45 protein-coding genes (1 of these 45 running past the window's edge) are annotated in these 57,671 nt (G+C 65.5%); 39 read left to right on the top strand and 6 right to left on the bottom strand.

Annotated features, from left to right (window positions below; all coding sequences use genetic code 11):
- On the top strand, positions 1 to 443 hold a 443-nt coding region (locus HMPREF3088_RS05645; RefSeq protein ID WP_141759445.1), incomplete at its 5' end, for an IS3 family transposase.
- Between the two features lie 151 nt (positions 444 to 594).
- Here the strand turns inward: HMPREF3088_RS05645 and HMPREF3088_RS05650 are convergent.
- Complete coding sequence (locus HMPREF3088_RS05650; protein WP_083317338.1) at positions 595 to 2,595, bottom strand: OPT family oligopeptide transporter; 2,001 nt, start codon at positions 2,593 to 2,595, stop codon at positions 595 to 597.
- Between the two features lie 61 nt (positions 2,596 to 2,656).
- Entirely contained in the window at positions 2,657 to 3,457 is an 801-nt protein-coding gene (locus HMPREF3088_RS05655; RefSeq protein ID WP_210401493.1) for an IclR family transcriptional regulator, read from the bottom strand.
- 91 nt (positions 3,458 to 3,548) lie between these two features.
- On the opposite strand from HMPREF3088_RS05655, the gene leuC reads away from it, so the two are divergent.
- A complete protein-coding gene (gene leuC / locus HMPREF3088_RS05660) occupies positions 3,549 to 5,000 on the top strand; it encodes a 3-isopropylmalate dehydratase large subunit (RefSeq protein WP_070758821.1) in 1,452 nt (483 codons plus the stop codon).
- Positions 5,001 to 5,053: 53 nt separating this feature from the next.
- On the top strand, positions 5,054 to 5,659 hold the full coding sequence (gene leuD, locus HMPREF3088_RS05665) for a 3-isopropylmalate dehydratase small subunit (RefSeq protein WP_070758822.1): 606 nt from the start codon (positions 5,054 to 5,056) through the stop codon (positions 5,657 to 5,659).
- Between the two features lie 119 nt (positions 5,660 to 5,778).
- Here the strand turns inward: leuD and HMPREF3088_RS05670 are convergent, their stop codons facing one another.
- Positions 5,779 to 6,789, bottom strand: a complete 1,011-nt coding sequence (locus HMPREF3088_RS05670) for an NUDIX hydrolase (RefSeq protein ID WP_070758823.1) — start codon at positions 6,787 to 6,789, stop codon at positions 5,779 to 5,781.
- A gap of 126 nt (positions 6,790 to 6,915) precedes the next feature.
- On the opposite strand from HMPREF3088_RS05670, the gene HMPREF3088_RS05675 reads away from it, so the two are divergent.
- Together HMPREF3088_RS05675 and HMPREF3088_RS05680 are read left to right on the top strand one after the other, a co-directional pair.
- A complete protein-coding gene (locus tag HMPREF3088_RS05675) occupies positions 6,916 to 7,914 on the top strand; it encodes an NAD(P)H-dependent glycerol-3-phosphate dehydrogenase (RefSeq protein ID WP_070758874.1) in 999 nt (332 codons plus the stop codon).
- A 66-nt stretch (positions 7,915 to 7,980) separates the two neighbouring features.
- The gene (locus HMPREF3088_RS05680; RefSeq protein ID WP_070758824.1) at positions 7,981 to 9,069 is read left to right on the top strand and encodes a D-alanine--D-alanine ligase family protein; all 1,089 of its coding nucleotides are present in this window, start codon (positions 7,981 to 7,983) and stop codon (positions 9,067 to 9,069) included.
- A 122-nt stretch (positions 9,070 to 9,191) separates the two neighbouring features.
- Here the strand turns inward: HMPREF3088_RS05680 and HMPREF3088_RS05685 are convergent, their stop codons facing one another.
- Positions 9,192 to 10,319 carry a DUF3515 family protein gene (locus tag HMPREF3088_RS05685; RefSeq protein ID WP_070758825.1) on the bottom strand — a complete coding sequence of 376 codons (1,128 nt, stop codon included), beginning with the start codon at positions 10,317 to 10,319 and terminating at the stop codon, positions 9,192 to 9,194.
- Positions 10,320 to 10,348: 29 nt separating this feature from the next.
- On the opposite strand from HMPREF3088_RS05685, the gene HMPREF3088_RS05690 reads away from it, so the two are divergent.
- The 17 genes from HMPREF3088_RS05690 to ffh all read left to right on the top strand — a co-directional run bounded on the left by HMPREF3088_RS05690 (position 10,349) and on the right by ffh (position 33,234).
- Entirely contained in the window at positions 10,349 to 11,326 is a 978-nt protein-coding gene (locus HMPREF3088_RS05690; RefSeq protein WP_070758826.1) for a thiamine-phosphate kinase, read from the top strand.
- Positions 11,327 to 11,357: 31 nt separating this feature from the next.
- On the top strand, positions 11,358 to 11,993 hold the full coding sequence (locus HMPREF3088_RS05695) for a uracil-DNA glycosylase (protein ID WP_070758827.1): 636 nt from the start codon (positions 11,358 to 11,360) through the stop codon (positions 11,991 to 11,993).
- Positions 11,994 to 12,003: 10 nt separating this feature from the next.
- The gene (locus HMPREF3088_RS05700; RefSeq protein WP_246818070.1) at positions 12,004 to 13,578 is read left to right on the top strand and encodes a DAK2 domain-containing protein; all 1,575 of its coding nucleotides are present in this window, start codon (positions 12,004 to 12,006) and stop codon (positions 13,576 to 13,578) included.
- On the top strand, positions 13,579 to 15,810 hold the full coding sequence (locus tag HMPREF3088_RS05705) for an ATP-dependent DNA helicase RecG (RefSeq protein ID WP_070758829.1): 2,232 nt from the start codon (positions 13,579 to 13,581) through the stop codon (positions 15,808 to 15,810).
- Between the two features lie 72 nt (positions 15,811 to 15,882).
- Entirely contained in the window at positions 15,883 to 16,446 is a 564-nt protein-coding gene (locus HMPREF3088_RS05710; protein ID WP_070758830.1) for an RsmD family RNA methyltransferase, read from the top strand.
- Positions 16,447 to 16,516: 70 nt separating this feature from the next.
- Positions 16,517 to 17,011 (top strand): pantetheine-phosphate adenylyltransferase, encoded by a 495-nt coding sequence (gene coaD, locus HMPREF3088_RS05715; RefSeq protein WP_070758831.1) that lies wholly within the window; start codon positions 16,517 to 16,519, stop codon positions 17,009 to 17,011.
- A 102-nt stretch (positions 17,012 to 17,113) separates the two neighbouring features.
- Complete coding sequence (locus tag HMPREF3088_RS05720; protein ID WP_070758832.1) at positions 17,114 to 17,848, top strand: ATP synthase F0 subunit B; 735 nt, start codon at positions 17,114 to 17,116, stop codon at positions 17,846 to 17,848.
- Between the two features lie 84 nt (positions 17,849 to 17,932).
- The gene (locus tag HMPREF3088_RS05725; protein ID WP_070758833.1) at positions 17,933 to 18,508 is read left to right on the top strand and encodes a YceD family protein; all 576 of its coding nucleotides are present in this window, start codon (positions 17,933 to 17,935) and stop codon (positions 18,506 to 18,508) included.
- Entirely contained in the window at positions 18,492 to 19,229 is a 738-nt protein-coding gene (gene rnc / locus HMPREF3088_RS05730) for a ribonuclease III (RefSeq protein WP_070758834.1), read from the top strand. The genes HMPREF3088_RS05725 and rnc overlap by 17 nt, the downstream gene beginning before the upstream one ends.
- The gene (mutM, locus tag HMPREF3088_RS05735) at positions 19,222 to 20,094 is read left to right on the top strand and encodes a bifunctional DNA-formamidopyrimidine glycosylase/DNA-(apurinic or apyrimidinic site) lyase (protein ID WP_070758835.1); all 873 of its coding nucleotides are present in this window, start codon (positions 19,222 to 19,224) and stop codon (positions 20,092 to 20,094) included. Before rnc ends, mutM begins: the two co-directional genes overlap by 8 nt.
- 69 nt (positions 20,095 to 20,163) lie before the next feature.
- Complete coding sequence (locus HMPREF3088_RS05740; RefSeq protein WP_070758836.1) at positions 20,164 to 21,669, top strand: alanine/glycine:cation symporter family protein; 1,506 nt, start codon at positions 20,164 to 20,166, stop codon at positions 21,667 to 21,669.
- A 51-nt stretch (positions 21,670 to 21,720) separates the two neighbouring features.
- Complete coding sequence (locus HMPREF3088_RS05745; protein ID WP_015381516.1) at positions 21,721 to 22,017, top strand: acylphosphatase; 297 nt, start codon at positions 21,721 to 21,723, stop codon at positions 22,015 to 22,017.
- Between the two features lie 51 nt (positions 22,018 to 22,068).
- Positions 22,069 to 25,557: a chromosome segregation protein SMC gene (gene smc / locus HMPREF3088_RS05750; protein ID WP_070758837.1), complete on the top strand. Its 3,489-nt coding sequence runs from the start codon at positions 22,069 to 22,071 to the stop codon at positions 25,555 to 25,557.
- 70 nt (positions 25,558 to 25,627) lie between these two features.
- On the top strand, positions 25,628 to 29,191 hold the full coding sequence (locus HMPREF3088_RS05755) for a hypothetical protein (RefSeq protein WP_070758838.1): 3,564 nt from the start codon (positions 25,628 to 25,630) through the stop codon (positions 29,189 to 29,191).
- Between the two features lie 5 nt (positions 29,192 to 29,196).
- Complete coding sequence (gene ftsY, locus HMPREF3088_RS05760) at positions 29,197 to 30,837, top strand: signal recognition particle-docking protein FtsY (RefSeq protein ID WP_070758839.1); 1,641 nt, start codon at positions 29,197 to 29,199, stop codon at positions 30,835 to 30,837.
- Between the two features lie 192 nt (positions 30,838 to 31,029).
- The gene (locus tag HMPREF3088_RS05765) at positions 31,030 to 31,503 is read left to right on the top strand and encodes a hypothetical protein (protein ID WP_371441309.1); all 474 of its coding nucleotides are present in this window, start codon (positions 31,030 to 31,032) and stop codon (positions 31,501 to 31,503) included.
- A gap of 144 nt (positions 31,504 to 31,647) precedes the next feature.
- On the top strand, positions 31,648 to 33,234 hold the full coding sequence (gene ffh, locus HMPREF3088_RS05770) for a signal recognition particle protein (RefSeq protein WP_070758841.1): 1,587 nt from the start codon (positions 31,648 to 31,650) through the stop codon (positions 33,232 to 33,234).
- Between the two features lie 78 nt (positions 33,235 to 33,312).
- Here the strand turns inward: ffh and HMPREF3088_RS05775 are convergent, their stop codons facing one another.
- Positions 33,313 to 34,905: a protein adenylyltransferase SelO gene (locus HMPREF3088_RS05775; RefSeq protein ID WP_070758842.1), complete on the bottom strand. Its 1,593-nt coding sequence runs from the start codon at positions 34,903 to 34,905 to the stop codon at positions 33,313 to 33,315.
- Between the two features lie 31 nt (positions 34,906 to 34,936).
- Between HMPREF3088_RS05775 and HMPREF3088_RS05780 the strand changes: the two genes are divergently transcribed.
- The 5 genes from HMPREF3088_RS05780 to trmD all read left to right on the top strand — a co-directional run bounded on the left by HMPREF3088_RS05780 (position 34,937) and on the right by trmD (position 39,993).
- Positions 34,937 to 36,073, top strand: coding sequence for a YkvI family membrane protein (locus HMPREF3088_RS05780; protein WP_070758843.1), 1,137 nt, complete (start codon positions 34,937 to 34,939; stop codon positions 36,071 to 36,073).
- 240 nt (positions 36,074 to 36,313) lie between these two features.
- Complete coding sequence (rpsP, locus tag HMPREF3088_RS05785) at positions 36,314 to 36,829, top strand: 30S ribosomal protein S16 (RefSeq protein WP_070758844.1); 516 nt, start codon at positions 36,314 to 36,316, stop codon at positions 36,827 to 36,829.
- Positions 36,830 to 37,178: 349 nt separating this feature from the next.
- Positions 37,179 to 38,522, top strand: coding sequence for an NADP-specific glutamate dehydrogenase (gene gdhA, locus HMPREF3088_RS05790; protein ID WP_070758845.1), 1,344 nt, complete (start codon positions 37,179 to 37,181; stop codon positions 38,520 to 38,522).
- Positions 38,523 to 38,530: 8 nt separating this feature from the next.
- Positions 38,531 to 39,115: a ribosome maturation factor RimM gene (rimM, locus tag HMPREF3088_RS05795; RefSeq protein WP_015381525.1), complete on the top strand. Its 585-nt coding sequence runs from the start codon at positions 38,531 to 38,533 to the stop codon at positions 39,113 to 39,115.
- Positions 39,112 to 39,993, top strand: a complete 882-nt coding sequence (gene trmD / locus HMPREF3088_RS05800) for a tRNA (guanosine(37)-N1)-methyltransferase TrmD (protein ID WP_070758846.1) — start codon at positions 39,112 to 39,114, stop codon at positions 39,991 to 39,993. Before rimM ends, trmD begins: the two co-directional genes overlap by 4 nt.
- 57 nt (positions 39,994 to 40,050) lie before the next feature.
- Here the strand turns inward: trmD and betA are convergent, their stop codons facing one another.
- Positions 40,051 to 41,859, bottom strand: a complete 1,809-nt coding sequence (gene betA, locus HMPREF3088_RS05805; protein ID WP_070758847.1) for a choline dehydrogenase — start codon at positions 41,857 to 41,859, stop codon at positions 40,051 to 40,053.
- A 436-nt stretch (positions 41,860 to 42,295) separates the two neighbouring features.
- Here betA and betT (HMPREF3088_RS05810) point away from each other — a divergent pair, with 436 nt between their 5' ends.
- From betT (HMPREF3088_RS05810) to HMPREF3088_RS05865, 12 genes are all read left to right on the top strand, one after another.
- The gene (gene betT, locus HMPREF3088_RS05810; RefSeq protein ID WP_070758848.1) at positions 42,296 to 44,560 is read left to right on the top strand and encodes a choline BCCT transporter BetT; all 2,265 of its coding nucleotides are present in this window, start codon (positions 42,296 to 42,298) and stop codon (positions 44,558 to 44,560) included.
- Between the two features lie 39 nt (positions 44,561 to 44,599).
- Positions 44,600 to 46,171 (top strand): aldehyde dehydrogenase family protein, encoded by a 1,572-nt coding sequence (locus tag HMPREF3088_RS05815; protein WP_070758849.1) that lies wholly within the window; start codon positions 44,600 to 44,602, stop codon positions 46,169 to 46,171.
- 114 nt (positions 46,172 to 46,285) lie between these two features.
- On the top strand, positions 46,286 to 48,472 hold the full coding sequence (betT, locus tag HMPREF3088_RS05820; protein WP_070758850.1) for a choline BCCT transporter BetT: 2,187 nt from the start codon (positions 46,286 to 46,288) through the stop codon (positions 48,470 to 48,472).
- A gap of 80 nt (positions 48,473 to 48,552) precedes the next feature.
- Complete coding sequence (locus HMPREF3088_RS05825; RefSeq protein ID WP_070758851.1) at positions 48,553 to 50,916, top strand: Tex family protein; 2,364 nt, start codon at positions 48,553 to 48,555, stop codon at positions 50,914 to 50,916.
- A 130-nt stretch (positions 50,917 to 51,046) separates the two neighbouring features.
- Positions 51,047 to 51,388, top strand: coding sequence for a 50S ribosomal protein L19 (gene rplS / locus HMPREF3088_RS05830; protein ID WP_012360058.1), 342 nt, complete (start codon positions 51,047 to 51,049; stop codon positions 51,386 to 51,388).
- Positions 51,389 to 51,529: 141 nt separating this feature from the next.
- Complete coding sequence (gene lepB / locus HMPREF3088_RS05835; protein WP_070758852.1) at positions 51,530 to 52,423, top strand: signal peptidase I; 894 nt, start codon at positions 51,530 to 51,532, stop codon at positions 52,421 to 52,423.
- 2 nt (positions 52,424 to 52,425) lie between these two features.
- Entirely contained in the window at positions 52,426 to 53,151 is a 726-nt protein-coding gene (locus tag HMPREF3088_RS05840) for a ribonuclease HII (protein ID WP_070758853.1), read from the top strand.
- On the top strand, positions 53,148 to 53,456 hold the full coding sequence (locus HMPREF3088_RS05845) for a DUF2469 domain-containing protein (RefSeq protein WP_012360061.1): 309 nt from the start codon (positions 53,148 to 53,150) through the stop codon (positions 53,454 to 53,456). The genes HMPREF3088_RS05840 and HMPREF3088_RS05845 overlap by 4 nt, the downstream gene beginning before the upstream one ends.
- A gap of 239 nt (positions 53,457 to 53,695) precedes the next feature.
- Positions 53,696 to 54,130 carry a YraN family protein gene (locus tag HMPREF3088_RS05850; protein WP_070758854.1) on the top strand — a complete coding sequence of 145 codons (435 nt, stop codon included), beginning with the start codon at positions 53,696 to 53,698 and terminating at the stop codon, positions 54,128 to 54,130.
- Positions 54,130 to 55,746 (top strand): YifB family Mg chelatase-like AAA ATPase, encoded by a 1,617-nt coding sequence (locus tag HMPREF3088_RS05855; RefSeq protein WP_070758855.1) that lies wholly within the window; start codon positions 54,130 to 54,132, stop codon positions 55,744 to 55,746. The genes HMPREF3088_RS05850 and HMPREF3088_RS05855 overlap by 1 nt, the downstream gene beginning before the upstream one ends.
- Positions 55,743 to 56,999, top strand: coding sequence for a DNA-processing protein DprA (gene dprA, locus HMPREF3088_RS05860; protein ID WP_070758856.1), 1,257 nt, complete (start codon positions 55,743 to 55,745; stop codon positions 56,997 to 56,999). The genes HMPREF3088_RS05855 and dprA overlap by 4 nt, the downstream gene beginning before the upstream one ends.
- 61 nt (positions 57,000 to 57,060) lie before the next feature.
- Positions 57,061 to 57,671: the 5' portion of a tyrosine recombinase XerC gene (locus HMPREF3088_RS05865; protein ID WP_246818072.1), read on the top strand. The gene runs 373 nt beyond the window's last position; 611 of the gene's 984 nt are visible here — the first part of the coding sequence; its start codon is at positions 57,061 to 57,063; its stop codon lies beyond the right edge, outside the window.

The following is a 57,671-nucleotide window of genomic DNA, read 5'->3' on the forward strand; positions in this document are numbered from 1 at the left end:
AGGTGTATTTGTCACCGGTGATGGACTTGTTCGATCGCTCCATCGTCGCTCACACCGTTGCTACATCGCCGTCGACAGCGTTGACCGCCGATTCTTTGTCCAAGGCAATCGCAGCGTGTGCACCTGAACCCGGGTGGATGATGCACACCGATCAAGGCTTCCAGTACCAGCATGCCTCCTGGCGTGACCTGATCGACAACAACGGTGGTGTGCAGTCGATGTCGCGTAAAGCCAACTGCTACGACAACGCGGTCATGGAGAACTTCTTTGGACACTTGAAGACAGAGATGTACCACGGTGAAGTCTTCGACACGGTCGCAGAGTTCAACCAAGCGATCGACGAGTACATCGGGTGGTACAACACCGAACGCGTCCAACAACGACTCAAGGGCCTGACCCCGATGCAATATCGGAATCAGACCCTTGAACCCCTCACCGCCTAGAATTAAACCAGTCCAACTTTCGGGGGCTAGTTCATGTGGTGGGAGGTTTCGCGTTTCCTAGGCTCAGCCCCCGTTAGCCGTTGATCACACTGGCGCTAAAGATTCCGCCCCGCTGCTGTGCAGCGGGGCGGAACGGGACAAGGGGAGGGCTTTAAGCCGGTGTCTGGTCAACCTTCTTGAGGCGGGAGTAGACCAGGGCAGAGAGCCCGACGAAGGCGATGATGCCGATCCACTGCGCAGGGCCGGCGAAGCTCTCGCCGACCACGGCCAGGGCGTCGCCGTTGGAGGTCGCCGCGATGATGCCAGCGTTGATGACGCCGAAGAGCGACTCGCCGACGATCAGGCCGGTGGCCATGAGGACGCCCATGCGCTTGCTGCGCTGCGGATTGGCCTGCTTGTCAGCCCACTTGTTGTACACGTAACCCAGGGCTGCTCCGATGGGGATGATCAGCGTGAGGGACGCCGGCAGGTACATGCCCATGCCCACCGCCAGTGGTGGCAGGGCGTAGCGGGAGGACTTGCTCAGTACCTCGTTGATGACGATCACCACGGCGCCGATGGCCGCGCCCAGGCCGATGAGGCCCCAATCCAGGGAGTCGCCGAAGATGCCCTCGGCGACGGAGCTCAGCAGTGCAGCCTGCGGTGCTGCGAGAGCGTCGGGGCCGGCCCCCGGAGCGCCAGCGAAGCCGAAGCCCTTGCGCATGAGCTCCATGATCGGCGGGATAATCGCAGAACCGAAGATGACACCGAAGATGAGGGCCACCTGCTGCTTCCATGGGGTGGCGTCGACCAGCTGGCCGGTCTTGAGGTCCTGGAGGTTGTCATTGGAAATCGTTGCGATGCCGAAGACCACCGACGCGGTGAACAGGGTGTAGGCGACGAGTGCGGTGGAGTCGGCCTCCCCGCCCACGACGACCTTGATCAGCAAGGCAGCGGATAGCACGACGATGATGCCGACGCCCGAGATGGGGGAGTTCGAGGATCCGATGAGTCCTGCCATGTAGCCACAGATCGACGCGACGATGAGCCCCACCAGGAGGGTGTAGATAATCGACAGGGCGATCAGGCCGGTCATGTGGTGCGTGATGGTGGTGTCCTTCACGAAGAGCCACAGGAGCAGGCCTACCGGCAGCATCGACGCCAGCGTGACTCCGGCGACGATGGGGAACGGGATGTCCTTCTCAGTGAGGTCCACAGCTTGGCCGTCGTGGCGGGCGCGAGAGGAGGCAAGAGCCTCCTTGATGCCACGGATGATGGGGCCGATGATCTTCAGGAGGGTCCACACCGCGGCAATGGCCATGGTGCCTGCGCCGATGAAGCGCACTTCGGAAGAGAAGGTTGCCGAGACAATCTCGGAAATGTCGCCCTCGGCTGGGATGAGGCCCGAAGTTCGCAGCGGCATGAGCACCCCGTAGGAGATGATCAAACCAACGATCATGGCGATACCGACGGACATGCCAACGAGGTGACCGACGCCGATGAGTGCCAGCGAGAGCGAGCCACCCATCATCGTGGCGCCAGGGCCGAGGCGGAAGTAGGAGGACACTGAGGAGGCCGCGAGCTTCATGGCGGTGATGATGGACATCACCGCGGATGCGATGGAGCCAAGGATGATCAGATGCAGCCCCGTCTTGTTTTCCTCAGCGGAATCCTGGTTCTGGGTGTCGCCGACCTTGAGTACCTCAGCGGCAGCCACGCCTTCGGGGAAGGGGAGGTCCGAGCCCGTGACGAGTGCCCTGCGCAGCGGGATGGAGAAGGTCACGCCGAGGATGCCGCCGATGGCAACCACGCCGGCGGTGGTCCAGTAAGGGAAGCCCTGCCACCAGCCGACCATGATCAGGCCGGGGAGGACGAAGATGATCGCCGAAAGTGTGCCTGCCGCCGATGCGATGGTCTGCACGATGTTGTTTTCCTGGATGGTGTGATCCTGGAAATTGCGCAGAATAGCCATGGAGATCACGGCCGCGGGGATCGAGGTGGCGAACGTCAGGCCGACGCGCAGTCCGAGGTAGACGTTGGCTGCCGTGAAGACGAGCGTGATGATGCCGCCGAGGAGCACCGCACGGAAGGTGAACTCTTTGACGGGGGAACGGCGAGGCGCTGCAGAACCTGTGGTTACAGCAGCACTGCCGGTGCCTTGTGAGCTGGACATGGGGCGAACTTTCTGGTCAAAACTTTCATGTTCTGACGATGATCGTAGACCCCCAAAAGCCCTAGAGGTGAATCTCGATTTCCTTTGCCGTTTGCCGCAGCGCGTCCCCGAACTTCTCAGCAGGGGAGTCACCCATGCGGGCGACGGGCCCGGAGACGGATAGTGCAGCTACCATCGTGCCGGTCGAGTCGAAAATCGGGACGGAGGCGGAAGCCAGGCTGGCGTCGCGTTCTGCAACGGATTCGGAGATCTGGGTCTGACGTACGCGTTCCAGCTCCGCGGCGCTGTACGCGGCGGTGGGGAGCACCGCCTGCTGCAGCGAGATGGGCGCCCAGGCAACCAGGACGCGGGCGGCGGAGCCAGCGTTGAGCGTCATCCTGGTGTTGCGAGGTACCGTGTCGCGAAGTCCGGTGGCAGGTTCTGCGTTGGCGACGCAGAGCCGCTCGAAGCCGGAGAGCTGGTAGACCTGGACGGATTCCTTGGTCTGCTCCACGAGCTTCGGTAGGAGGTGCTCGGCTGCTTCCTCCAGTCGCGGGCTGGTGCGTGGGGCGAGCTCGGCGAGTGCGGGGCCGGCTGTCCACTGGCCGTCAGCCTGGCGTTCAATCAGCCGGTGCTTCTCCAGCGCCACGGAGATTCGGTGGGCGGTCGCTCGTGGCAGGCCGGTTTCCTCACAGACCTCCGAGAGGTTGTGCGGGCGGGCAGCGATGATGGAGAGGATGTAGACCGCGCGGTCGAGGACCTGGATGCCGCTGATCGCCGGGATGTCCGGTTTCTCGGCGGCGGACTGCGCGTGTCCGGGGTCGACCCCCAACTGGGGTGGCTGTGGTGCCGAGTTGGTGTTTCGCTCCGATGTATATCCCATGATTTGATACTATACATTCCATCAAGTGGAACTGGCGAACTTTTCGGATGACTCCCGAGGTTCGCAAGATTCTGGAAATGAGGAGAGCGTAGTGAACACCACAACTAATACCACCCGCGGCGCAACAGAAAAGCCGCTGACGCTCGCCGAGAAGGTCTGGCGCGACCACCTCGTCGCCAGTGGATCGGACGGCGACCCGGACCTGCTGTACATCGACCTCCACCTCGTCCACGAGGTCACCTCGCCGCAGGCCTTCGACGGGCTGCGCCAGGCAGGTCGGCCCGTCCGTCGTCCCGACCTGACCATCGCAACCGAGGACCACAACGTCCCCACGACCGGCGTCGTCGGTGGCAACCTGCTGGATATCGAAGATCAGACTTCTCGCCTGCAGGTCTCGACCCTGCGCAAGAATGCCGAGGAGTTCGGCATCCGCCTGCACTCCATGGGCGACATTGACCAGGGCATCGTCCACACCGTCGGCCCGCAGCTTGGCCTGACTCAGCCCGGCATGACGGTGGTGTGCGGTGACTCCCACACCTCCACCCACGGTGCCTTCGGCTCCATCGCCATGGGCATCGGCACCTCCGAGGTCGAGCACGTGCTGGCCACCCAGACCCTGCCGCTGAAGCCCTTCAAGACCATGGCCATCGAGGTCAGCGGCGAGCTGCAGCCGGGGGTCTCCGCCAAGGACCTGATCCTCGCCATCATCGCGAAGATCGGCACCGGCGGCGGCCAAGGTCACATCATTGAATACCGCGGCGAGGCCATCGAGAAGCTGTCGATGGAAGCCCGCATGACCATCTGCAACATGTCCATCGAGGCCGGTGCGCGGGCCGGCATGGTTGCTCCCGACCAGACCACCTTCGACTACCTCGAGGGTCGCCCGCACGCCCCGCAGGGCCAGGACTGGGAGGACGCCGTCGAGTATTGGAAGTCCCTGCGCACCGATGAGGGTGCGGAGTTCGACACGGTCGTCCACATCGACGGCTCCAGCCTCACCCCGTTCATCACCTGGGGAACCAACCCGGGCCAGGGCCTGCCGCTGGGCGCGACCGTGCCCGCACCGGAGGACTTCACCAACGACACCGACCGCGCCGCCGCCGAGAGCGCCCTGGAGTACATGGACCTGACCCCAGGCACCCCGCTGCGCGACATCCCGGTGGACGTGGTCTTCCTGGGATCCTGCACCAACGCCCGCATCGAGGACCTGCGCGCCGCCGCCGAGGTGCTGGACGGCCGGAAGGTTGCCGATAGCGTTCAGATGCTCGTCGTCCCGTCGTCCACGCGCGTGAAGCAGCAGGCAGAGCAGGAAGGCCTGGACAAGATCTTCCTCGCCGCGGGCGCTGAGTGGCGCACCGCAGGCTGCTCCATGTGCCTGGGCATGAACCCGGACCAGCTGACCCCCGGCCAGCGCTCCGCGTCGACCTCCAACCGCAACTTCGAGGGCCGCCAGGGCAAGGGTGGTCGCACCCACCTGGTCTCCCCGCAGGTCGCAGCGGCAACCGCCGTGCAGGGCACCTTCGCAAGCCCCGCCGACCTCTAAGCGAACACGTCACCCACAAGTTCACCCACGGAACCCACGAAGGAAGCCACACCATGGAAAAGTTCCACACCCACACCGGTGTCGCAGCGCCCCTGATGCGCTCCAACGTCGACACTGACCAGATCATCCCCGCCGTGTACCTGAAGCGCGTGACCCGCACCGGCTTCGAGGACGGCCTGTTCGCTGGCTGGCGTCAGAGCCCGGACTTCGTCCTGAACCAGGATGCGTTTAAGAACGCCTCCGTGCTGGTTGCGGGACCGGACTTCGGCACCGGCTCCTCCCGTGAGCACGCCGTTTGGGCGCTGATGGACTACGGTTTCCGCGTTGTCCTCTCCTCCCGCTTTGCGGATATTTTCAAGGGCAACTCCAGCAAGGCCGGGCTGCTGGCCGCTATCGTCGAGCAGTCCGATATCGAGCTGATGTGGAAGCTCATCGAGCAGAACCCCGGCATCGAGATGACAGTAAACCTCGAGGACCGCACCGCGACCCTGGGCAGCCATACCTTCAACATTGAGGTGGATGACTACACCCGCTGGCGCCTGATGGAAGGGCTGGATGACATCGGCCTGACCCTGCGCAAGGAAGAGCAGATCGCCGAGTTCGAGTCGCAGCGCCCGAGCTTCAAACCGAAGACGCTGCCAGCCCGCACCGCGGACTAAGTGGCAGCAAAGCTGAAAAGACCCCGCCCCGGTCGGCCACAGAGCCGATCGAGGGGCGGGGGCTCGCCGTGCAGGCGGTGGGCCACTGGCAGTGGGTGCCTACCGCCCGGCCAGCCGGATTACTTCACCGGCAACGCGCTAGCCAGGTAGTCCGCACCCAGCAGCTGATCATCCTTGAAGTGCAGCACCCACACGCTGCCCTTCTTCACGCGCACGTCCTCGACCTCGATACCGCTCTCGGAAAAGAGGTGCTCCAGCATTGCCGGAATCGCCGCACCCTGGGAGGACACGGCGGCGACCTTGCTCTGCTCAACCGTGGCCTTCAGCGCAGCAACAGCCGCCGGGACGTCCGCCACGACCTGATCGTCGGAGAAGGTCGAGGACACCGTCAGCGGAAGGTCGAAAGCCTGGGAGAGCGGGGAGACCGTGTCGAAGCAGCGGTCCGGGCGCGCCGAGAACACCGCCGATGGCCCATAAGCCCCCAGCTGGGAGACGAGCATCTCGGACTGGCGACGGCCACGCTTATCCAGAATGCGCTTGTCGTCATCACCGCTCCACGTCCGCCGTGGCAGCGCACGGGCGTGGCGCGTCAGCAGGACCCGACGGTTCGCCCCCAGGGCCAGCAGCTCCAAAGCGGCGTCCAAAACCTGCTGGTCGAGCGGGTAGGTCAGCGACTTGCGCGCCTTCTTCGGCGACAACCAACGCAGCTCGTCGACCTCGTCGTCCACATCATCGTTGCCCTCGAAGTAACCGTCCACGGCTTCCGCGGTCCAGTAATAAACCACTTTCGTGCGCTTGCGGACGGGGTAGTGGACGTAGCCCAGCAACCAGCCGAGCTCCACGCGGTAGCCGGTCTCCTCCAGGATCTCCCGGAACGCGGTGCCCGCGAGGTTCTCGCCCGGGTCGACCTTGCCCTTCGGCAGCGTCCAGTCGTCGTAGCGGGGGCGGTGCTCCACCGCGATCTCCAGCTCACCCTTCTCGTTGCGGCGCCACAGCACCGCGCCGGCAGCGAACGTCGGGCGCTCGAACTCCTCGGTGGGGTGGGAGCCGATGCGCGCCACGTGGCCGCGCCCATTGATGGACTTCGCCAGGGATGTGGATAGGTCGCCGTCGCCGTTGTTCGTTATCACGAGGAAAATCCTCCCGTCCGGGGACTAGAATTGGGAAGCTGACTTAACAACAGTGATCCTATACGAGGCCGTACAGGATCAGATACGTAGGCATTCGGGACGTAAAATTTAGGCGGTGTGCGCACGATGGTGCAGGTAGCAGTGATGGGGGCCGGTTCGTGGGGGACGACCGTGGCGAAGGTTTTCGCCGACTCCGGCAACCCCGTCACCCTGTGGGCTCGCCGAGATGAGGTCGCCGCCGACGTTAACGACAATCACCGCAATAGCGCCTACCTCGGGGACGTGGTCCTTCCCGAAGGTCTTTCGGCGACGACGGACCCCGCCACGGCACTTCACGGTGCGGAGATCGTGGTGCTCGGCGTCCCCTCCCAGACGCTGCGCGGCAACCTGAGCAGCTGGCGGGAGCACATCGAGCCGAATGCCACGATCATCAGCCTCGCCAAGGGCATCGAGTACGAGACCGGGATGCGGATGAGCCAGGTCATCGCGGACGTCGCCGGGGTCACCAGCGACCGGGTCGCCGTGCTCACCGGCCCGAACCTCGCTAAGGAAGTCGCCCAGGGACAACCCGCCGCCACCCTCATCGCCTGCGAGGACGACGACCGCGCCCGCTTCGTCCAAGCCGCCGTCGCCGCGCCGTATTTCCGCCCCTACACCAGCCAGGACGTCCTGGGGGCCGAGATTGCCGGCACCTCCAAGAACGTCATCGCGCTGGCCGCGGGCATCGCTGCGGGCTGCGGCTTCGGGGCAAATACCAATGCCACCGTCATCACCCGCGGGCTTGCCGAGACCACCAGGCTGGCCCTCCAGCTCGGCGCGGACGCGCGCACCATGGCCGGGCTCGCGGGCATGGGCGACCTGGTTGCCACGTGTACCTCGCCACTATCCCGCAACCGCAGCTTCGGCCAGCGCCTTGGCGAGGGTGCAGGCCTAGAAGCAGCTGCTGAGGCCACCAAGGGCCAGGTCGCCGAGGGCGTGGTCAGCTGCCGGTCCGTTCAGGCGCTGGCGCGCAAGGCCGGGGTGGACATGCCCATCACGGATGCGGTGGTGCAGGTCTGCTACGAGGACGCCAGCCCCAAGGACATCATCAACCAGCTGCTTGGCCGCACCCGCAAGCCTGAGTGATAGGGGCGCGCCGTCCCCGTGGTGGGCTACCGCGATTCGCTGGCTTAAGCGGGTAGGGTTAGCGCTGTGACTGCAGCTGAAAAACTCACCGTCGCCGTCGTTTACGGTGGCCAATCGACCGAGCACTCCGTGTCCTGCATCTCCGCGGGAGCGATCATCGACAACCTGGACCCAGAGCGGTTCACGGTCGTCCCCGTGGGCATCACGAGCGGGGGAGCCTGGGTGCAGGGAACCACGGATACCGCGCAGCTGCGCGCTTCCGGCCGCGAGCTGCCCACCGTCGCCGATCACGGCGAGCACATCCAGCCGATGCTCGGCGCCGCCGGTGAAGCAACCGAATTCCGTTTCGTCACCGGTGACCGCACCGGGGATGTCTTCGCCACCGCGGACGTCATTTTCCCCGTCCTCCACGGCACCAACGGCGAGGACGGCACCATCCAGGGCCTCTTCGACCTGCTGGGCGCCCGCTACGTCGGCAACGGGGTGCTGGCTTCCGCCGCGGGGATGGACAAGGAGTTCACCAAGAAGATCGCCCGCGAGGCCAACATCCCGACTGGCCCGGAGGTCGTCCTGCACGGCCGCACCGAGCTCACGAACGATGAGCGCGAGCTGCTCGGCCTGCCGGTCTTCGTCAAGCCCGCGCGGGGTGGTTCCTCCATCGGCATCTCGAAGGTGGACAGCTGGCAGGACCTGCCCGCAGCCATCGAAGAGGCCGCCTCCCACGACCCAAAGGTCATCATCGAGGCCATGATCACCGGCCCCGAGGTCGAATGTGGCGTGCTGGAGCGCGAGGACGGCACCCTGGTCGCATCCTCCCCAGCCATGCTGCAGGGCACCGATGCCGGCGAGGAGGGCTTTTACGGCTTCGACGCCAAGTACCTCGACGACACCGTCAGCGCCACCATTCCGGCACCTTTCGACGAGGCCACGACGCGCCGGGTGCAGCAGCTCGCGATCGAGACCTACCGGGCGCTGGGCTGCACCGGCCTAGCCCGCGTGGACTTCTTCGTCACCGATGCTGGCCCGATCCTCAATGAGATCAACACCATGCCTGGCTTCACCCCAATCAGCATGTACCCGCAGATGTTCCTGGCCGATGGTCTGAGCTACGCCGACCTGCTGACCACCCTGGTTGCTGGGGCTCGTCGGCACTAATGCGACGCCCAAGGCAACGGATAACGCCCGCCACGGTAACCGTGGCGGGCGTTGTCGTGTGAGTGGGGAAGCGGCCCCGGAATAGCCCGGGGTGGGTTCACCACGCGCCGGGAGGTCCCGTGCTAGGAGCGTTCGGCGCGCTTCGACATGCTCTCGGTGATCGCCTTCGTCACCGTGGGCAGAACATCGCCGCTGCTGAACTGCGGCATCGCGACGGCGACGACCTCCTCGTGGCCAATCGCGTACCAGTGACCGATCGTCGAACCCTGCGCGAGAGCAGGGGCGTCGAACCACGGGACGTCGTCGATCTGGGAGAGCCGCTCGCCGCGCTCATAGGACTCCGGGAAGGCAACGCCACACCGGACCACGACCGGCTCGTTGCCATCCTTCTCGGGCTGGTAGACGACCAGAGAATCTGCTGCGGCGCGCTTGGCCTGCTCGATGAGGTCCGAGAGCTTCGGATCCCGCAGCGCGTCCTCGCCGGCCACGGCCGTGGCATTGTTTTCCATCAGCTCGCCCAGCTCCTCGCTGCTCAGGCGGCGGAAGCCAGCAATCTCCGCGGGTAGGGCCTCCTTGAAGGAACGGCAGGTCTGCTTGTTGCGGTCCTTAGCCACCGGCTCGTCCGCCAGCGGCAGGGCAGCCGGGGTCACGGGGGACTCAGACGGTGCGACGTCGCCGAGAACAGGGGAGAGGTCCGCGACCGCGTCCTCGATGAGGTCGCCGTCCGCCTCAGACGTCACCGCAACCGTCGGCTCCCCGGACACCGTGTACCAGGTGGTCAGGGTGGAACCAGGGGTGGCGTCCTGGGCGATGAACCAGCTTGCCCCCTCAGCCGCGGACACCGGGCTGATGACGGTGTACTGGTCCGGCATCGTCACGCCGCAACGGACGGTCAGCTGGGTACCGTTGGTGTCTCGGTAAGCAACGGTGCCGTCTGGAACCGGATCCAGAATGCCCACCTTCCGGAACTTACCGACCTTCTCCGGGGCCTTCTCCACCAGCTGGGAGCACTCCGCAGCCAACGCATCCGGCGCATCAACGGCGCCGACCGAGACGTCCGAATACTTCTGCCGATCCGAAAGAATCTTGGCTCCCCCCAACACCGCGACGGTGAAGACGAGAGCTAGGATCAGACTGATCGTGACCAGTGAACGGGGAGCCCCTGCTCCACGGCTCCGGGCGTCAGGTCCTGTAGTTGGGTCCTGCGAGGCGGCCGGGGATGCGCCCCGTGGATTACGCTGTGTGCTCATAGGCACTCATCTTATAAGGAGGCGGGCGGATGTCCCGATACACCGGGCCCACGGTGCGCGAGGTGGGGGAGGCAGCTACCATCCAGGCGATTCGGCGCGCGGCACCCAGCGAGCTCAATGGCGACGACGCGGCGATCCTGCGGCCCACCGCGCCGAACTCGCGCCACGTGAGTTGCACCGACATCCTCGTCCTCGGGCGCCACTTCCGGCCCGAATACTCCACGGCCTACGAGGTCGGCGTGAAAGCCATCACCCAAAATTTCGCCGACATCCAGGCCATGGGGGCCAGGCCCACCGCAGCGCTGCTCGGACTCGCGATCCCGGGCGAGACCCCGCTGAGCTGGGTCAGCGAACTCGCCGAGGGAATTGAGGCCACCGCCGAACCCTGGGCCGCCGAACTGGTGGGCGGGGACATCGTGCAGGGCAAGGAACTCCTCATCTCCATCACCGCACTGGGCGAGCTCACCGGCCCCGCACCCGCCCTGCGGGTCAACCGCGCCGCGCCGGGGCAGCAGGTCATCGTGCACGGCAAGCTCGGGCACTCCGCGGCGGGGCTGGACATCCTCCGCCACTACGGCAGCCGGGCCGCGATCCCGGACGACGAGATACTGCAGGAGCTGGCCACCTGGCACTGCGCACCCACCCTGGTGGCGGGGCAGGGGACCGTCGCCCGGGCAGCCGGGGTCGCCAGCATGACTGATAACTCCGACGGGCTGATCTCCGACCTCAACCACATCGCGACGTCCTCCGGGGTCAGCATCGACATCGAAGAAGACAGCATTGCCCCCGACGAGATGCTTCAGCACGCGGCAGGCGTCCTGAAGGCGGACCCGTGGAAGTGGGTCTTAAGTGGCGGGGAGGACCACAGCCTGCTGGCCACCACCGCAGCCCGCATCCCCACCGGCTTCCGGCGCATCGGAAGCACGGGCTCGCAAACCGGTTCGGGACCGAAGGTCACCATCGATCGCGCCACCCCGGCCTACACCGCGGGCTGGTCCTCGCTCTAAGCCACTCACGACACCCGCTAGGAGGCCCACCATGATCTACGTGCACCCCAATTGGCAGCTGCCCGGGCTGGCGGAAACCCTGCACAAGGCGCAGGCCGCCCACGCGCCGGGCCAGCAGGTCCTCCCACCGGAGGAATACATCCTGCGGGCCTTCGAAGTCGACCCGGCTGAGGTGAAGTGCCTCATCGTGGGGCAGGACCCATATCCCACCCCTGGGCACGCGGTGGGGCTCGCATTCTCCTCTGAAGGCGCGCAGATCCCGAAGTCCCTGCAGAATATCTTCACGGAATACAGCGAGGACCTGGGCCTGCCCCGGCCCACCACCGCGGATTTAAGCCCCTGGCTGGACGAGGGGGTGCTGCTGCTCAACCGGGTGCTCACGGTGCTCGCGGGACAGGCGAATAGCCACCGGGGCCTGGGTTGGGAGGCCATCACCGAGGCCGCGGTCCGCCAGGTCGCAGCCAACGAGCACTTCTGCGCGATTCTCTGGGGCAAACAGGCCCAGCAACTGGCGGGCATCATCGGGCCCGAGCGCTGCATCATGTCCCCGCACCCATCACCGCTGTCTGCCTACCGCGGATTCTTCGGCTCCCGACCCTTCAGCCGTGCCAATGAAATCCTGCGGGCCCAGGGTGCCGATCCCGTGGATTGGAGCCTCGACCGTTAAGCTGGCAGGCATGTCCGAAACGATTTCCGCGCTTGCCGTCACCAATTGGGTGAACCGGGCAGCGATGCTGCTCGAGGAGTCTCAGGCGGAAATCAACCGCATCAACGTGTTCCCCATCGCGGACTCCGACACCGGGTCGAACATGGCCCACACCGTCCGCGCCGCTTGCGAGGAACTCCAGTCGGCGGTCGACGAGGGCACGCTGCCGGAGCCGGAGGACGCCACCGACGCGAACCTCCCAACCATCACCGCGCTGCTGGCCACGGGCGCGGTCAAGGGAGCGCGCGGGAATTCAGGGATGGTGCTGAGCCAGGTATTCCGTGCCCTCGCGGATGCGTCCGCCCAGGGGCCGATCGATGCCGCCGCGCTGGTTCGGATGCTCCGGGACGCCGTGGGCTTTGCCGAGTCCACCATCGCCGCCCCCGTGGAGGGCACGATTCTCACCGTCCTGCGCCAGGCAGCTAACGGTGCGAGCACAGCCCATGAGGCGGGCGAGGGGATGAGCGCGATCGTCGACGCTTCGCTCGATGCCGCCCGCGAGGCGCTATTCGATACCCCCAACCAGCTCGAGGTGCTCGCCGAGGCCGGGGTCTACGATGCCGGCGGGGCAGGGTTCATTCTCATGCTCGAAGCGCTGAAGGACGTCCTGACTGGGAAGTCCGAGGGGACAGCGGTGACAGGCTCCAGCACACGGGAGCACGAGGCACCCGGGGGCGATAGCGCATCTGGTACGCACGCCGAATCCCACGGTGTTCCCGCCGAACTGGAGTTGCTCTTCTTTTTCCACGGCGACGTCGACCCGCTGCGCGAGGTACTCGCCACCCATGGCGACTCAATCGTTATCGCCCCAGTGTCCGAGGAGCAGGCGAAGGTGCACGTCCACACGCTGGAAGCCGGTGCCTTGCTCGAAAAGGCATTCGGCCTGGGGCAGGTGACCGAGTTACGCATCGAGGTGCTGCCCAGCCAGCCCGGGAGGCTCGCAACCGCGACGCGCCGGGCGTCCCGGCCCATCATCGCCCTGGTGCCCGGCCACAACGAGGGCGAGAAAGGTGCTGTGGGCGATTCCGGTGAGGGCGATGAGCAAGATATTTTCGCGGCCGTGGGAGCCGTCAGCCTCGACCCGGTAGCCAGCGAAGAACAGACCCGCACCGCACTGGAGCAGCTGCCCGACGGTGATATCGCCGTGCTCACCAATGGGGCAGACCCCGCCGCCATCCTGGAGGTAGCCCAGCGGGAGGGCAGTGACCGCCAGCTCAACATCATCGACACCGACTCGCTGGTCGGGGGCCTGGCCGCGCTCGCGGTGTTCGATCCGACGAACGATTGGGAGGACAACACGGCGGACATGCTGGACGCCAGTGTGTCCCAGCGTTGGTGGCAGGGCCCGCCTGAGCAGCTGCCGCAGACCGTGGCTGACCTGTTGGCCGATGGTGGGGAACTCGTCACCTTCATCACCTCCGATCCCGCTGTGGCTACGGCCGTGGAGGCCTTCGTGCAGCGCGCTCGCGAGCAGCACCCCAGCGTGGAATTCCACGAGCATCGCGCTCGGGGCTTGGGCGCTGCGGTTCAGGTGGGTGTCGAGTAGATGCTCGGCTGGCAGGACACCCGCCCGCTCACCACGGCGACCACCCCCGACCGGGCGAAAAACCTGGCGGATAAGCCTGGCCTGAAGACCCTTCAGGATGTGCTGCTGACTTTCCCAACCCGCTACGCCAGGCTGGGAACGTCGGACCAGCTGGACATGCTCGTGCCCGGCGAGATGTACACCTGCGTGGCGCAGATCCTGGGGGTCGAGCAGAAAGAGAACTTCTCGGGCCGCGGGCCCCGCACCTTCATCCGCTTCCGCTTCACCGATGGCAGCGTGCAGATGGAGTCCGCGCTCTTCGGTAACCCCAAGATGCACCTGGGGGTACTCCAGCCCGGCGCGATCCTGCTGCTGCACGGCAAGCTGGATACATTCCGCAACCAGTGGCAGCTGAAGAATCCGAGTTATGTGACGATCGACCCGGGCCCCAGCGCGCGCTTCGGGGCTTATGGCTCGCTGAAGACGATCGTCACTATCGCGGGAAGCCAGGAGGCGGCGGAGGAGCTGCTGCGCATGCCTTACCTGCCTGGTTATCCGCGCAAGCGGGGTACTTCGACCGCGGAGCTGATCGGGGTGGTGGACCAGGTACTCCGCGGGCCGCTCGCGCCGGCACCAGGGGGCGAGACGATCCCGGAGATGCTCCCGGACCCCACCGCGGTAACGACGAGCGCGGACGGTACCGGTGGGGAGGTTGCCGCCGGTTCGGTGCCCGCGTGGCCGACCGGTGCCGACGGCGCCCCGCTGATCCGTTTCGACGCCGCCCTGCGCGGCATTCACCAGCCGCCGGAGGAGGGGCCGGGCGCGGCGATCGAGCGGTTGAAGTTCAATGAGGCCCTCGAGTTGCAACTCATCATGGCGCTGCGGGCGGCGGACTCCACGCGGCGCACCTCGCCGCGGGTGGATGCGCTGCATTCCGAGCTGCTAGCCTCCTTCATCCACAGCCTGCCCTACCGGCTGAGCGAGGGGCAGACGAGCGCGTGGGACCGGGTCGCCGAAGCGCTCGATTCCACGGTGCCGGCGAACCTCATGCTGCAAGGAGACGTCGGTAGCGGCAAGACCCTGATCGCCGCACTGGCGATGGTGGCGGCCGCGGACGCCGGCCTGCAGTGCGCCTTCATTGCCCCGACGGAGGTGCTGGCGGTGCAGCACGCGCAGACCCTGACCCGCCTGGTCGAGGGGCTACCGATCACCATTACGGTGCTCACCGGCAGCCAGAGTTCCGAGGTGCGTCGCCGATCGCTGCTGGACATCGTCAGCGGCCAGGCCCACATCGTGGTGGGCACGCACGCGCTGATCCAGGATTCAGTGGAGTTCTTCAACCTGGGTCTCGTGGTCGTCGACGAACAGCACCGCTTCGGCGTGCGGCAGCGCGATTATCTGAAGAACAAGTCCGCGGCAGGCAAGACTCCGCACATGCTGGTCATGACGGCCACGCCGATTCCCCGCAGCGTTGCGATGACGATGTTCGGTGATCTCGAACCCATCGTCCTGCCTGGGCTGCCGAGTGGACGAGGTGAGGTGCGCACCGCCGTCGTCCAGGCCGGTCGCCGCGCGTGGGTGGATCGCATGTGGCAGCGAATTTCCGAGGACGTCGCCGCCGGTCACCAGGCTTTCGTCGTGGTGCCGCGCATCGAGGGCGAGGATGGGGTTCTGGCCTGGGCGGAGAAGCTGGCATCGGGCCCGTTGGCGCACTGCACGGTGGATGTACTGCACGGCAAGATGGCTCCCGAAGGGAAGGCCGCCGCGATGGCGGATTTCGCGGAGGGACGCACGGATGTGCTGGTTGCCACCACGGTCATCGAGGTCGGGGTGGACGTCCCGAACGCGACGGTGATGGTGCTCATCGATGCCGAGAACTTCGGTGTTTCCCAGCTGCACCAGTTGCGTGGCCGCATCGGCCGAGGCTCAGCCGATGGCTGGTGCATGTTGCACACCACCACGCTGCCGGGTTCTGCCAGCTATGACAGACTTGAGGCGGTTGCGGCGACGACCGACGGCTTCGCGCTGGCTGAGCTGGACCTCGAGCAGCGAACCGAGGGAGATATCCTCGGCGATGACCAGTCCGGGGCCGGTTCCCGCCGAGCGAGCCTGCTGAACCTCGCCAGCGATGGTGAGATCATCATGCGGGCCAAGGATTACGCCCGGGAATTGGTGGCTAAGCAGGAAGAACTAGCCCGGAGGCTCGTCGCGGACATTGAGTTGGAAGACCAGGCGTATATCCAGCGCGGCTAGCCCACAGGGCCATACAGCGCGGTCAGTGGGTAGGTGCCAGGTGTGTAGAGGAACAAGGAGAGCCAAGGACTAATGAGCCGCATCATTGCCGGGCAGGCGGGAGGCCGCAGCATCAAGATCCCCAAGCAGGTCACCCGGCCGACCTCCGACCGGGCCCGCGAAGGGCTGTTCTCCTCCCTGGAGGCCCGCTTCGGGCTAGCCGGGGAGGTTGTCCTCGACCTTTATGCCGGCTCCGGGGCATTGGGACTCGAGGCCGCCTCCCGGGGCGCGGCGGATGTCACGCTCGTCGAGGCGCTCGACGGGGCGGTAAGCACCATCAAACGGAATATCGCGACGGTGGGGCATCCGAACACCCACGTGGTTCACACCAAAGCCATGACCTTCCTGGCGACCGCGCCGAAGCAGTACTACACGATGGTGCTTGCCGACCCACCTTATGAACTGGCCGACGACGCGGTGGCGGACATGCTGGCAGCCCTGATCCCGGCGCTGGCGCAGGACGCCGTTGTCGTCGTCGAAAGAAACAGCAAGAGCCCGGAGACCGCATGGCCTGAAGGATTCGAGCCGACGGGGCAGAAGGTGAAGAAGCGCACCTTTGGCATCGCGCGCTTCGATATGGCGATCTGGCGGGGCTGAAGCAATTTGCATAAAAGGGGAGGGGAGCACCGGGTGCCTGGGGAGGGGGCCGACGCTACACTAAGACACCATGCGAGTAGTCTGCCCAGGATCTTTTGACCCGGTGACGAACGGTCACCTCGACATCTTCACGCGCGCTGCGGCCCAGTGGGATGAGGTCATCGTGTTGGTGACCTATAACCCCAACAAGAACGGGCTGTTCAATGAGCAGGAGCGGGTGGCGCTCATCGAGGCAGCCATCGCAGACCTGCCGGAGGAGCGGCGTCCGAAGAACATTCGGATCGACACGTGGGACCGCCTGCTGGTGGACTACCTCACCGAGAACAACATCTCCGCGCTGGTCAAGGGCCTGCGCAGCTCCCTGGACTACGAGTACGAGCTGCCGATGGCTCAGATGAACCAGCGACTCTCGGGGGCGGATACCTACTTCCTGCTCACGAGCCCGGAGTACGGTTACGTGTCCTCCACCCTGTGTAAGGAAGTTGCGAAGTACGGCGGGGACGTTTCGGGGCTGCTGCCGGAGCCCGTGGCTGAGGCTGTGAAGGCGAAGTTCGCCGAGTCCTAAAGCTCCGTGACCACCGGCCTCAGCGAAAGAAAAAATTGTTAATTCCTGTGACCGGTGTGTTTCTCCGCGAGTGATGTCCTGGAACATGGAATAGTGGTGAGCATGTACAAAACCTTCCAAGGCATGGACGATCTCCAGCACATGGTGGAGCAGGCTTATAGCGTGCCCATGACATCCAATTGCATGGTGCCGCGCCGCGAGGTGCTCGACATCCTCGACGAGATGCGTAACGCCATTCCCATCGAGATGGACGACGCCCAGGACGTCCTCGACCACCGCGACAAGATCCTCCACGACGCTGAGGATCGCGCCGACGGCATGGTCGCCGACGCTGAAGCCGAGCGCGACCGGATTCTTGAGGAGGCACACGCCCGCGCGGAGGCGATGGTGCGCGACGCCGAAGAGCGTGCCACCACCACGGTCGCCCAGGCTGAGGACGAAGCTGACCGCCTGGTTACCGAGGCCCGCAACGAATACGACCACGTCACCTCCCGCGCCGCCGCGGAATCCGACCGCCTCATCAAGGCCGGCAACGATTCCTACCAGCGCTCCGTGGACGAGGGCATCGCCGAGCAGCAGCGCCTTGTCTCCGAATCCGAGGTTGTCCGCAACGCCGAGGCGGAGTCCCAGCGCATCGTGCAATCCGCCCACGCGGACTCCGACCGCCTGCGCAACGAGTGCGACCGCTACGTGGATTCCACCCTCGCGGAGTTCGAGGAATCCCTCTCGGCAACCCTGCGCAGCGTGGGCCGCGACCGCGCCGCACTGCGCAAGGGGGCTGGCGTCTCCGGACTGCGCAGCGACTCCAACTACGGGGACCACAGCTACGAGGGCTAAACCTCGGGCTCAACGCGCGGGACGAAGCGAACAGGGCGTCGTCCCAAATGGCGGCGGGGAGGCTAAAGCGGGTACAAAAGGGGTATGAGCAACCCCTTCATCCTCGATGTTCAGGACATTCTCGGCCAGCAAGGTGGCCCGGAGCACGTTCACACCACCGGTGAAACCCCGCACAACCTCGGCGGGGAAATGTTCGGAATCGCCCCCGGCACCAGCGTTGATATCGACTTGATCCTCACCAACCTGGGCGAGGCCATCATGGCCCAGGGGACTGTTAGTGGCCAGGCCAGCGTCGAATGTGGCCGCTGCCTCCGCCACTTCACAACGGACCTCAGCATCAAGGTCGACCAGGTCTTCGGCACCTCGGCGGACTTCATCACCACCGAGGACGAGGACTCCGACGAGGAGGCCGAGGAGCTGCCACCGCTCGTTGAGGATGACCGCATCGACCTGACGCAGACCGTGCTCAACGAGGCCGGGCTCAACGCCCCGTTCAACCCCGTCTGCGCTGATTACGGGCTCGAGTGCGAGACCAACGTCCCAGAGCCGGACGGCATTTCCGAGGAAGAAGCGGAAGAGGAGAAGGTCGACCCGCGCTGGGCCGGCCTGTCCGCAATCAAGTTCCGCCTGGCCGGGGGTGACGATGGCTCGCAAGCGTAGGCTCACCGGCGAGACAGCACTTCGCGCCGCATACTCCAAGCACGACCACGCCCCGCTGCTTCAGGCCTGGGGGATTGACCTTTCCGATGAGATGTTGCGGCTGGCGCTCACGCACCGTTCCTTCGCGCACGAGAACGACAACGTGCCGAATAACGAGCGTCTCGAGTTCCTCGGCGACGCCGTGCTCGGGCTCTCGGTCGCCGAGCAGCTGTACACGCAGTTCCCGCAGCGCAGCGAGTCCGATATCTCCAAGATGCGCGCGGGTGTGGTGAACATGTATGCGCTCGCGGGGCTGGCCCGCAGCCTCGGGCTGGGGGAATATATCCTGCTCGGCCGCGGCGAGATGAAGACCGACGGGCAGGATAAGGACTCGATCCTCGCGGACACCGTCGAGGCAATTCTCGGCGCGATCTACCTGGAGCACGGCTTCGCTGTTGCGAAGGCGACCGTGTTGCGGCTGTTTAAGTCCATGATCGACAAGGCCCCGACCGTGGGGCTCACCATGGACTGGAAGACCACCGTGCAGGAGCGTCTGCGCGAACACGATCTGCCGATGCCGGAATACGAGGTCACCTCCTCCGGGCCGGAGCACGACAAGGTCTTCTTCGCCACGCTCCTGCTGGACGGCAAGGAGCGCACTCGCGGCCAGGGGCGTACGAAGAAGGAAGCGGAGCACCAGGCGGCCCGCGCCATGGTGGAGGAACTGGGCAACCGTGCCTGAGCTGCCTGAGGTGGAGGTCGTCCGCCGCGGGTTGGAAGAGCACCTCCGCGGTGGTGTTATTCACGACGTCGACGTCCGTCACCCCCGCGCGGTTCGCGCCCAGCCCGGCGGGGCAGCGGAACTCGTCGCGCTGTTGGACGGCGCCCGCATCCAGACCATCGAGCGCCGGGGCAAGTACATGTGGCTCGTGCTGGATAGTGGCCACGCGCTGTTCGTCCACCTCGGGATGAGCGGGCAGATGCTGATCCACGAAGCTGCCGATCAGGCTGCCGTGCCTAATACGCATGTCCGGATTCGCGCGCGCGTCGACGTGGGGGTCAAGGAGCTGGTGCTGAGTTTCGTGGACCAGCGCACCTTTGGCCAGTGGCAGGTCACACCCGTCGTGACAGACCCGCACGGGGGCTTTACGGGGGTGCCGGTTCCGGTCGCGCACATCGCCCCTGACCCCTTCGAGGCGGTCTTTGACCCGGTGGTCGTGGCGCGGCGCCTCCGGGCGAAGAAGACCGACGTGAAGCGCGCACTCCTGGACCAAACGCTGGTCTCCGGCATCGGAAACATTTACGCCGACGAGGCGCTGTGGGCAGCAGGCGTTGCTCCCGGCCGACGTACCCGGGGTATGCGCCAGCGCGATGCCGTGGCTGTATTGGAACAAGCCGAGGCGGTGATGCGCCGGGCGCTCGCCCAGGGCGGGACCAGCTTCGACTCTCTCTACGTCAACGTCAACGGCGCGAGCGGTTATTTTTCCCGCTCGCTCAACGCCTACGGCAGGACTGGGAAGCCGTGCCCCCGCTGCGGGGAACCGATCGTTCGGGTGCAGTGGACGAACCGCTCCTCGCACTTCTGCCCGCAGTGCCAGTCCAGCTAGCGTTCAGAACGGGGCTGGGTAGCGGGCAGGCTATTCCAAGAATTGGTGGCGGAGCTCTACAATGCCCCTATGGAAAAACTCACTGAGCTCGTTGATGGCTCGATCAACGGTGTCATCTGGAACATCATCCCGTGGCTGTTGATCGGCGCGGGCATCTACTTCGGCTTGCGTACCCTTTTCGTCCAGGTCCGCCTGCTGCCCGCGATGTTGAAAGCCGTCGCGGAGAAGCCGCCGGTCGCTCGCGACGAGCAGGGCAACGAGATCAAGGATGGCGAGCGCGTCGGCATCTCGGCCTTCAAGGCCTTCACGATTTCCGCCGCCTCCCGTGTGGGGACCGGCAACATCGCCGGCGTGGCGCTGGCGATCTCCATCGGTGGGCCGGGCGCGGTCTTCTGGATGTGGATGATCGCCATCGTCGGTGGCGCCACCGCCTTCGTGGAATCCACCCTGGCTCAGCTGTGGAAGTCCCGCGACGCCGACGGCCATTATCACGGTGGCCCGGCCTTCTACATGACCCGCGGCCTAGGCTGGAAGCCGCTCGCCGTCATCTTCGCCGTAGCGCTGTCCTTCACCTACGGCTTCGTCTACAACGCGATTCAGACGAATTCCATCGTCGACGCGGTGGGTGTGTCCTTCAATAGCGAGTCCATGACCCTCAAGCTGATCGTCGCGGTCGTCGTCGCCTCCCTGACCGCGCTCGTCATCTTCGGTGGTGTCACCCGCATCGCCAGCGTGACGCAGATCGTCGTGCCCCTGATGGCCGTGGCCTACATCATCGTGGGCCTCATCGTCGTGCTCATGAACCTCGGCGAGGTGCCCGGCATGATCGGGCTCATCGTCGGCCACGCCCTCGGTATTAAGCAGGTCGCGGGCGCGGGCATCGGCATGGCCTTCGGCATCGGCATGCGTCGCGGACTGTTCTCCAACGAGGCAGGCCAGGGCTCCGCGCCGAACGCCGCCGCGACCGCGACCGTCTCCCACCCGGTTAAGCAGGGTCTCGTCCAGACCCTCGGTGTGTATTTCGATACCCTCGTTGTCTGTACCATCACGGCTTTTGTGGTGCTGCTGGGTCCTGCCGTGGCCTACGGCCGCGACGACATTCAGGGCGTGTCCCTGACTCAGGCCGCGCTCGCCGACTCGGTTGGCGCGTGGGGTGCGCACTTCATTACCTTCATCCTCTTCTTCCTGGCCTTCTCCTCGGTCATCGGCAATGTCTACCTGGCCCAGGCCAATATCGAGTACCTCTCCGAGTCGAAGAAGGTTATGACGATCTTCCGTCTCGGTGTGATCGCTTTCGTCTTCTTCGGAGCCTTCGGCTCCCTGCCGCTGGTGTGGGCGCTGGGCGACACGATGGCCGGCACCATGGCGATCATCAACATCATCGCGATCGTCCCGCTGGGTGGCATCGTCTTCAAGCTGCTGAAGAACTTCAACGATCAGCGCAAGCAGGGTCTGGACCCGGTCTTCCACCGGGATATGCTGCCTGAGGCGAAGAACGTCGAGGTCTGGGACGGTTCCGACTCGGCGACCCGCCGCGGTTGGCTCCAGCGCCGCTCCCTGCGCGAGTTCACCTAAAAGCGACGAGAAGACTGCGCCCGGAATACCGCGAGCTAAGGAGAAACGGAAGTGACTGAGCAACCACAGGTCCGCCTCACCGCCTGGTGCCACGGCCACGTCCAGGGCGTCGGCTTTCGCTGGTGGGTCGCCGGCCAGGCCAAGGCCCTGGGGCTGGCAGGCTCGGCTACCAACTACCCGGACGGGCGGGTGCTCGTTGTCGCGGAGGGGGCGCGACACCTGGCCGAAGAATTGCTCGACCGGCTCCAACCCGGCGCGTTGACGAACCCGCAGCGCCCGGGTCAGGTCACCACGGTCGTCGAGCTGTGGGGCGAGCCCAAGGGTGCGGTCGGCTTCGAGCGTCGCTAACGCGCGAGCCTGTGCTTAGAGCTTGTCCGCACGCAACGATAAGATAACCGCATGCACCTCAAGTCGTTGACCCTCAAAGGATTCAAGTCCTTTGCGTCTTCGACGACCCTGAAACTCGAGCCGGGAATCTGCGCGGTCGTCGGCCCCAACGGCTCGGGTAAGTCCAATGTCGTCGATGCCCTGGCATGGGTGATGGGGGAGCAGGGGGCGAAGACCCTGCGCGGCGGCAAGATGGAGGACGTCATCTTCGCCGGTGCCGGTGACCGCAAACCGCTGGGGCGCGCGGAGGTCACCCTCGTTATCGATAACTCCGACGGCAAGCTGCCGATCGAGTACTCCGAGGTCGCGGTCACCCGCCGCATGTTCCGCGACGGGGCCAGCGAATACGAGATCAACGGGGCCAAAGCCCGGCTCATGGATATTCAGGAGCTGCTCAGCGACTCGGGTATCGGCCGCGAGATGCACGTCATCGTCGGTCAGGGGAGGCTCTCCCAAATCTTAGAGTCCAAGCCCGAGGAGCGCCGCGCCTTCATCGAGGAAGCCGCGGGCGTGCTGAAGCACCGCCGACGCAAGGAGAAGGCGCAGCGCAAGCTGGTCGGCATGCAGGCCAACCTGGATCGCCTCCAGGACCTCACCGATGAACTGCACCGCCAGCTGGGGCCGCTGGCCCGGCAGGCCGACGCCGCGCAGCGTGCTTCCACCGTGCAGGCCACCATCCGGGACCGTCGCACCGTCCTGGCGGCCCACCACGTCCGCACTCTGTCGGAGAACCTCCACGAGGCCAACGCCGAGGCCGAGCGACTCATCGAGGAGCGCGAATACCTCACCGAGCAGCTTGAGGAGCACTCCGGTGAACTCGCAGAGGTGGAGGAAGAGCTGCGGACCGCGCTGGAGGACGCGGAGTCTGCCCGCACCCTCTGGTACCGGCTTTCGGCGGTCGCGGAGAAGAACTCCGCCTCCCTGCGCATCGCGGCTGACCGCGCTCAGGCCAGCGAAGAGACCGCCTGGCTGGGACCCGACCCCGCTCATCTGTTGGAGCGCGCCGAGCGGGCAGATGCCGAACAGGAGGAGCTCGACGAGGCCGTCGAGATTGCCCAGGAGAAACTCGAGGGCATCAGGGAGACCGTCGCCGAGGCTCAGGACGCTGCCCGGCAGGCAGAAAACGAGCACCTCGCCCAGGTCCGGGCCATCGCGGACCGGCGTGAGGGCGTGGTGCGGTTGCTCTCCCGCCAGGAAGCAGCCAGCGAGCGGTTGGCTAACGCACAAGCCGAGGTGGAGCGCAGCGAGGAAGCTGTGGGCGAGCACACCGAGGAGCTAGAAAACCTCAGTGAGGAACTCGCGGAAGCCGCCGACGCGCTGGCGGATATCGAAGGTGGGGGCGAGGAACTCCGCGCAACCGCAGAGCAGCTCGCCCGCGAGGTGCAGACCGTCGAGCAGCGTGCAGAGGAGCTACGCAACCAGGAACGCGCGCTGGAGCGAGAAATCGCTGGCTTGGAGGCCACCATCACCGGCTGGCAGGAGCGGCTGCGCCCCACCGATGGTGCTGCCCGAGCGACTACCGCCGCCGAGGAGCAGGGGCATGCGGTGAGTACCCTGGCGGAGAACCTCACGGTCAGCGGCGACTGGTCCGCCGCAGTCGCCGCCGTGTTGGGCGCCATCGCGCCCACCGGGGTCGTGACAGCATCAGACGACGCCGTGCTCAGCGCGCTCGAGGGCAGCGACGAAGGCCGCGCCCTCGTCATCGAATCCGGCTCCGAAACCAAGGAGACGGCCGGCTGGCGTCTCGATGTGACCCTGCCCGCGGGGCAGTGGCTGCTGGACGTCATCGAGCCCAGCCATAAGGTCGCCGCCGCGCTGAACGCGATGCTCGTCGACGTGGTCGCCGTGGCAGACGCCGCTGAGGCTCGCCGCGTCGTGGCCGCCGACACCAGGCTGCGGGCAGTGACCAAAGCCGGCAGCCTCTTCGGCCCCGGTTGGTTCGCGGCCGGCCGCGGGGGAGCCACCCCAGCGGTGGAGCTTGCTGCGAAGATTGACCAGGCCACCGCGGACGTCGCCGAAAAGAAGGAACAGCTCGCCGACCTGAAAGCGAGCCTCGACGCCGCGCTGGAAACCACCGCGGAGCGCCGCGCCGCTGCCAGCAGCGCCAAGGCCGCCGTCCAGGAACAACGGGCACGCGTCCAGGCGGCCCAGCATCGCTTCAAGGCGGCGGAGAACGCGGAGGAATCGGCGCGCCGCAGCCTGGAGCGCGCTACCGTCCAACGCAACCAGGCCGAGGAGCGGGCGCGGCAGGCTGATGAGGAGCTCGCCGAGGTGCGGGATCGCCTCTCGCGCGTGCAGGAGCCGGAAGAACAAGAGGAGCCTTCCACCGCGCAGCGTGACCGCACGGCTCAAGAGCTCACGCAGGCGAAAGCCATGGAGATGGACGCGCGTCTGCAGCTGCGCACCGCGGAGGAACGCGCCGCCGCCACCCGCGGCAAGGCGGAAAACCTGCGCCGCCAGGCCCGCCAGGAGGAGGCTTCGCGCAAACAGCACGAGATCGCGCGGGCCCGCCGCGAAGCTAAGCGTCAGGCCGCGCTCATCGTGCAGGAACAGGCCGAACGGGTCGGCCAGCGCATTGCTGATGCGCTCCATCGTGCCCAGGAGTCCCGCACCCTGACCGAGCAGGCACACCGCCAATGGCAGGAACGCATGCGTCAGCAAAAGGCTGAGGTCAATAAGTACAACAGCCAGCTCGGGGCGGTCACCCAGCGGGCGCACGAGGCGGAGCTGAAGCGCAACCAGGCACAGCTCAAACTCGAGCAGGCCGCGGAATCCGCGATGGAGCAGCTCACCATGACTCCCGAGCAGCTGCTGGCCGTCGAACTTCCGGAGGATTTCGACCAGGCCACAGCGCGTAAGGAGCTCAAGCAGGCGGAGAAGGATCTCAACTCCCTCGGCAAGGTCAACCCCTTGGCTCTGGAGGAGTACAAGGCGCTGGAGGAGCGCTATTCCTTCCTTGCCAGCCAGCTCGACGACGTTCAACGAGCCCGCGAGGACCTCAACGGGGTCATCAAGGACGTGGACAACACCATCCTCACCCTCTTCGTGGACGCTTGGCACGACGTGGAGGAGCAGTTCCCCAGGGTCTTCGAGACCCTCTTCCCGGGCGGATCCGGCCGACTGGTGCTGACCGACCCGGAGGACATGCTCACCACCGGCATCGAGGTGGAGGCCCGCCCGCCGGGCAAGAAGGTCAAGCGGCTGAGCTTGCTCTCCGGCGGTGAGAAGTCGCTGACCGCGCTGGCCCTACTCGTCGCCATCTTCCGTGCGCGACCTAGCCCCTTCTACGTCATGGACGAGGTCGAGGCCGCTTTGGACGACGTCAATCTGCGTCGCCTGATCGCGCTGTTCGAGGAGCTGCGGAAGGACTCCCAGCTGATCGTGATCACGCACCAGAAACCGACGATGGATGTGGCCAATGTCCTTTATGGCGTGACCATGCGCGGGGACGGCGTGACGCGCGTTATTTCGCAGCGCATGAAGCCATTGGAAGCCGGTTAGCCCAGGCCAGCCCGCACACAGGGGGAGCGGGCCGGGGCGCGCGGAATCGCCGCGGGGCCAAAGGCTAGGATTGGCGGACGTGACTACCAGCCCGATTGCAGACCTGAATGACACGCTCCTTGCCTGGGCCTCCAGCGCCGAGGCGGAACTCGCGACGAAGCTCAAGGACGTCCAGCTTTTTGTGGAGTTGGACATCACTGGTGATGAACTCGAGCGGCTCACCCGCTTCTATGGCACCTTTCTAGGCCGCCAGATCGCTGCCGGCGCGGACGATGCCGCGCTGTTGCAGACCTGCCCGGCGCTGACCGCCGCGGTGCTGATCTCGCGCGCCGCGAAGCTCAACGAGGTTCCCCAGGTGGCCGCCGAGTTCTGGGCCGGGCTCAGCCTGGAGGCCACCGAGGACCGGGTGGCGCTCATCGAAGGCCATTTCGCGGAGATTCTGCAGGCGGCTGGGTTGGACCCGATGGATGACCTCGCTGGCGGTCCGGACGGTGAGATGGGGCGGCTCTTCGGGCACGTGGGCATCGCCAGCGACTGGACGCCGGAGCTCATCGAGCTCATCGACACTCGTCGCATGTCGGGAGAGGCTGCCGAGGACTTGAGCGAGGAGGCGGCCGCGGTCGTCGCAGAGCTGGCCGCACAGCGCCTGCAGCTGGGGCCGCTGTGCGCGACCTCCCCGGAACTGGCCCAAAAGCTGATTGAGCCGGTCGTCCGGGTGGTGCACCAGGGGGCCGTGGAAGGGCAGTGGCACCGCGCGCTGCAGAAGAACTCCGTCTTCCCGCTGGTCGCCGAGGAGATCGCGGCGGAGCTGCGGGAGCGCCCCATCGGCACCGTGGATCGCCGCTACACGGTGGGCGTGGCCCACGCGGAGGATCGACCGCGCCTGCGCCTCGATGTGCTGCGCCGCAGGGTGCTGCTGCGCCTGCCGGAGCAGGAGCTGGCAGATAGCCACTTCACCAACCCCGATGAGGTGCGTTGGCGCCTGGACTTCGACGGCAGCCCGTCCGCATTCATCACCAGCAAGGCGGACCGCCCGGGCGCGAAGACCAGCGAGATTTTCGACATTCCGGTGCGCCGGCCCCTGCGTGAGATTTGGGTGCGCAACGTTGCCTCCCGGGAGCAGTGGCAGGTTTCCATGGTCAGCACGGATAATCCCAGCCTGATCTTCACCGAGCGTGGCGGCGATCTGACCGAGATGGCCACCCTGCACCACGCCGCGGTGTGGGTGGTCTGCCCCTCCGACGCTCGCGCGGTGGACCCGGTGAGCGACCAGGAGATCCCGGTACTTGAGGAGCACGAGGTCAAGGCCTGGGAAGGCTGGACTATCCGCCTGCTCGATCTCTCCGAAGCTCTCTCGCTGCACCTCGAACGCCCAGGGGAGCGCCGCCCGTCGATCGGGAGCGTGCGCGCCGTCGACCCTCGTCAGCGCGTGCGGTTCGTTGAGCCCGGCGAACCCGTCCCGGGTCTGCGCACCCAGTCCGGTCGGCCAATCCATTCGGAGTCACTTCTTGTGGAGTTCCCGCCGACCCAGTCGGGAGCGGTCGAGACTTGGTTCTTGACGATCGGTGCCTACGCGGGCCCGGGCGAGTACGGCGACACGGTCGCCGATGAGGAACCCCTTGAGGTTCCGCCGGAGGGCGGGTCCTTCGAGGTCTTTGACCCGGAGGCCTATGACAGCCCATGGGCCGGCGAGTACCTGGTGCGCCTCCGTGGACCGCGTAACGAGTCCTTCCGGCACGAGTACGGACTGGTCGAGGGGCTCAGCACCGACGTCGAAATCGATGGTCCCTCCGCGCTGACCCGGTTGCCGCAGGCCGGGGGACTGAGCCCGACCACGGTGAAACTGCTTGCCGGTGAGAAGCCCTTCTCCCGCCGGGTGAAGGCCACCGTCGGCCCCGATCAGAAGTACGTCACCACGGTTGTGGAAACCGATGCCGGCGACGCACTGCCGGTTGTCGTGCACCCACCACGGCTGCGCTACCAGCTCACGCTGCGTGGCGAGGAGCCGATGTGGCGCACGGAAGCCGTGCGCACCAGCTCCTCCTGGCTGGACCAGGACACCAAGTTCCGCGTCCGCCCCGGCAGCCCCCTGGACCAGCCGCTCGAGCGGCCTAGCCTTGTCATCCGCGACCGCCACGGCGCCCCGGTGCGCACGCTGAAGCTGGAGACGGAGGACAACATCACCTGGTCCGCAGAGCTCGCCGCCGCAGCGTCCTCCCTCGCCGTGCTGTCGCAGGGCAGCTTCGAGCTGGAGTTCATCGACTCCGTGGCCCGCCGCCGCGTCTCCGTCCGGCTGGCAAACATCGTCCCGGCACCGACCTGGAATGTGTCCTACGCCGACGGTTCGCTCGTCTTCGACACGGGCGCGGATGCTGACGCCCCCGACCTCGGCTGCTGGAGCGCGTGGGTCTGGCCCGTCACGGCACCGTGGCAGCCCGCCCGCACCGTCACCATCGGTGCCACGGGTGAGCCTGTCGAGCTTCCCGCCGAACTGCAGGACGCCGGTCCGCTCGCCGTTCAGCTGTTCGCCCCGGATCGTTTCTCCTTCCTCCGTCCGCCCTCCGGACCGGGCGAGCGCGCGCAGACCGTCGAGGCCGAGGGCTACTTCGGGCGAGGGGAGGACACCCCGTGGTCGCACCTGTCTGCTTTCCTTGTCGGTCAGGCCGAGCAGGCCCCGTCTGACCCGGAGATTCTGCCGACCCTGTGGGACGTGCAGGCCGGTTGGCTGCAGAAGCGCGCCCAGGTGCCGCCTGCGCTCTCTCAGCGGGTGCGCGAGGCGCTGACCCACGATGCGCGCGCGTCGGTGCACGCGATGGGGCGATCTCTGGTCGCCACCGCGGATCGCCCGGCGCAGTTCATCGCCTCCGGCCTGGTGCATTCCTCCTTCGACGTCACCCAGGAGGAGCTGATGAGCCCCGCGGAGCAGAAGCGGGACGAGATCGGCACCCCATGGATCCACGCCTTGGATATCCTGGGCGCGATCGCTCGACTGGATGAGGATGATGCCGAGCAGCTGCCGAGCATCAAGGCGCTGAAGAAGCAGCTGGCAGCCACCGCCGGTGAGGGGGCTGTCAAGACCCTGGAGATGGGGCACGACCGATCCCTGGAGAACTCCTGCATCGACGCCACCACCGTCCAGATCGCGCACATGAATGAGGATCAGCAGAAGGCAGTGCTCGCCATGTTCTTCGGCGACGCCGGTCTGGTCCCGGGTGCGATTTCGGACGAGAACAGCCGACTCATCGCCGTGTTCGATACCTTCACCCACCGTGTGGCGCTCTCCGAGCTGCTCGGGGACCCGACGTTGATGACCACGGCGGTGGCGGTGTTGCGCCGGATCAAGTCCGCGAACCGACAGCTGTACCTGTCCGCGCGGGTGCGCTTCGAACGCCTCGACGGGGTGGATACCGATGATCCGCAGAACCGCTGGGCACTGGCGCCGGTGATCTCCATGGTCTTCGCGCTGGCCACGCGCATGCACGCGCACGGCCACCTGCCGACCCTGGGCAAGCTGCCGCAGGCCTATGAGGGCTGGGCGAAGATGGCCCAGCTGGTTCCAGACCTCGTGACCGGCGATGTGGTCCTCGCCGATGCGATGGTTCTCGGTGTGTTCGGGCCAAATCTGAAAGACTAGGGATTATGAACGTTTTCATCTGGGTACTCATTGGCCTGGTGGTGCTGGCCGCCATCGTGGCGATCATCGTCGTGGCGGGCCTGCGCCGCAACAAGTCCAAGCAGATCTCCTTCGAGAAGAGTCCGGAGATCGAGAAGAAACCGTCCTCGGGCGACTACCAGGCCAAGGGTGGATTTAACTTCACCTCTGGCGGGGAATCCCCGGCGCCGACCTCGGAGGATGCAGGCCGCCCGACGATGGATATCGGCGGGGTGAGCGTCCCGGCTCCTTTCGAGAAGGAGAAGGAGACCCAGCCGCGGGGCGAGGCTCCTGCGGAGGCTTCTGAGAAGCCGGCACCGGCGAAGACTGAGCCAGAGCAGCCCGCGGCTGAGAAGGCTGAAGCGGAAAAGGTCGAGGCGGAAGAATCCGCGCCCGCTGCCCCGGTAGCCCCCGCCGCTGAGCAGGAGGAACCGGACGCCCAGAAGGCAACCGAAGAGCCGGAGGGGGAGCAGGCTGGAAGCGAGAAGCCAGTCACGGCCGAGCCTGCCCCGAAACAGGAGACCACCGCACCGGCTGACGTCCCGGCTGCGCCAGCTGCGACCACGGAGGCCATCACAGCGGAGAAGGAGGCCGAGAAGGCCGACGATGCCGCCGCTGCGGACCCCGCAGATGGCGGGGCAGTAGACGCGGTTGAAGACGCCGCCACCCCGGCAGAGAAGCAGGAGGCCGCCCGCACCCAGGAGATCGCGCCAGTGGAGGGGCGCCTGGGCAAGCTGCGTGGCCGCATGGCGAAGTCCCAGAACGTCATCGGTCGCGGCGTGCTCGGCATTCTCAGTGCAGGCGACCTGGATGAGGACGCCTGGGAGGAAATCGAGGACACGCTGCTCATGGCGGACCTCGGTGCCGACACCACGATGAAGGTCGTGGACTCCCTGCGCGAGCGCATCGCCTCCCAGGGCGTGGAGAGCGAGGAGCAGGCGCGCGCGATGCTGCGCGAGGTGCTCATCGAGGCCGGCAAGCCGGAGTTGGATCGCTCCATCAAGGCGATGCCTTATGAGGGCAAGCCGGGCGTGATCATGGTTGTTGGCGTGAACGGCACCGGCAAGACCACCACCACCGGCAAGCTCTCCCGCGTGCTCGTCGGCATGGGTAAGCACGTCGTGCTGGGTGCCGCAGACACCTTCCGTGCGGCCGCTGCCGACCAGCTGGAGACCTGGGGCAACCGGGTTGGTGCTCGCACCGTCCGCGGCAAGGAGGGCGCGGATCCGGCGTCCGTGGCCTTCGACTCGGTGAGCCAGGGTATGGATGAGCAGGCGGACGTCGTCCTCGTGGACACCGCAGGCCGACTGCACACCTCCGTCGGGCTGATGGACCAGCTCGGCAAGGTCAAGCGTGTCGTGGAAAAGCGCGCCCGCGTGGACGAGGTGCTGCTCGTGCTGGACGCCACGGTGGGGCAGAACGGGCTGATGCAGGCCCGCGTATTCCGCGATGTCGTGGACATCACCGGCGTGGTGCTGACCAAGCTGGACGGTACCGCCAAGGGCGGCATCGTCTTCCAGGTACAGGAAGAGCTCGGCGTGCCGGTCAAGCTGGTCGGCCTCGGCGAGGGAGCGGACGACCTCGCACCATTTGAGGTGGAGAGCTTCGTGGACGCGCTCCTGGGATAAAAAGAGCTTTTCAGCCCAGTTTTTTGGGGCTTTCAGCGGCGGAACCTCGTAACGGGTTCTGCCGCTTTTTTCGTATTTTTCTCTGTTTTTGCGCTGTCGCATAGTGATAAATTTATTTTCTGTAATCACGATCAACTGACCGAGTTCTTCGGTCTCGCGCACAGTATCTTCGACGCTTCCGGGAATCCTCTCATCGACGCGCACGGCATGCCGAACGCCGTCAACGTCCTGTTTCAGATGACCTTTGCCATGATCGCCACCGCGATCATCTCCGGCTCGCTGGCCAACAGGGTGAAGATCCACACCTGGCTGATCTTCACCGCAGTATGGGTCGTCCTGGTTTATGCGCCGATGGCCCACATGGTCTGGGGCGGTGGACTCCTCGGCGAGGGAGCCAACAGCCTGTCCGCGTGGCTCTTCGGGGCCCATGTGGAAGGCGCCGAGACTGTCGCGAATATTGCCCCCATCGACTTCGCAGGCGGCACGGTCATCCACATCAACGCCGGGGTGGCTGGCCTCGTGCTGGCTTCTTTTATCATCTTGCTGAAGTACCGCCTCGGCTGGCGAATTAGCGCCGAGGAGGAGAACACGGGCATCGATGTGACGCACCACCGCGAACGGGCCTATCACGCGCTCGTCGATGCGGCGGTCGCTCAGCGGGAGTAGCCCCGCAACTGACTCTCACACGCCCGGTCGTTGCCGGACAACGCCCCCGCCGCGCTAAGGTGGCAGGGATAACTACTTAACGTTGTTCGCCCCGACCGGGCGTTGAGACGTTTTCAGCGATCGTATTAAGGGAGACACGAGAACGTGTTTGAGTCACTTTCAGACCGGCTATCAGGTGCCCTCAAGGGGCTGCGTGGCAAGGGCCGCCTCACTGAGCAGGACATCAACACCACCGCACGCGAAATCCGTCTCGCGCTGCTCGAGGCGGACGTCTCCCTGCCCGTCGTGCGCGCCTTCATCAAGCGCATCAAGGAGCGCGCCAACGGCGTCATCGTCTCCGAGGCGCTGAACCCGGCCCAGCAGGTCATCAAGATCGTCGACGAGGAGCTCAAGGAGATCCTCGGTGGCGAGACACGCCGCCTGACCCTGGCCAAGCACCCGCCGACCGTCATCATGCTCGCCGGTCTGCAGGGTGCGGGTAAGACCACCCTGGCCGGTAAGCTCGCCCGCTACCTGTCCAAGCAGGGCCACACCCCGATGCTGGTGGCCTGTGACCTCCAGCGCCCGGGCGCGGTGCAGCAGCTGCAGATCGTCGGTGAGCGCGCTGGTGTGACCACCTTCGCCCCGGACCCGGGCACCAGCCTGGAATCTCACGACCACGAGATGGGCACCTCCACGGGCGACCCGGTCGAGGTCGCCGAGAAGGGTATCGAGGAGGCCTACCGCACCCAGCACGACATCGTCATCATCGATACCGCAGGCCGCCTCGGCATCGACGAGACGCTGATGACGCAGGCGCGCAACATCCGCGACGCCGTTGAGCCCGACGAGGTGCTCTTCGTCATCGACGCCATGACTGGTCAGGACGCCGTGACGACCGCCGAGGCCTTCCGCGACGGCGTTGACTTCACCGGTGTGGTCTTGACCAAGCTGGACGGCGACGCCCGCGGTGGTGCCGCACTGTCCATTCGTGAGGTCACCGGCAAGCCGATTCTGTTCGCCTCCACGGGTGAGAAGCTCGAGGATTTCGATGTCTTCCACCCGGACCGCATGGCCTCCCGCATCCTGGGCATGGGTGACGTCCTCACCCTGATCGAGCAGGCCGAGCAGGTCGTGGACCAGGAGAAGGCCATGAACTCTGCCGAGCGCATGGCATCGGGTGAGCTGACGCTGGAGGACTTCCTCGAGCAGATGATGATGATCCGAAAGATGGGTCCGCTCGGCAATATCCTGAAGATGCTGCCTGGCGGCTCCCAGATGTCCCAGCTCGCGGACATGGTCGACGAGAAGCAACTGGACCGCATTCAGGCCATCATCCGAGGTATGACCCCGGCGGAGCGCAACGACCCGAAGATCCTGAACGCCTCCCGCCGCAAGCGCATTGCTGCCGGTTCCGGCGTCCAGGTCTCCGAGGTCAACCAGCTGGTCGAGCGCTTCTTCGAGGCGAAGAAGATGATGGGCCGCATGGCCGGTCAGTTCGGCATGCCCGGTGGGCGTTCTGCGACGAAGAAGCAGAAGAACCACCGCAAGGGCAAGGGGAAGAAGGGCCGCAACAAGAACCGTCGTTCCCCGCAGCGCATGAACCGTCAGGGCATGCCGGGGATGCCGGGGATGCCAGGCATGGGTGGCGGAATGCCATCGATGAAGGAACTCAAGGCGCTGCAGGACCAGCTGCCCCCGGGCATGGAGGGCATCGATGTGGAGAAGATGTTCGGCGGAGGCAAGAAATAACCTCCACCCGCTCCGCGTCAGCACGTCGCGGCTGGGGAGTGCCGCCAGTGTTTCCTGCTGGCGGCTAGCGGCTGGCGGCTAGGTGCCGCACACGGTGCGGAAACCCGTTGGGGAGGGGGTGGGCTTCTCCCAGCGCTCCAGGCCCACGCGGCGGGTGAAGGGGGCGCGCAGAGCGTCCCACAGCTGATCGAAGGGGGCGTAGTCGCCGCCGAGGGCCGCTGCCAGGGCCTCCTCGACGTGGGCGTTGCGGGGGTAATACACCGGGTTGGTGCGGGCCATGAGCTCTCTATCGGGTTGTGCACCCGACCACTGCTCACACCAGTGCGAGAGATCGCGCAGTGCAGCGCGGTTATCGCCCAGCGCGCCGTTGGCTGACCACGTGTCGTGCCACGCTTGGCTACCGAGCCCTGCCGGGTTGGCATCGGTGTCGGTGAGCTGGCGCAGGACCTGCGCTACATCGAGCTGATGCTCCTCGGCCAACACCTGGAACTCGCTCAGCACGTGTTGGTGGGAAGGCTGCTGCGCGTCGAGGCCGAGTGCGTCGGCGAATTCTGCATCCAGCGCGCGCCGATAGGTCGCCGAATACTCATCCAGCACCTCCTGTGCTGCGGCCACCGCGCTGCGATTCGCTTCGGCCGAGTCCATGCCCGGCGTTGGGGTGAGCAGCGGCAGCATCGCCTCGGCCAAGCGTGCCAGGTTCCAGCCACCGATCGCTGGCTGATTGCCGAAGGCATAGCGGCCGTGGGTGTCGATCGAGCTGAACACGGCCTGCGGGTCGAAGCGATCCAGGAAGGCCGTGGGGCCGTAGTCCAGCGTGAAGCCGCCGATGGCGGTGTTATCTGTGTTCATCACCCCGTGGACGAATCCGAGCCGCATCCACTGTGCGATCAGCCGGGCCTGCGCTGCCGTGACATGACGGTACAGCCCCAGGTAGCGCTCCGGGGCCGAAAGCTCGGCGAGTTCAGGGAAGTGGCGTTGGATTGCCATGTCTGCCACCCGCCTCAGTAGACCCGAGGCGTTCTCCGGGTCCCGCATGCGCGCTGCCTGAAAGGTCCCAACCCGTAGGTGGCTGGTGGCGACCCGGACGATGGCCGCTGCTGGCTCGGTGCGGTGTCGACGAACTTGTTCGCCGGTGGTGAGCACGGCCAGGCTCCGGGCGGTAGGAACGCCCGCGGCATGCATAAACTCACTGAGCAGGAACTCGCGCAACGCTGCCGTCAGTGGCGCCTTGCCGTCGGAGCCGGGGCGGGAGTACGCAGTGGTGCCTGCACCCTTGACGTGAAGGTCCAGCAGTTTTTTGGTGTCGGGGGTGCGACGCTCGCCCAGCAGGACGGCGCGGCCGTCGCCCATCAGCGGATTGAAGCTGCCGAACTGGTGACCGGCGTAGAACTGGGCGACCGGGCGGGCGTCGGAATCGTTTCCGCGGCCGAGCAGAAACCGCACGCCAGCGGGGGAGCGAAGCCAGTCCACATCCAGCCCAAGCTCGGCTGCCAGGGGTTCGTTCAGCACGAGGATCCGTGCCCCAGGTAGTGGGGTGGCAGGCTCATAAGGCGCGGTGAGTTCCGGAAGCTGGTGGGCGAAGTTGTATTCGAGCGTCGGCGAACCCGTGGCGCCGCCATGGGGGGGATGGCCACTGGGTGCCGCGGCCTCGCTGGAGTTTCGGAAACGCATAGTGCCCACGGTATCGGCTTATGATGACCGGGTGATTCGTGAAACGTTAAAGATCGCTTTCGCCTTCGTCGGTGTGATCGTGGGCGCCGGCTTCGCCTCCGGTCAGGAGGTCATGCAGTACTTCGTGGGCTTCGGTCTCGACGGCCTGTGGGGCGTGGGGCTATCCGCCCTGGTGGTCTGCTCGATGGCGCTGATCATCCTGCAGCTGGCCTCCTACTTCCAGGCCAAGGAGCACGGCGAGGTCTTCGACCGCGTCTCCCACCCGGTGCTCGCGAGGGTGCTCGACATCGGCGTGAGCCTGACCCTGTTTGCCACCGGCTTCATCATGTTCGCCGGGGCCGGGTCCAACCTGAACCAGCAGTGGGGTCTGGAGACCTGGATCGGCGGGGTCCTCATGGTGCTGCTGATCCTCGGCGCAGGCCGGTTGGACGTCGACCGGGTGACCACGATGATCGGAGCTGCAACTCCCTTCATCTTCGGTTTCATCGGCCTGGCCAGCCTGTACGTGATCTTCTTCGTCGACCACCCGCCGCTCGCGGAGCTGGACGCTGAGGCGCTGGCTATCGGCTCGCCGCTGCCGCACTGGTCTATCGCCGCGGTGAACTACGTGGGATTCAACCTGATGGTCGCGGTGTCCATGGCGGTCGTCATCGGCGGGCAGATGTTCAACCCCAGGCTCGCGGGACGAGGCGGGTTCTTGGGAGGCGTGATCCTTTCTCTGATGATGGCGATCAGCACCATCACGCTGTTCCTCGCGGTCCGCGAGGTGGGGCACGACGACCTGCCGATGCTGAGCCTTATCGTGCATATTCACCCGGCTCTGGGGCACATCATGGCGGTCGTCATTTACGCGATGATTTTCAATACCGCGCTCGGAATGTTTTACGCGCTGGCCCGCCGCATGAGCGCCTCCCGACCGGAGTATTTCTATCGCTATTACGTGGGAACAGTGGTGGTGGGCTTCGTGCTCTCCTTTGCGGGCTTCAAGAATCTGATCGGCTGGATCTACCCGGTGTTGGGGTACATGGGTCTGCTGCTCATCGCGGTGATGACATTCGCTTGGGTTCGGCGCTATAAGCAGATCGCCCAGGAAGCTGACCGCCGCCTGCGCCTGGTGGACCTGTGGCGGGCCGGCCGGGAAGGGGAACCTGCCGGTGATGCGCAGTAGCGCTGCAACTTAAGCGATAGCACTCCCGGGTTTGGGTTTCCTGGCGCAGATGGCTAATATGGTTCGGGTTGTGGCTACGGCGGTTGTGCTGTGGCCATGCCATGCGAACGCCCTGCGGTATACCGATCCCGACCACGGTCGGCCGGTAGTCACCCGCAGGATAAACATCAAGGGTTGAACCGGTTTCCCATCAAGGGGAAGCGACAAGAACTGCCCAGTGACCAGAAAAGGAGCCACATCATGGCTGTCAAGATCAAGCTTCAGCGCGTTGGTAAGATCCGCACCCCGCAGTACCGCGTGGTCGTCCAGGACGCTCGTGCCCGCCGCGGCGGTGCCGTCATCGAGAACCTGGGTATCTACCAGCCGGCAAACCAGCCTTCCGTCATCGACATCAACTCCGAGCGTGCTCAGTACTGGATCGGCGTTGGCGCTCAGCCGACCGACACCGCACTGGCACTGCTGAAGCTGACCGGTGACTGGCAGAAGGCCAAGGGCCTCGAGGGTGGCGAGAACACCGTGAAGCCGCAGCCGGAGAAGAAGTCCAAGCTGGACATCTTCAACGAGGCGCTGGCTGAGGCTGCCGAGGGGCCGACCGCTGAGGCCATCACCGAGAAGCGTCGCAAGGCGAAGGAAGAGGCCGAGGCTAAGGCTGCTGCTGAGGCAGAGGCCGCCGAGAAGGCAGAGGCTGAGGCAGCTGAGAAGGCTGAGGAAGAGGCTGAGGCTGCAGAGGAGTCCGAGGAGGCTTCCGCCGAGTAATCAATGCCCCCTTTGGGGTGTGATTTCCTCATAACGGGGAGTCGCTGCGCACAAGCGCGGTGGCTCCCCGCTGTTCTTTATCTGATCGTTGGCTGGCGGGGGCACCCGAGGTGAGGGGTGCCCCCAGCGGGGTGGTTCCGCGTTCCGATTGACGAAAAAGGCGCCCCGAGTGGTGTAATCAAGATCTCACAAAACCTTGGGCAATTAAATAATTATTGTTCAACAAGTTCTTGTGGGATCGGGTGCATCGTGACCAGCGTTGCTTAGCTCCGACCCAGTGTTCGGGCTGACCACGCAGTGGAATATGATGTACATCACGTGAGATTTAGCATCCGTAGAGGAGAAACCGGTGGACGTTGATAAGACCGTCAATCAGTACTACGAACAGATCCTGAAGCGAAATGCAGGCGAACCGGAGTTCCATCAGGCCGTCGCAGAAGTTCTGCAGTCGCTGAAGTACGTTCTGCACAAGGACGAGCACTACGCGCAGGATGGGCTCATCGAGCGCATGTGCGAGCCAGAGCGCCAGATCATCTTCCGCGTACCCTGGATCGACGACAATGGCAAGGTCCAGGTCAACCGCGGCTTCCGCGTGCAGTTCAACTCGGTGCTGGGCCCCTACAAGGGCGGTCTGCGTTTCCACCCCTCGGTGAACCTGGGCATCATCAAGTTCCTCGGTTTCGAGCAGATCTTTAAGAACTCCCTGACCGGCCTGCCGATCGGCGGCGGTAAGGGCGGCTCCGACTTCGATCCGAAGGGCCGCTCCGATCACGAGATCATGCGCTTCTGCCAGTCCTTCATGACCGAGCTGCACCGCCACATCGGTAAGGACACGGATGTCCCGGCCGGCGACATCGGCGTCGGTGGCCGCGAAATCGGCTACCTCTTCGGCCAGTTCCGCCGCATGAATAACCGCCACGAGTCCGGCGTGTTGACGGGCAAGGGCCTGAACTGGGGCGGGTCCTTGGTCCGCAAGGAGGCCACCGGCTACGGTGCCGTCTACTTCGTCCAGGAAATGATGATGGCCGAGAAGGAACGCCTCAACGGCGCCCGCGTCATCGTTTCCGGCTCCGGCAATGTCGCGATCTACGCGATGGAGAAGGCTCAGGAACTCGGCGCCACCGTCGTGGCGTTCTCCGACTCCTCCGGCTACGTCTCCACCCCGGAGGGCGTGGACCTCGAGCTGCTGCACCAGATCAAGGAGGTCGAGCGCGGCCGTGTGTCCGACTACGCCAAGCGCATCGACGGCGTGACCTTCCACGAGAAGGGCAACATCTGGGAGGTCGAGGCTGACGTCGCCCTTCCATGCGCCACCCAGAACGAGCTCGATGGCGACTCCGCGGTCATCCTGGCCGATAACGGCTGCCGCTTCGTGGCAGAGGGCGCGAACATGCCGAGCACCCCGGAAGCCATCAGCGTCTTCCGCAAGCGCGGCATCCACTTCGGTCCGGGCAAGGCCGCCAACGCCGGTGGTGTGGCGACCTCCGCCCTGGAGATGCAGCAGAACGCCTCCCGCGACTCCTGGTCCTTCGAGTACACGGACAAGCGCCTCCGCGACATCATGCACCGCATCTTCCGCACCGCCCAGCGCGCAGCTGCCGAGTTCGATGCCGAGGGCGATTACATCATCGGCGCCAACATCGCGGGCTTCCGCAAGGTGGCAGATGCAATGCTGGCGCAGGGAGTGATTTAATAGCCTGCATGCCAGATTTGCAGATTGGTCGAGTCATCAAGCCCCACGGGGTGAAGGGGGAGGTCGTGGTGGATCCGTCGACCGACCACGTGACGGAGCGCTTCGCCATCGGCGAGGCGCTTCGCGCCGTTCAAACGGGTAAAGAACGCCAGCTCACGGTCGCCGGTCTACGCCGTCACCAGAACCGCCTTCTCGTCACTTTCGAGGAGGTCCGGGACCGCGACGAGGCCGAGTCCCTGCGCGGGGCACGCTTCATGGCCGCGCCCCTGCAGGATGATTCTGACGACGGCTACTACGACCACGAGCTCATCGGCCTGCGGGTGCTCAACGTCGGGGCCGTGGATGCCGATACCGCCAATCGCCGTGCCTACGAGGGGGAGCAGCCCGAGCCCGTGGACATTGGCGAGGTCACCGGGGTCAGCCACGGCCCGGCCGGAGCGACCCTCGAGGTCGCCGTGGACGCAGATGTGGACCTGCCCACCGCGGGCTCCACGATCCTTATCCCGTTCAAGCTGGCGATTGTGCCCATCGTGGACCTCGACAACGAGGCCCTCGTCGTCACCCCACCGGAAGGGCTGCTGGAGCTGGCATGAGACTCGACGTTGTCACGATCTTCCCCGAGTACCTCGACCCGCTGCGTCACGCGCTGCTGGGTAAGGCCATCGAATCCGGCCGCCTCGAGGTTGGTGTGCACGACCTGCGGCAGTGGGCTACCGATCGCCACAAGTCCGTCGACGACACCCCCTATGGCGGTGGTCCCGGCATGGTGATGAAGCCCAGCGTATGGGGGCCCGCCCTCGATGACGTCATCGCGGGCACCGGACCCGCAGCCACCGCACGCGACCTCGAGACCTCCCTGGCCCACAAGAAGCTGGCACCCCTCGACGATCCTGCTCCGGCGGGTGGGGGAGAAGCGAAGGACGACGGCGACGGAGACGGTACCACCGCACCGCGCGGCCCCGTGGTCGTCGTCCCCACGCCCGCGGGCACACCCTTCACGCAGGAGATGGCGGCCCGGTGGTCCAAGGAGGAGCACCTCGTCTTTGCTTGCGGCCGCTACGAGGGCATCGACCAGCGAGTCGTTGACGACGCTGCCCGCAACTACCGCGTCGAGGAGGTCAGCATCGGCGACTATGTGCTCATCGGCGGGGAGGTCGCCGTCCTCGTCATGGCAGAGGCCGTTGTTCGGTTGATTCCCGGTGTGCTGGGTAACCAGGCCAGCCACGAGGAGGACAGTTTCCAGGACGGGCTGCTCGAAGGCCCCGCCTATACCAAGCCACGGCAGTGGCGGGGGTTGGATGTCCCGGAGGTGCTCTTCAGCGGCAATCACGGTCTCGTTGACCGCTGGCGCCGCGAGCAGGCCTTGCTGCGGACACAACAACGCCGCCCGGAGCTCATTGAGAAGCTCCGAGCGGCGGGTGGGCTGAGCGCGGCGGACGAGCAAGTGCTCGACGCTCACCGCGAAGCCTAAACGGCTGTCAACCACGCGGGCACCGGGCGGGCGCTTGGCCGCGCCCGGTGAGGAGGATTACCAGTCCGCGCCGTCGATGGCCTTGGTGTGATCGCGGACCTGCTCACCCTCAGCGTAGAGCGGCATGTTCTTCTTCGCCTGGTAGAACGGCACGTTGATCGGTGCCTCCGGCTTGCGGCCGCGGATCAGGTCCGCAGCCTTCTCGGCCAGCATCAGGACTGGGGAGTAGATGTTGCCGTTGGTGACGATCGGCATGGCCGATGCATCGACGACGTACAGGCCCTCCACGCCGTGGACCTGCATGCTCTCCGGGTCCACGACGGCCATCTCATCGTCCGCGGAGCCCATCTTGGCGGTGCAGGATGGGTGCAGCGCGGTTTCGGCGTCGTTGCGCACCCACTCCAGGATCTCTTCGTCGGTCTGCACGGCAGCACCCGGGGAGATCTCGCCGTCGGTGAACTCGCGCATGGCATCGGTGTCCAGCAGCTCGCGGGACACCTTGATGGCCTCGACCCACTCGCGGCGATCCTGCTCGGTCTTCAGGTAGTTGAAGAGGATCTCCGGCTTCTCGTGCGGGTCGGTGCTCTTGATCTTCACGTGGCCGGAGGTATCGGAGTACATCGGGCCGACGTGGAACTGGAAGCCGTGCTCACCCTCCGGCTGGCTACCGTCGTAGCGGATGGCCATTGGGAGGAAGTGGAACATGAGGTTCGGGTAGTCCTCGTTCTCATTGGAGCGAGCGAAGCCGCCGGCCTCGAAGTGGGAGCTAGCGACCGGGCCACGGCGGGTCAGCAGCCACTGCAGGCCGATGATCGGGCGCATCCACATCTTGTAGTACGGCTGGGAGCTGACCGGCTGGGTGCAGTTGTACTGGACATAAACCTCCAGGTGGTCCTGCAGGTTCTGGCCCACACCCGGCAGGTGCTTGCGCACGTCGATGCCCAGGGAGCTCAGGTGCTCCTTATCGCCGATTCCGGAGAGCTGCAGCAGCTGCGGGGTGTTGAACGCGCCACCGCACAGGATCACCTTGTCCGCGTACACGCGACGGGTCTTGCCCTTCCAGGTGTACTCCGCGCCGATGGCCTTCGGTGCGGAGCCGTCGGCCGGCGCATCCTCGAAGAGAACCTTGGTCGTGAACGCCCGGGTGCGGATGTCCAGGTTCTTCCGGTTCATGATCGGGTGCAGGTATGCGCGCGCTGCAGAGTGGCGCTTGCCGTGGAAGATGGTGCGGTCGAAGGGGGCGAAGCCCTCCTGGCGGTAGCCGTTGACGTCGTTGGTCAGGTTGTAGCCTGCCTCCTGCACGGAGCGGAAGAAGGCCTGGAACAGTGGGCTGGTAGCCGGACCACGGGTCAGCTTCAGCGGGCCGTCGTGGCCACGGCGTGGGTCGTTCGGGTCGGCCGCCAGTGCGGTCTCCAGCTTGTTGAAGTAGGGGAGGACGTGGGCGTAATCCCAGTTCTCCATGCCCGGCAGTTTGCCCCACTTCTCGTAGTCCATCGGGTTACCGCGCTGGTAGATCATGCCGTTGACGGAGCCGGAACCGCCCAGCACCTTGCCGCGGGCGTGGTAGATGCGGCGGCCGTTCATCTCCGGCTCTGGCTCGGACTCGTAGGCCCAGTCGTAGAACTTATTGCCGATGGGGAAGGCGAAGGCGGCTGGCATGTGGATGAACAGATCCCAGAAGGAGTCCATGCGGCCGGCTTCCAGCACCATGACCTTGGTGTCCTTGTCCTCGGTCAGGCGGTTGGCCAGGACGGAGCCCGCCGAGCCGCCACCGACGATGACAACGTCGCGGTGCGAGTCCTCGATGACCTCGCCCGCCGTGTCGTTCTTGGCGAAGGGTGCCCGAATTTTATTCCAGAGCGACAAGAGTGAAACCTCACCTTTCCTAAAGCATAACCGGGGTGCCGTTGCGGGCTGCGTCCCAAGTGGGACACGAGCCGCCGGGACATTGATATAACCCCGAAAATGCAACTAAAAACATTGAGCACGATCCAGTATGCCAGCGGATAAACTGCCTATGCCACCCGGGAAATAATGAATCAGTTAAAAAGATGGCATAAATCACAGTTTCGGTTGGCATTCCCAAAAGTCTGTGAGATCACTGAAACATGCAGCTAGAGCGCAGTGTGATGTTGTCTAGACTCTTAGAGAATTGCCAGGCTCAGGTGCGGGAATGGCAAAAGGTTTGCTATGCATGAGTAGTTGGCTCGCTTTATAAAAAGCAACCAAAACTATTACAGAATTAACGTAGGAGGGTCGGAGCGCCTTGAGTGAAGGGCCGCCAAAAGATACCGGAAATGAGATGAAGAACACAGATTCAGCGAAAGGGAACGAAGTGTCGGAAGGCACGTCGAGCACCCCTGGCGCCGTCGACACGACCGAAAAGGGCACCGGCGCGAGCGCTGAACCGCAGATCGTTCCCGAGGTTGTCGTAGGCCACGGCGACGAGCGGGAATCCGAGCCGTACACCCCGGGCGAAATCGTGGAACCGAAGGCCAACTGGCCGGTGTTCCTCCTCTCGGCGTTGGGGATCGCGGTCATTGTGGCCTGGGCGACCATCGCGCCCGATAATGCATACGACACCCTGGGCTCCACCACTGGGTGGATCGCCAATAACCTCGGCTGGTTCTACATCCTCACTGCCACGATCTGTGTGGTCTTCGTGCTGGGTGTCGCGCTCTCACGGGCAGGGGCGATCCGCCTCGGCCCGGACCACGCCCGGCCCGAATATCGTCTGTTCTCCTGGTCCGCGATGCTCTTCGCGGCCGGCATCGGCGTGGACCTCATGTTCTTCGCTGTCGCCGAGCCGGTGACGCAGTACTACGCGCCACCGGTCGGGGCGGGGGAGACGCGCGAGGCTGCGGAGAACGCCGTCGTCTACGCGCTCTTCCACTACGGCGTGACCGGCTGGGCCATGTACGCCCTGATGGGTATGGCCTTCGGCTACTACGCCTACCGTCTCAACATGCCGTTGGCGATCCGCAGCGCCCTCTATCCGCTGATCGGTAAGCGCATCCACGGCCCCGTCGGCAATGCGGTGGATATCGCCGCGATGCTGGGCACCGTCTTCGGCATCGCGACCTCCCTGGGCATCGGCGTGGTTCAGCTGAACTACGGCCTGAAGCTGCTCTTTGGCTGGGAGGAAGGCCCGACCGTGCAGATCGCCCTCGTCACCGCCGCCGTCGGCGTGGCGACCCTGTCGGCTGTCTCCGGCGTGGATAAAGGCATCAAGCGCCTCTCCGAGTTCAACGTCATCCTCGCCATCACGCTGGCTGTCTACATCGTGGTCTCCGGGCAGACTGCCTTCCTCTTCGACGCACTCATCATGAACATCGGCGATTACGTCACGCAGTTGCCGAGCATGTCTATGGACACCTATGCCTTCAGCGAGACCCCTGAAGAGACCAAGGAATGGCTGGGGGCCTGGACCCTGTTCTTCTGGGCATGGTGGGTGGCCTGGGCGCCGTTCGTCGGCCTGTTCCTGGCTCGCATTTCCCGCGGCCGCACCCTGCGCCAGTTCGTGTTCGGCGTCCTGACCGTGCCGTTCCTGTTCATCCTGGGCTGGATGAGCTTCTTCGGAAACACCGCACTCAGCCGTGTCATCGGTGGCGATTCCGCCTTTGGTGAGGCCGCGGTTGCCGAACCACAGCGCGGCTTCTACGACCTGCTGGCATCCTCCCCGGGGGCGACCTTCCTGGTCGGCCTTTCCACGATGGTTGGTCTGCTGCTGTACATCACCTCGGCGGACTCCGGCGCACTGGTGATGTCCAACTTCACCTCCAAGGTGACCGACTCCCGCCAGGACGGTCCCGTGTGGTCCCGTATCTTCTGGGCTGTCCTGGTCGGTGTTCTGACGATCGTTCTCCTGCAGATCAATGGCGTGGAGACCGTCCAGAACGCCACGGTGGTCATGGGTCTGCCTTTCGCGATCGTGATGTACTTCATCATGCTGGGCCTGATCCGCTCCCTGAAGCTGGAGACGATCCACAACGAGGCCCGGAGCGTGTCCATTCACGCCGCCATGTCCGGCCGTAGCTCTGGAGAGAAGGAGAAGGGCGCCTGGCTCCGTCGCCTCTCCCGCGCGTCGACCTGGCCGGGGGCGAAGGATGCTCAGAAGTTCATGTCCGAGACGGCCCGCCCTGCTCTGCAGGACGTTGCCGAGCAATTCAACAGCCGTGGTCTCAACGCCACCCTCGTCTCCGCGAAGGGGCCGGGTATCGACGTCAAGCAGCTGGATCTCACCGTCACCTTCGACGAAGAGCAGAGCTTCCGCTACCAGATCTACCCAGTCGAGCTTCCGGTCCCGACGTTCACCCGCTCCACCAGCGACGGCAGCGTCTACTACCGCCTGGAAGTCTTCGACCTCATGGGCTCCATGGGCTTCGACGTCTACGGCTATACGCAGGAACAGATCAAGGACAACATCATGGATCTGTACGAGCGTCACCTGGAATTCATCCACATCCAGCGCAACCTGCCGGGTACCTCTGACCACTCCGACGGCGCTGAGCCCGTGCGAGCATGGACTGACGACCCGGGCCTTGCGGTAGACACGGACGAGAAATAAGCCGATCACCACCCACGTGATCCAAGAAAGGAAAACAGAATGAGCACTGAGAAGCTCTTCGACCCAGCCGCCTCGCCCCTGCTGAAGGGCGTCCACAACAACGACGCGGTGGCGTCGCTGTTCATCGATGGCCAGTGGCAGCCCGCCGCCGACGGCGAGACCCGCACCATCATCAACCCGGCAGACGGCTCGGAGGTCGGTATCGTCTCCGAGGCGAGCGAGAAGGACACGATCCGCGCGATTGAGGTCGCCCGCCGCACCTTCGACAACGGTGAGTGGCGTGCTGTCCCCGCCGTGGAGCGCGGCAAGATCCTGGTCAAGGTCGCCGACTTGATCCGCGAGAATAAGAGCGAGTTCGCCCGCGCCGAGGCCGCCGACACCGGTAAGCGCCTCCCCGAGGCCGAGGCCGATATGGACGACATCGCTGACTCCTTCGACTACTTCGGCACCCTCGCCGGCCACGCCGCCGGACGCGTCGTCGACGCTGGGGATCCGAACGTCCGCTCCCGCATCGACGCCGAACCCGTCGGTGTATGTGGCCTGATCACCCCGTGGAACTACCCGCTGCTGCAGGTGGCCTGGAAGGTCGCCCCAGCGCTCGCGGCGGGCAACACCTTCGTCCTCAAGCAGGCGGAGCTCACCCCGCACACCGCGATGATGCTGATGACCGTGCTGACCGAGGCTGGCGTGCCGGCCGGCGTGGCCAACCTCATCACCGGCGCTGGCGCTACCGCCGGCAACCCATTGTCCACCCACCCGGACGTGGACATGGTCTCCTTCACCGGTGGCCTGGTGACCGGAAAGCTCGTCGCCAAGCAGGCGGCGGATACCGTCAAGCGCGTCGCCCTCGAGCTGGGCGGCAAGAATCCGAACGTCATCTTCGCCGACGCAGACTTCGACGCCGCGGTGGACAACGCCCTCAACGGTGGCTTCGTCCACTCCGGGCAGGTCTGCTCCGCAGGCGCCCGCATCATCGTCGAGGAATCCATCCACGAGAAGTTCGTCGACGAGCTCGTGCGCCGTACTGAGGCCATCAAACTGGGCGGACCGCTCGACGAGGCCGCTGAGACCGGCGCCCTTATCTCTGCTGAGCACCGCGACAAGGTGGCAGCCTACGTCGATCGCGCCCGCGAGCAGGGCGCGGATATCCGCACCGGCGGCAAGATCGCCGATGAGGCGGATAACCACGGTCCGCACGGCACCGGTAACACCGACCTGTCGAAGGGCTACTTCTACCTGCCGACCGTCATCGACGGCGCCACTCGGGAGATGGACTGCGTGTACGACGAGGCTTTCGGTCCGGTCGTCACGGTGGAGACCTTCCGCACCGAGGATGAGGCTGTGGCGATCGCCAATGACACGGAGTACGGCCTCGCCGGCGCCGTGTGGACCAGCGACGCCGGTAAGGCGGAGCGAGTCACTGCGCGCCTGCGTCACGGCACGATCTGGATCAACGACTTCCACCCGTACCTGCCGCAGGCAGAATGGGGCGGCATGAAGCAGTCGGGCAACGGCCGGGAGCTGGGACCGACCGGCCTGGCTGAATACCAGGAGCAGAAGCACGTCTACCACAACATCGCGCCTGCGGTGACCGGCTGGTTCCAGGGCTAAGTCTCTGCCCAGAACCTCAAAGGCTCCTGCGGGAAACCTGAGACTCCACTAGGGTGGAGGAGTGGTATAGCGCACATTTGCGGCTGACCAAAGGTTTTCTCCAAGGAGTCAGGAATGGCAGATTCTGCACGCACAGCGGCGGGGAGCGAGGCTCCAGCCAAGGAAAAGGGTGCCTCCCGCATCCGAACTTTGCTTGGCAAGCCCGCACCCGCCGAAGCAAAAATGAAAAAGGGTGACGAGGCCAACTGGCCCGTCATTATCACGACGCTCGTGGTCACGGTCGCCGTCGCTATTTGGGCGGCCGCCGGGGCCGAGAGCTTCGACAAGATCGTCGGCGGCACGGCCAGCTGGCTGACCGGAAACTTCGGCTGGCTATACGTCGCCGTCGTGGCGATCACTCTGATCTTCATGATCTGGCTGGCCGCCTCCAAGGCCGGCAATATTCGGCTGGGACCCGATCACTCCCGCCCCCAATACTCCCTCTTCTCTTGGTCCGCGATGCTCTTCGCTGCGGGTATTGGCATTGGAATCCTGTTCTACTCCGTCGCCGAGCCGCTGGCGCAGTACGCTAATCCGCCGGTTGGTCCGGGCGAGACCGAGGAGGCGATGAAGGAGGCCGTGCTGTGGACTCTGTTCCACTACGGCATCTCCGGCTGGGGGCTCTACGCCCTGATGGGCCTGGCCTTCGGCTACTACGCCTACCGCCTCAATATGCCGCTGGCGATTCGTAGCGCCCTGTATCCGCTGATCGGTAAGCGAATCCACGGACCCATCGGCGATGCGGTCGATATCGCCGCCCTGCTGGGCACCGTCTTCGGCGTCGCCGCCTCGCTGGGTATCGGCGTGGTGCAGCTGAACTTCGGCCTGAACCTCGTCTTCGACCTGCCAGAGGGCAAGGCCATGCAGATCGCGCTGGTGGTGCTGGCTGTCGCTGCGGCCACCCTTTCCGCCGTGTCGGGCGTGGATAAGGGCATTAAGCGCCTCTCGGAGTGGAACGTCTACCTCGCCGTCGCGCTGCTCGTCATCGTCGTCGCTGGTGGCCGCACTGGCTGGCTCTTCGACTCCCTCGTGAAGAATATGGGTGACTACCTGACCACCCTGCCACGCTGGACCTTCGAGACCTTCTCCTACACGACCACCCCGGCCTCCACCCAAGAGTGGATGGCCAACTGGACCCTGTTCTTCTGGGCCTGGTGGGTGGCCTGGGCGCCGTTCGTCGGACTGTTCCTGGCCCGCATTTCCCGTGGCCGCACCTTCCGTCAGTTCATCGTCGGCACCCTGCTGGTTCCGTTCCTGTTCCTGGCGCTGTGGGCATCCTTCTTGGGCAACATGGCCCTCGACCGCGTCGTTAACAACGGCGACCACGACCTGCTGGAGCAGACCGTTAACTCACCGGAACGCGGTTTCTACATGGTGCTGGAAGGCCTGCCGTGGCCGACGCTGGCGCTAGTGCTGGCGATGATCGTCGGCCTGCTGTTCTTCGTCACCTCCGCGGACTCCGGTGCGCTGGTGATGGCGAAGTTCTCCTCCCGCACCACCGACCCGGCAGCCGATGGCGCGGTCTGGCTACGCGTGCTGTGGGCTGTGGCCGTCGCTGTGCTGACGGTCGCGATGCTGCAGGTCGACGGCATCGGCACCCTGCAGATGGCGACATTGATCATGGGACTGCCGTTCATGATCGTGGTCTTCCTCATCATGGCCGGCCTGGTGCTCTCAGTCAGACAAGAGGTCCTACAGATGGACTCCCGTGCAGTCGCCCTGCACGGGGCGATCTCCGGGCGCACGGATAGCCAGCATGGTGATTGGCGCACCCGCGTGGAGCGCGCCGGCACGTGGCCGACCGCCGAACAGTCGCAGTCCTTCATCATGGAGGTCGCCAAGCCGGCTCTGAAGGACGTCACCGAGGAGCTGATGAACAATGGCCACGAGGCAACGTTGACCACGGTGGCTGACGAGCACACCGGTATCAACCAGCTCGACCTGTTCGTCACCTTCAAGGGCGATCCGGACTTCCGCTACCAGCTCTACCCAATCGAGGAGCGCCTGCCGAAGTTCGCCCGCCGAGGCAGCCACGGCGCGAATTACTACCGCGTCGAGGTCTTCGGCATCAACGGCTCCCTGGGCTACGACGTCTTCGGCTACACCCGCGAGCAACTCATCGCGAACGTGCTGGACCTGTTTGAACGACACATGGAGTACCTGCACATGCAGCGGAACCAGCCGGGCGAGACCGACCTCTCGGCCTACAACACCGAGATCCCGGAGTGGCAGGAGGACTTCGGCGACAACCACGCCGACTAATAAGCGTCTTGCGCCAGCACCGGCTCGCTCCGGGTGAACCTGGTGCAAACCGGCACAGCCCGGCACCTACAATGGCTTAAATGATCGCAGAGATTTTAGCCGAGGAACTAGGTGCCGGGCTGTCGCACGTCCAGGCCACCATCGCCCTGCTCGACGAGGGCAATACGGTTCCCTTTATCGCCCGCTACCGCAAAGAAATCACTGGCGGGATGGATGATTCCCAGATCCGCCAGCTGGACACCCGCCTGAATTACCTGCGGGAGCTGGAGGAGCGTAAGGAAACTATTCTCAAGGCCATCGAGGAGCAGGGCAAGCTGACCGACCAACTTGCCGCCGAGATCCGCGCCGTGCAGACGAAGTCCCGCCTCGAGGACCTCTACCTGCCCTATAAGAAAACTCGGAAGACCAAGGCCACCATCGCCCGCGACGCTGGGTTGGAGCCACTCGCGGACACGCTGCTGGCCCCGGGGGTCGCCGAAGACCCGGCAAGCATCGCCGAGGGCTACCTCTGTGAGGGATTCGAGGACACCAAGGCAGCACTGGCCGGGGCACGCGCCATCGTCGTCGAGCGAATCGCCACGGACGCGGACCTGGTTGGCGAAGTCCGTGAGGAGTTCTTCAACCGAGGTGTCGCCGAGGTCGGCGTCGTCGATGGGAAAGAAACAGAAGGGGTGAAGTACCGGGACTACTTCGACTTCTCCGAGCCACTCGACAAGCTTCCCAGCCACCGCATCCTCGCCATCCTGCGTGGCGAGAGCGAGGGCGTGCTCCACGTGAACCTCACGGGAGGGGAGGGGGACGAGTTCTACCAGGGAATCATCGCCGACAGGTTGGATCTCGGCCCGCAGGGGGATACAGCCGATAAATTCCGCGCCGAGTGCGTCCGCTTCGGCTGGCGCACCAAGCTCGCCGTCAGCTCCGCCGTGGATGCCCGGGTGAAGTTGAAGGAGCGGGCGGACGCCTCCGCCGTGGATGTCTTCGCGAAGAACCTGCGTGACCTCCTGCTCGCCGCACCCGCGGGGCAGCGGGCCACCCTGGGGCTGGACCCTGGTTACCGTAACGGTGTGAAGTGCGCGGTCGTGGACGCCACCGGCAAGGTAGTGGACACCATCATCGTCTACCCCCACTCCGGGGCCGCGAAGTGGGAACAGGCTCGTACCCAGCTTGCAGGCCTGGTCGCCGAGCACGGCGTCGAACTGCTCGCGGTGGGTAACGGGACGGCCAGCCGCGAGACCGAGAAGCTCGCCCGGGAGATTGCCGATCTCATCGCCGAGGCCGGCGGGAAGCGCCCGACTCCGGTCATCGTCAGCGAGGCAGGGGCCTCCGTCTACTCTGCCTCTGAGGTTGCGTCGCGGGAGTTCCCGGACATGGATGTCTCCCTGCGTGGCGCGGTCTCGATCGCCCGGCGCCTGCAGGATCCGCTGGCCGAGCTGGTGAAGATCGACCCGAAGTCCATCGGGGTGGGGCAGTACCAGCACGACGTGAATCAGACGTGGCTGACCCACTCCCTGGACTCGGTGGTCGAGGATGCTGTGAACTCGGTGGGGGTGGACGTCAACTCCGCTAGTGCCGAGCTACTCGAGCGGGTCGCGGGAATCACGAAATCCGTGGCAGAGAATATCGTCACGCACAGGCACGACAACGGTGCCTTTCGCTCCCGCAAGGAACTGCTGAAGGTGCCGCGCCTGGGCCCACGCGCCTTCGAACAGTCCGCCGGCTTCCTCCGCATTCATGACGGGGAGGACCCGCTGGACGCCTCCGCCGTCCACCCCGAGGCCTACACTCTGGTGCGCGCCATCACGGAGGACACCGGGGTGGCGGTGCCACAACTGATCGGCAACTCCGCGGTGCTGACGAAGCTGCGACCGGCGGATTACGCAAACGAGACTTTCGGTGTGCCGACGGTGCGCGACGTGCTCGCAGAGCTGGATAAGCCAGGCCGTGACCCACGCCCGAGCTTCAAGACTGCGAGCCTGGCCGAGGGGGTGGAGAAGGTCTCCGACGTGCGCCCCGGCATGGTGCTGGAGGGCACGGTGACCAATGTGGCCGCCTTCGGCGCCTTCGTCGATATCGGAGTGCACCAGGACGGCCTCGTCCACGTCTCAGCGATGGCCGACCGATTCGTCCAGGACCCCCACGAGGTGGTCCACTCCGGTCAGGTCGTCAAGGTGAAGGTGATGGACGTCGACGTCGACCGACAGCGCATCGGCCTGAGCCTGCGCCTGAGCGACGAGCCAGGTGGTGACCAGGGGTCCGGCTCCGGTCGGGCAGGTCGCCGCGGGGAGGCAGGAGAGAGGAATTCCCGGGCTGGCCGGGGACGCAATCGTGGTGGACAGCGTGGCGACAATCGTGGTGGTTCCCGTGGCAAGCGGGGTGGACAGCGCGGCGGCGGTTCAACAGCCGGTGGCGCAATGGCCGCTGCTCTCAAGCAGGCCGGCTTCTAGCTGGTTTGGTTTCTGCCGAATCGGCTGGCATACTATCCGAGTTAACTATGTTCCGGGTACGAACCCGTAGGCGCGATGAGCATCGAAAAGCCGCGAGGATCCTCTATCCAGGCAAGCAAAGGATTAATCCATGCATATTCTTGACAAGGTCGATGCAGCACAGCTGCGCGACGATATCCCAGAGTTCCGCGCAGGTGACACCGTTGACGTGCACCTGAAGGTCATCGAGGGCAGCAAGTCCCGCGTGCAGGTCTTCCGTGGCGTTGTGATCAAGCGCCAGGGCTCCGGCATCCGCGAGACCTTCACCGTCCGCAAGGTCTCCTTCGGCATCGGCGTGGAGCGCACCATCCCAGTGCACTCCCCGAACATCGACAAGCTCGAGGTTCTGTCCCGCGGTAAGGTCCGTCGCGCGAAGCTGTACTACCTGCGCGATCGCCACGGCAAGGCAGCCAAGATCAAGGAGAAGCGCTAATCTGCGCCACCGCACATTGTGCGCGTGAGAGGGGAACGGAAGTCACTTCCGTTCCCCTTTTTTTCTTGCCTGACTGAGGTGGTGACCCGGGGAATGGAACGTCCCAGTGCCGCAGGTGGCCGCCTGGTAGTCTGAACCCTTGTGACTACCGATCCCAAGAAGCACCAGCCCAACCCCGACGCAGCAGTCCCGCATGCAGGCGGCGCTGCACCTCAGCAGGCGGCAGGTCAAACCGCTGCGCAGCCGGGGGATGGGACAGCACGTGCGGGGGAGGGCACGGTAACCGAGAATCACAAGACCGCCGACACGTCGCAGGCAAAGGCCAAAGAGAAGAAGACCTACCCGTGGTGGGTGGAGATGCCCATCATCCTGGTTGCCACCATGCTGATTCTTGGCATGTTCAATATCTTCGTCGGCAGGCTCTACCTGATCCCGTCCGAATCCATGGAGCCCACCCTGCACGGCTGCGAGGGGTGCACGAATGACCGGATCTTCGTCAATAAGCTCGCCTACCTCGGTGGTAAAGAGCCGAAGCCGGGGGACGTCGTCGTCTTTGTCGGTGAGGACTCCTGGAACACGACCTACGTCTCCCAGCGTTCGGACAATGGGCTGATCAAGGGGCTGCAGAACGCCGGCAGCATGATCGGCATCATTGCCCCGGATGAAAACGCCCTGGTCAAGCGAGTCATCGCCACCGGTGGGCAGACTGTCCAGTGCCGCCCTGGCGACCCCGGCGTGATGGTCGACGGCAAGAAGGTGGACGATTCCTACACGATGAGCCCGCTGGTAAACCCGGTGGACCCGGCAACCGGCTCCGATGCGTGCCAGGGCGAGTACTTCGGCCCCATCACCGTGCCGGATGACCACCTGTGGCTGATGGGCGACAACCGCACCAACTCCCTCGACTCCCGCGGCCACGTGGGCGACGAGCACCAGGGAACCATCCCGGTGGAGAACGTGGTGGGTAAGGTCTCCGCGCGCGTGCTGCCGATCGATCGCATCGGTGGGGTCGCGCACCTGGATATCCAGCAGTAGCCATGGCGCGTCCCACCCCACAGTCGGCTGCGCGTGCCCGCGGCGCCGAGCTGGTGCAGCAGGCGCTCTCCGAGGGCTATAGCTTCGTCGATGACTACCTGCGATTCCACGGGTTCTCCCACGTGGCCGGGGTGGACGAGGCCGGTCGCGGTGCCTGCTGCGGCCCCATCACCATTGCCTCCTGCGTCCTGCCCGATCACGACGTTCCCGAGCTGGCGGGTCTCAACGACTCCAAGAAGCTCACCCCGCTACGTCGCGAGAAGCTCTTCGGCGCTATCACTGAGCATGCGGTGGCTTACAAGATCGTCCATATCCCTGCCGCCGAGATCGACCAGAAGGGCATCCAGTACGCCAACATCAACGGCATGTACCGCGCCGTTGCGGGACTGTCTGTGGAACCAGACGTGGTCCTCACCGACGCGGTACACCTGCCGGAGCTTGAGTGTGAGCACGCACCCCTGGTTAAGGGGGATGCGCTGTCCCCGGCGATCAGTGCCGCGAGCATCCTGGCGAAGGTCTCCCGGGACCGCCTGATGGTGGAGATGGACGAGCAGTATCCGGGCTATGGCCTGGCCGGCCACAAGGGCTACGGCACGGCGAAGCATATGGCTGCGGTGCGCCTCCACGGCGCGTGCCCGGAACACCGTTACACTTACTCCAATGTCGCCACCGCACATGCCGAGTGGGCGAGCACACAACCGCGTGAGGAAGGACGTCCTGGCCAGTGAGCGCTGAAGAGCTAGACGACTACGAGGCAAACGTTGAGCTGTCGATGTACCGCGAGTATCGCGACGTCGTGAGCCAGTTCTCCTATGTCGTGGAAACCGAGCGCCGGTTCTACTTGGCTAACGCGGTGGAGCTCACGCCCCGCAACTCCGGTGGCGAGGTCTACTACGAGATCCGCATGTCGGACGCCTGGGTGTGGGATATGTACCGCCCGGCCCGCTTCGTCCGCTACGTCCGCGTGATCACCTACAAGGATGTCAATATCGAGGAGCTCGACAAGCCCGAGCTGCAGTTGCCGGAGCACTAGCCCGGGCCCCTCGCGTCGGCCTCCTTTTTCCGGCTGCCCCGCTGTTATCCACACCCCAGCGCCTATCCACAGGCTCCTGGGGTTTTCTTTTTCCTGCCTACTTTTTAGGACGTCAACGCCCTGGCCACCGTGTTTGGCTAGCGTCACACGCTGCCCTGGTACGACAGCTGCGTGGGCAGGGCGAGCGTGAATGACTTTGGCCACGCGCAGCGGAACACAACGACAGCGAGGTACGGGGGATGGATAGCGCAACGCAGGTGGCAGGCGCCGATCGACACACGGCGGGTCGGGGGTCGGTCGGACAGAACTTGGCCGGACCGAGCACAGCGGATTCGACGGTGGGGGTGGGCCGACAGGGCGAGGCCCTGGCCGGGGAGTTCCTGGTGAATCAAGGTTGGACAATCGTGGAGCGCAACTGGCACTGCCGGTTCGCGGAGCTGGACATCATCGCCCTCGACCCAGCAGGCGAGATGGTGTTCGTGGAGGTCAAGTACCGGAGGGACACCGCGCACGGCACCGGCGTGGAAGCAGTAACACAGACCAAGCTGCGCCGGATGCGGCTGGCAGCGGGGAAGTGGCTGGCTGAACAGCAGCGCGGGGTCGATGTGGTGCGCTTCGACATCATCGACGTGGGTCCTGCCGGTGTGCGGGAGCACGTGGTGGGGGTGGCGTGATGGCAGTCGGGCAAGCCAGAAGCATGGCTCTGCACGGGCTGGACGGAATGCTCGTCACCGTGGAATGCGACCTGGGCCGAGGGCTGCCCGGGGTCAGCGTGGTCGGGCTGGGGGACGCGGCGGTGGTGCAGGCCCGCGACCGAATTCGTGCGGCGATGCTGAATAGCACACTGCCGTGGCCGAAGTCGAAGGTCGTGATGAGCCTGTCGCCGGCAGACGTGAAGAAAGAGGGCTCCAGCTATGACCTGGCGATGGTGGCCTCGATCCTGGCAGCCCAGGGTTTATCCGAGTTCGCGCTGGAGCTCCTGCGTGACACGGTGGTCGTCGGCGAACTCGGACTGGACGGCACGGTGCGCGCCGTCGCCGGGGTTGTCGCCATGATTCTGTCCGCACAACGGCGGGGGATGAACCGGATCGTGATCCCAGAAGAGAACCTGCCGGATGCCCAGCAGCTCGTCGACGTGGTGTCGGGGCTGGAGATCCTCGCTGTGGGCAGCCTCAAGGAGTTTCACGCGTGGCTGCGTGGCTCCGGCGACATTGTCCCCGTGAGCCGGCCAGTGGGCGAGCCGACCCCGGAATCGGGGCAAGGGTTACGGGATGAGGACATCGACATGGCCGACATCGTTGGGCAGGCCGAAGCGCGCCGGGCGCTGGAGATCGCCGCCGTGGGCGGGCACGCCATCATGCTCACCGGACCGCCGGGCAGCGGGAAGTCGATGCTCGCGGAGCGTCTGCCCACGATTCTGCCTCCGCTGTCGGCCACCGAGCAGGTCGAGGCGGCGGCCATCCACTCGATCGCCGGTGGCCGGGGAGACCTTGGCCCGATCTGGGCCGGGGTGAGACCATTCGTCGCCCCGCATCCTTCGGTGACCCAGGCCGCGCTTGTCGGTGGCGGGCCAAACCTGCAACCCGGCGCGATCAGCCTGGCCCACCACGGGGTGCTGTTCTTGGATGAGGCCGCGGAGACCCGCTCCGGGGTGCTGGACTGCTTGCGGATCCCGATGGAGGCCCGCCGGGTGGAGATCGCGCGCGCTCGCCGCAGCGTGTCCTACCCGGCGGGCTTCCAATTGGTGATGGCAGCGAACCCGTGCCGTTGCGGTGCTGAGGACCCAAGCATGTGCACGTGTAGTTCGACGGACCGCCGCCGCTACTACGCGCGGGTCTCGGGCCCCATCCGTGACCGGATTGACGTCTTCGCACAGACCCGCAGGCAGCGGCTGATCGGCCAACAGCTCCCGGTGAGTGCGCAGGCAACGGCCACGCCAGGAGCCGACAGCGGGGAGGAAAGAGCGGAGAGCTCCGCGGTGGTGGCGGAACGGGTCGCCCAGGCCAGGGAGCGTTCACACCACCGTTGGCGAAAATTCGACCTGGGGGAGGCCGTGACGAATGCGACGATTCCCGGCAGGCTGTTGCGCTCGGAGTGCGCGGCGAGTTTCGAGGGAATGGTGGCGCTGCAGGAAGCCTATGCCTCCGGTGCGCTCTCGCAGCGTGGGGTGGACCGGGCTCTGCGGGTGGCGTGGAGCCTCGCCGATCTCGCCGGGGTGGCCCGCCCCGGGGTTGGGGAGGTTCTGGACGCTGCCGAGCTCTTTTCCGACACTGAGGAGGTGCCAGCATGAGCCCTGCTGGAACCACCAAGGACCGTCAGAACCTACTCGCGTGGATCTACCTGCGGCAGACCATCGAAGCCTCAAACGCGGACATCCTCAACCTGCTCTGGCCCGAAGGCTGGGAGAATCGGCTCGAAGACCGGGATACGGGCGAGGGGGTGCCTCCCGATGTGCGGGGGCTCGCCAGCCGCATTCGCCACCGTGACCCCAGCCTGCCGCAGAGAGTCCTGGAATCGACTGCCACGCGTGTGGACTGCGATCCGGAAGCCGAACTCGACGCCGCCACGGCTGCCGGCATCCGGCTGATCACCCCGCTGGACCAGGAGTGGCCCGAGACACTGGATCACGCCTTCGCCCGAATCGACGACCGTGGCAGTGACCAGAACTCGGCCGTCCGGGGCCTTGCCGCAGCACCCTTTGCCCTTTGGCTTCGGGGCAACGGCAACCTGCGGAACTTAAGCCGCCAATCGGTGACCGTCGTTGGCACCAGGCAGCCCAATGCCTATGGGGCGCAGCTGAGTTCCCAGCTCAGCACGGACCTCGCCCTGGAGGGCTACAGCATCGTCTCCGGCGGAGCCCGCGGAGTGGACCGCTGCGCCCACACCGCCGCCCTGCGCGCCGGGGGCGCGAGCATCGCGGTGCTCGCCTGCGGACTCGACGTGGATTACCCCAGGCAGCACGTGGGGCTGTTCAACCAGATCGCGGAGTCCGGGGTTGTTCTTAGCGAGTACGCGCTGGGGACTCATCCCGCCCGGCACCGCTTCCTCACCCGCAACCGGCTGGTCGCCGGCCTGTCCGCAGGAACCATCGTGACTCAGGCTGCTAACCGCTCCGGGGCACTGAATACCCTCAACTGGGCGGAGGTCATGCTCAACCAGCCCATGGTGGTCCCTGGGCCCGTGGATACAGCACTCAGCCAGGGGGTGCTCCATCGCCTGCGGGACGGCCGGGCCCAACCTGTCTGGACCGCTAGCCATGTCCGGGAGCTGGTGGAGGCCTCCAGCCAGTTCCACGCCGAGGCGCCCGAACAGCAGGCGATGGTTTTCGGCTCCGGCACGGGGGTGCAGAGCATGTCGCTGAACCAGGTCACCGTCTACGACGCGGCTGGGCTACCCGGCGGGGGCGGTGGAACGCTGCGAGAAATCCAGCAGGAGACCGGGCTATCCATCCGGCTCGTGATGCGCACCCTTAAAGAACTCGACAAGCAGGGACTCATCACCAGGGAAGGGGAGCGTTGGGTCCGAGTGGATGGGGAGGCATAGCCAACGGGCCGATGAACCACGGCAACAGCTCTGCTGAGCCACAACAGCTATGCTGAGCTGCATGCCGAAAGCCCGCGACCCGCAACTCCTCATCGAGGACTACGTGGCTTACCTGCGCTATAACCTTGGCCGGTCGGAGAACACGATCCGGGCCTACCAGCGGGACCTCACCGACGCCCTCGAGGGGCTGCGGGATATCGAGTCCTTCACCCTCGACCACGCACGCGACGTGCTGGGGTACGCGGCCGACGATGGCGCCAGTCGGTCCCGGCTCTCCCGCCTGGCCTCCAGCATGAAAGGCTTCGGGAAGTTTCTCGCCCAGCGCGAGGTGCTCCCCGCCAACCCGGTCTCTGCGCTCCGGCTCCCCAAGGGGGAGAAGACGCTGCCCCGCGTGCTGCGCAGCGACCAGGCCCGCACCCTGCTCGATGGGCTCAAGGGTGAGGCGCTCGAACCCTCGGCTGCCCAACAGGACGGCTGCGATGCCCCCGCCGCCACGGGCCCGGCAGGTGAGAAGCAACAACGGCACGCCACGGCGCGCCGGGTGCGGGACTGGTTCATCGCCGAGTTGCTCTTTGGCACCGGAATCCGTGTTGGCGAGGCCGAGGCCATCGACGTCGAGGATTTCGACCGGGCCAACCGGCTCCTGCGGGTCACCGGTAAGGGAAACAAAAC

The organism is Corynebacterium sp. HMSC22B11, from assembly GCF_001815965.1.
Classification (GTDB): Bacteria; Actinomycetota; Actinomycetes; order Mycobacteriales; family Mycobacteriaceae; genus Corynebacterium.

Excerpts from the sequence above, each read along its gene's own strand:
- HMPREF3088_RS05650 (WP_083317338.1), bottom strand. The coding sequence starts at position 2,595 with ATGTCCAGCTCACAAGGCACCGGCAGTGCTGCTGTAACCACAGGTTCT.
- HMPREF3088_RS05655 (WP_210401493.1), bottom strand. The coding sequence starts at position 3,457 with ATGGGATATACATCGGAGCGAAACACCAACTCGGCACCACAGCCACCC.
- leuD (WP_070758822.1), top strand. The coding sequence starts at position 5,054 with ATGGAAAAGTTCCACACCCACACCGGTGTCGCAGCGCCCCTGATGCGC.
- HMPREF3088_RS05675 (WP_070758874.1), top strand. The coding sequence starts at position 6,916 with ATGGTGCAGGTAGCAGTGATGGGGGCCGGTTCGTGGGGGACGACCGTG.
- HMPREF3088_RS05685 (WP_070758825.1), bottom strand. The coding sequence starts at position 10,319 with ATGAGCACACAGCGTAATCCACGGGGCGCATCCCCGGCCGCCTCGCAG.
- HMPREF3088_RS05690 (WP_070758826.1), top strand. The coding sequence starts at position 10,349 with ATGTCCCGATACACCGGGCCCACGGTGCGCGAGGTGGGGGAGGCAGCT.
- HMPREF3088_RS05695 (WP_070758827.1), top strand. The coding sequence starts at position 11,358 with ATGATCTACGTGCACCCCAATTGGCAGCTGCCCGGGCTGGCGGAAACC.
- HMPREF3088_RS05700 (WP_246818070.1), top strand. The coding sequence starts at position 12,004 with ATGTCCGAAACGATTTCCGCGCTTGCCGTCACCAATTGGGTGAACCGG.
- HMPREF3088_RS05705 (WP_070758829.1), top strand. The coding sequence starts at position 13,579 with ATGCTCGGCTGGCAGGACACCCGCCCGCTCACCACGGCGACCACCCCC.
- HMPREF3088_RS05710 (WP_070758830.1), top strand. The coding sequence starts at position 15,883 with ATGAGCCGCATCATTGCCGGGCAGGCGGGAGGCCGCAGCATCAAGATC.
- coaD (WP_070758831.1), top strand. The coding sequence starts at position 16,517 with ATGCGAGTAGTCTGCCCAGGATCTTTTGACCCGGTGACGAACGGTCAC.
- HMPREF3088_RS05720 (WP_070758832.1), top strand. The coding sequence starts at position 17,114 with ATGTACAAAACCTTCCAAGGCATGGACGATCTCCAGCACATGGTGGAG.
- HMPREF3088_RS05725 (WP_070758833.1), top strand. The coding sequence starts at position 17,933 with ATGAGCAACCCCTTCATCCTCGATGTTCAGGACATTCTCGGCCAGCAA.
- rnc (WP_070758834.1), top strand. The coding sequence starts at position 18,492 with ATGGCTCGCAAGCGTAGGCTCACCGGCGAGACAGCACTTCGCGCCGCA.
- HMPREF3088_RS05740 (WP_070758836.1), top strand. The coding sequence starts at position 20,164 with ATGGAAAAACTCACTGAGCTCGTTGATGGCTCGATCAACGGTGTCATC.
- smc (WP_070758837.1), top strand. The coding sequence starts at position 22,069 with ATGCACCTCAAGTCGTTGACCCTCAAAGGATTCAAGTCCTTTGCGTCT.
- ftsY (WP_070758839.1), top strand. The coding sequence starts at position 29,197 with ATGAACGTTTTCATCTGGGTACTCATTGGCCTGGTGGTGCTGGCCGCC.
- HMPREF3088_RS05775 (WP_070758842.1), bottom strand. The coding sequence starts at position 34,905 with ATGCGTTTCCGAAACTCCAGCGAGGCCGCGGCACCCAGTGGCCATCCC.
- rpsP (WP_070758844.1), top strand. The coding sequence starts at position 36,314 with ATGGCTGTCAAGATCAAGCTTCAGCGCGTTGGTAAGATCCGCACCCCG.
- rimM (WP_015381525.1), top strand. The coding sequence starts at position 38,531 with ATGCCAGATTTGCAGATTGGTCGAGTCATCAAGCCCCACGGGGTGAAG.
- trmD (WP_070758846.1), top strand. The coding sequence starts at position 39,112 with ATGAGACTCGACGTTGTCACGATCTTCCCCGAGTACCTCGACCCGCTG.
- betT (WP_070758848.1), top strand. The coding sequence starts at position 42,296 with ATGAAGAACACAGATTCAGCGAAAGGGAACGAAGTGTCGGAAGGCACG.
- HMPREF3088_RS05815 (WP_070758849.1), top strand. The coding sequence starts at position 44,600 with ATGAGCACTGAGAAGCTCTTCGACCCAGCCGCCTCGCCCCTGCTGAAG.
- betT (WP_070758850.1), top strand. The coding sequence starts at position 46,286 with ATGGCAGATTCTGCACGCACAGCGGCGGGGAGCGAGGCTCCAGCCAAG.
- HMPREF3088_RS05825 (WP_070758851.1), top strand. The coding sequence starts at position 48,553 with ATGATCGCAGAGATTTTAGCCGAGGAACTAGGTGCCGGGCTGTCGCAC.
- rplS (WP_012360058.1), top strand. The coding sequence starts at position 51,047 with ATGCATATTCTTGACAAGGTCGATGCAGCACAGCTGCGCGACGATATC.
- HMPREF3088_RS05840 (WP_070758853.1), top strand. The coding sequence starts at position 52,426 with ATGGCGCGTCCCACCCCACAGTCGGCTGCGCGTGCCCGCGGCGCCGAG.
- HMPREF3088_RS05850 (WP_070758854.1), top strand. The coding sequence starts at position 53,696 with ATGGATAGCGCAACGCAGGTGGCAGGCGCCGATCGACACACGGCGGGT.
- HMPREF3088_RS05855 (WP_070758855.1), top strand. The coding sequence starts at position 54,130 with ATGGCAGTCGGGCAAGCCAGAAGCATGGCTCTGCACGGGCTGGACGGA.
- dprA (WP_070758856.1), top strand. The coding sequence starts at position 55,743 with ATGAGCCCTGCTGGAACCACCAAGGACCGTCAGAACCTACTCGCGTGG.